The organism is Kitasatospora sp. NPDC058032, from assembly GCF_042885845.1.
Lineage (GTDB): Bacteria > Actinomycetota > Actinomycetes > Streptomycetales > Streptomycetaceae > Kitasatospora.
In genome coordinates this window covers 56002-112672 of sequence record NZ_JBHVRK010000022.1, presented here as the reverse complement: position 1 = coordinate 112672, position 56671 = coordinate 56002, and the positions used below count along the sequence as shown (strand labels likewise).

Genomic DNA, 56671 nt, shown 5'->3' with positions numbered 1-56671 from the left:
CCGATTGTGTGTTTCGGCCGCTGACCAGGTAAGGTCTTCCCCGTCAGCAAGCGCCGCTAGCTCAGTTGGTTAGAGCAGCTGACTCTTAATCAGCGGGTCCGGGGTTCGAGTCCCTGGCGGCGCACAGACAGTCGGAAGGCCCCTCGTGAGAGCGAGGGGCCTTCCGGCGTTTCCGGGGGCACCCGGAAACGCCGCCGTCGGCGTCTCAGTGCGGGATCCCGCCGATCAGCTCGGAGGCGCCCTGCCGCTTGAGGGCGAGGGCGGTCGCGGTGCCGAGGTCCTCCGGGCTCAGCGCACCGGCCCACTCGTGGGCGTCCAGGACCCGCTTGCCGTCCGGGGTGAAGACCCGGCCGCGCAGTGACAGCCGCCCGTCCGCCTCGGCCCGGGCGTAGCCGGCGATCGGCGAGTTGCAGTGGCCCTGCAGCACGTGCAGGAACATCCGCTCGGCGCTCGCCTCGCGCCAGGTCGGGTGGTCGCCGAGGCCGGCGACCGCGTCGATGGTGGCGGTGTCCTCGGCGCGGCACTGGAGGGCGAGGATCCCGGCACCGATCGGCGGGCACATCACCTCGATCGGCAGCACCTCGCTGATCCGCGCGGCCTCCCCGATCCGCTCCAGACCGGACAGCGCGAGCAGCAGCGCGTCGGCCTCCCCCGCCGCGAGCTTGGCCAGCCGGCTGTTGGCGTTGCCGCGCACCGGCACGCACTCCAGGTGCGGGTGGGAGGCGGCGAGCTGGGCCCGGCGGCGCACCGAGGAGGTGCCGATCCGGGTGCCGGGCGCCAGTTCGTCCAGGGTCCGGCCGCCGGGGTGGACGAGCGCGTCGCGGATGTCGTCGCGGCGCAGGTAGGCGGCGAACACGGTGCCGGCCGGCAGCGGGCGGTCCGCGGGCACGTCCTTGAGGCAGTGGACGGCGAGGTCCGCCTCACCGGCGAGCAGCGCGGCGTCCACCTCCTTGGTGAAGGCGCCCTTGCCGCCGAGCCGGGCGAGGTCGCCCATCCAGCGGTCGCCGGAGGTGGTCACCGGCACCACCTCGGTGCGCACCCGCGGGTGCAGGGCGGCGAGTTCGGCCCTGACCCGTTCGACCTGGGCGAGCGCCATCGGCGAGGAGCGGGAGACGATCCGGATCAACTCTGCGGTGGTCATTGCTGGATGATAGGCCGTCATATAGTTGGGAGCGGCGCCGGATCACCCGGCCGGCGGCGCGGCGGGGGCCGCGGGGATCCGGGCGATCACCCGCTCGGCCACCACCAGGTTGATCAGCCAGCAGGTCCAGGCGGCGCTCGCGTACGCCTGCTCGAACGGGACCCCGGCGAGGTCCATCACCGGCAGCCAGATCCGCAGCGTGGCGGCGGCCAGGATCAGCGCGAACGAGCGGGTGGCCCAGGCCCGGTGGCGCACGGCGTCGCGGCGCAGGGCGGCCCGCCAGGCCAGCGCCGAGGAGAGCAGCAGCAGGACGGCGAGCGCGGTGAAGCCGATCGGCGCGACGGGGCCGACCATTCCCGACGGCGCCAGCAGCAGACCGCCGGTGCCGGCGGCCAGGACGGCGAGCAGGTAGAGCCGGCCGGTCAGCCGGTGCAGGGCCGGGCGGCGGGTGCGCAGCCGGGGCAGGAACTGCCAGGGGCCGAGCAGGATCGCCAGCACCCCGCCGCCGACGTGCAGGGCGAGCGGGACGCGGTGGGCCAGGTAGACGGAGCGCTGCCGGTCGAGGAAGACCTCCGGGTCGAGGGTCAGGTAGCGGGCGGTGAGCAGGGCGGTGGCGAGGGCCAGCACGGTGACCGTCCACCAGCCCGCCCGGCGGGCCCGGGCGGGACGCGGTGCGGCGCGGTCGGCGGACGGGGCGGGGGCGGCTGCCGGGGCCCGGGGGCCGGGTGCGTTCATGGTCCGGACGCTACGGACCGGCGGGGCCCGCCCGCGTCCGCCCGGCGGGGTCGCCCGGACTGCCCCGCAGGGGGGTCCGGAATACCCCACCAGGGCGATGCGCGGACCGGACGGCCGTCGCTACCGTACGGCCCGGGCGCCCGCAGCACCGCGCGGCGGCCACCGCCCCGAGACCGGAGCCGCCATGAGTTCCCCGCCGTACGCCCGGGCGATCCCGGCGGCCCCGCCGCCCCGGTGGCCGCTCCCCGCGCTGCGGGCGGTGCCGGCCGACCGCTGGGACGCGGCCCTGGCCGGGGTGTTCCTGCTGGTGACGGCCGTCGAACGGATCGGCGCGGCGGACCGGCTGCACGGCGGCCTGCCGCTCGCGCTCGCCCTGGGCGCGGCGGTGGCCGTACCGCTGGCGGTGCGCCGCACCAGGCCGCTGGCCGGCTACCTGGTGGGCGCGGCGGCGCTCTCGGCGGAGTCGCTGTTCGTCCTGCCGAGCCCGGTCTCGCCGTACGCGGACCTGGTCGGCCTCTACTCGCTCGGGCTGTACGCGCCCCGGCGGCACGCCTGGCTCGGGCCGTTCGCCGCCCTGCTCGGGATGGCCGCGTACTTCGCCGGCCTCGGCCACGCCTACCCCGCCATCCCCGCCGGGGTGCTGTTCCTCTGGCTGCTCGCCTGGGCGGTCGGCTACGGGGCGGCCCGGCGGGCCGAGCAGCGCGAGAGCGACCGGCTGCTGCTGCACCGGGAGGTGGTCGCCGAGGAGCGGGCCCGGCTGGCCCGGGAACTGCACGACTCGGTGGGCCACACCCTGAACGTGGTGCTGGTCCAGGCCGGAGCCGCCCGCCGGCTGCTCGACCGGGAACCGGAGCGCACCCGGGAGCTGCTGCACGGGATGGAGAACACCGGGCGGGAGGCGCTCGACGACCTCGACCGGGTGCTCGGCCTGCTGCGCCGCGGCGCACGCGAGCAGGACGCGCAGGGCGCGGCGCCGCAGCCCGGGATCGCCGACCTGGAGCGGCTGGCCGAACGGCTCGGCCGGGCCGGGCTGCGGGTGCGGACGCGGATCGACCCGGCGGCCCGGCGGGTGCCGCGCAGCCTGGACGTCTCGGCGTACCGGATCGTCCAGGAGGCGCTCACCAACACGGTCAAGCACGCGGGCGCCCGGACCGTCGGGGTCACCGTGCGGTGCGCCGCCGGGCGGCTGACCGTCGAGGTGTGCGACGACGGGCGGGGCGTGCCCGCCGGGTACGCGCCCGGCCGCGGGCTGCTGGGCGTGGCCGAGCGGGTCTCGGTCCTCGGCGGCCGGGTCGAGCACGGGCCGGGCGAGCCGGGCGGGTTCCGGCTGCGCGCCGAGCTTCCCGTCCCGTGACGGCGGCGACGGGGGCGGCGGCGACGGGCCCGGCGGCACAGGGGCCCGGGGCACCGGACCCGGCCGGCGGACGGGTGCGCGTCGTGGTGGCCGACGACGACGCGCTGCTGCGCGCCGGGGTCTGCCTGGTACTGGGGACCGACGACCGGATCGAGGTGGTCGGCGAGGCGGCGGACGGGACGGCGGCCGTCGCCCGGTGCCGGGAGCTGCTGCCGGACGTGGTGCTGATGGACGTCCGGATGCCCGGCATCGACGGGGTGGAGGCGACCCGGCGGATCACCGCCGCCGGGCTGCCCACCCGGGTGCTGGTGCTGACCACCTTCCACCACGACGACTACGTCTGGGGCGCGCTGCGTGCCGGGGCGGCCGGCTTCCTGCTGAAGCGGGCCTCGGCCGAGCGGCTCATCGACGCGGTGCACACCCTGGCCGCCGGCGAGTCCGTGCTGGACCCGGCGGTCACCCGGGACCTGGTCGCCCAGGTGGTCGGCCGGGGCGGCGGTCGGCCCCCGCCGGAGCCGGAGGACATCCGGCTCGCGCAGCTGACGGCGCGCGAGCGGGAGGTGCTGCGGCTGGCGGCCGAGGGGCGGTCCAACCGGGAGATCGCCGCGCTGCTGGTGCTCGCCGAGTCGACGGTGAAGACCCACATGAAGCGGATCCTGGCGAAGACCGACGCCCGCGACCGGGCGCAGGCGGTGGCCATCTCCTACCGGGGCGGGCTGATGCCGCCCCGGGATCCGCAGGCCGGGTTCTGAGGACGCCGGTCACCGCGGACACCGCCCATCGGGTCATCGGCTCATCGGGTCATCGGCTCATCGGTCGGGGCCCGACCGACGGGCCGGGAAGCCGTGGGTGCGGGCGGCGAGGACGAGGGCGAGGACAGGCAGCAGCAGGAGCAGCACGGCCCACGGGAAGGAGCCGGTGCCGAGCCGGTCGAGCAGCAGGCCGCCGGCCACTCCCCCGCCGGCCATCGCCGCGTTCCACAGCGTGACCAGCATCGCCTGCGCCGCGTCCGCCTGCTCGCCGCCCGCGTCGCCGGCGGCGGTCTGCAGCAGGGTCGGGACGCCGCCCCAGCCGAGCCCCCAGAGCACGGCGGCGGCGTACACGGCGGCGGGGCTGCCGGACGCCAGCCCGAGCACCGCCGCCGCGGCGGCGACCAGCAGGGTCGAGGCGAGGGTGAGCGCGCGCAGCCGGCGGTGGATGTGCGCGCCGGTGAACCAGATGCCCACCAGCGAGGCCGCACCGAAGGCGAGCAGCACGACGCCGGTGACGCCGCCCATGCCGCGCCGGTCGAGGAAGGGCGCGATGTAGGTGTAGAGGACGGTGTGGGCGAGGACGAAGACGAAGGTGACGGCGAGCACGGGGGTGACCCCGGGGACGGCGAGGGCGCGCAGCACCGGGGTCCGTTGGCCGCGGGCCCGGCCGGGCACCTCGGGGACGGCGGCGGCGATCCAGCCGGTCACCCCGAGGGCGGCCACGGTCATCAGCAGGAAGGCCACCCACCAGCCCAGCACCTTGCCGAGGAAGGTCCCGGCGGGTACGCCCAGCGACAGGGCTAGCGGCGCGCCGGCCATCGCGACGGCGATGGCCCGGCCCTGCAGCTCGGGCGGCGCGAGCCGGCGGGCGTATCCGGCGAGCAGCGCCCAGGCGAGGCCGGCGGCGACCCCGGCGACGAAGCGGGCGGCCATGGTGAGCGGGTAGTCGGTGGACAGCGCGGTGACGGTGTTGGCGGCGGCGAAGCCGAGCATCGCGGTGAGCAGCAGGCGCCGCCGGCCCCAGCCGGCGGTGGCCGCGGTGAGCGGCACGGCGGTGACGGCGGTGCCGAGGGCGTAGACGGTGACGGCCTGGCCCATGGCGGACTCGCCGACGCCGAGGTCGGCGCTCATGGCGGGCAGGACGCCGGCCGGCAGGGTCTCGGTGAGGGCGGTGACGAAGACGGCGGTGGCGAGGGCGAGGAGGGCGGGCAGGGGCAGGGCGGCCGGCCGCTCGGGAGCGGCGGGCGGCAGTGGCCGGTCGGTGGTCCGTGTGGAGGTCCGCATGGCCGTTATGCTCAAACGCTCACATTGATGTGAGGGTCAACGCGACCGGTTGTGAGGTGGGCCACATGCGGATCGGGGAGCTGTCCGAGCGGACCGGGGCGTCCCGCCGGCTGCTGCGCTACTACGAGGAGCAGGGGCTGATCGCGGCCGGGCGCTGCGCGAACGGCTACCGCGCGTACGACGACTCGACGGTGGACCGGGTGCTGCAGATCCGCGGGCTGCTCGACGCGGGGCTGCCGACCCGGATCATCAAACAGATCCTGCCCTGTCTCAGCAAGCCCCGGACGATCCACTTCGAGGACGCCACACCGGAGATGATCGCCACCCTGGAGCAGGAGCTGGCGGGGATGAGCGCGCGGATCGCCTGTCTGACCCGCAACCGGGACGCCATCGCGCAGTACCTGGCGGAGGTGCGGGTGGACCGCTGAGCGACGGGTTCGGGCCCGTCGCCCAGCGGTCGGCGCGTCGGTTCCGGCCGGTCGTCGGACCCGTCGGGGCCGTCGGACCCGCCGGACCGTCAGCGGCGGAAGTAGGAGTCGAAGTTCTTCGAGAACTCCCGGCCGCCGAACTGGTCCCAGTTGATCGACCAGGTCATCAGACCGCGCAGGTTGGGCTGGGCGCCCGCCTTCGGGACGTAGCTGCCGCAGTTGGCCAGCTTGGTGAGGCAGTCCAGGGCCTTGTTGACCTCGGCCGGGGCGACGTAGCCGTTGCCGGCGTTGGTGGTGGCCGGCATGCCGATGGCGACCTTGGACGCGGGCAGCGCCGGGAAGACGTTGTTGGTGTTGCCCGCCACCGGGAAGCCCTTGAGCAGCATGTCGGTCATCGCGACGTGGAAGTCGGCGCCGCCCATCGAGTGGTACTGGTTGTCCAGGCCCATGATGGAGCCGGAGTTGTAGTCCTGGACGTGCAGCAGGGTCAGGTCGTCGCGCAGCGCGTGGATGACCGGCAGGTAGGCGCCGGCCCGCGGGTCCTGGCCGCCCCAGGGGCCGGAGCCGTAGTACTGGTAGCCGAGCTGGACGAAGAAGGTCTCCGGGGCCATGGTCAGCACGAAGTTCGGGCCGTACTTGGCCTTGAGCGTCTTGATCGCGGAGATCAGGTTGACGATGACCGGGCTGGTCGGGTTCTTGAAGTCGGTGTCGCCGGTCTGGAGCGACAGCGAGTGGCCCTCGAAGTCGATGTCCAGGCCGTCCAGGCCCCACTTGTCGATGATCGCCGAGACGGAGCTGACGAAGGCGTCCCGGGCGGCGGTGGTGGTGAGCTGGACCTGGCCGTTCTGGCCGCCGATCGAGATCAGCACCTTCTTGCCCTTGGCGCGCTTGGCGGCGATGGCCGCCTTGAAGTCGGCGTCGGACTCGACGGTCGGGCACTCGGTGGCCGGGCAGCGGTTGAACCGGATGTCGCCGGAGGTCACCGAGGTCGGCTCGCCGAAGGAGAGGTTGATGAAGTCCCAGGAGTCGGGGACGTCGGCCATCCTGGTGTAGCCGGCGCCGTTGGCGAAGCTGGCGTGCAGGTAGCCGACCAGGGCCTTGGAGCCGGCCGGCGGCGTGGTGGGGGTGCCGGTGGGCGTCTCGGTCGGGGTCACGGTGGGCGTGACCGTGGGCGTCTCGGTCGGGGTCACCGTGGGGGTGACGGTCGGGGTCACCGTGGGCGTGGCGGTCGGGCTGGGCGCGCCGGGGCCGTCCAGCGAGACGTCGTCCGCGTAGTAGGTGCCCTGGCCGTACCAGCCGTGGGTGTAGACGGTGGCGCTGGTCTGGGTGGCGCCGGTGGTGAAGCTGACGCTCAGCTTCTGGTAGGCGCCGCCGGTGCCGGGCGACCAGGTCGAGGTGCCGCCGTCCACGCCGAGGTAGACGTACGAGCCCTTGAGGTAGGCGCTGAGCGTGTAGGTGGTGTTGGGCGCGACCGTGACGGTCTGCGCGCAGCGGGCGGTGTCGCTCGCCGAGGCGGCCGCGGCCAGCGCGTAGCTGCCGCCGTGGGCCTGGCCGGTGACGACGCTGCCGGTGCCGGCGGAGCAGCTCCACGGGCCGAGGGAGCCGCTCTCGAAGCCGCCGTTGACCAGGAACTCGCCGGCCGAGGCGCTGGGCGCCAGGCCCAGGGTGAGGCCGACCATGGTGGCCGCGGCGACGGCCGAGGCGGTGCCGGCGGCCAGCGCGGTGCGCGAGCGGCGGCGGGGGGCCGCGGGGGCCGGGGGGACAGGGGTTCTGCGCATGTGGGGGACTCCTTGCGGAGGGCGCGGTCGTGGGGGTGTCCGGGCATGCCTGGGCGCGCACCGGTGGTGGGGGAACGGCGCGGCCGGGCAGCTGAGTTGGACTAGACCACTGAAGTGGATTCGGCCGTACGGTGTCAATGGTCCAGACCGGTTCCGGCCCCGGGAGCGGCGAGTGGGGGGCGCTTCCGGTTGCCGCGCGTGACGCCCCGTCGAAGCATGGAGGGGTGACGTCGTCCGGCTACCTCCGCTACCCCCACCTGCGCGGGGGCCTGCTGACGTTCACCGCCGAGGACGACGTCTGGATCGCCCCGCTGGACGCCGCGGCCGCCGCCACCGGCCGGGCCTGGCGGGTCAGCTGCGACCGCACGCGGGTCAGCCACCCCCGGCTCTCCCCCGACGGCGGCACCCTCGCCTGGACCGCCTGGCAGAGCCTGGCCCCCGAGATCTGGACCGCCCCCGTCGACGGCGGCGAGGCCGTGCGGCTCAGCCACTGGGGCAGCCAGGACACCCGGCTGCGCGGCTGGCTGCCGGACGGCGAGCTGCTCGCCGTGACCTCCTACCACGAGCCCTTCGGCCACTACACCTGGGCGCACGCCCTGCCCCCCGACGGCCGCCCCACCCGCCGGATGCCCTGGGGGCCGGTCGGCGACGCCCAGGTCGGCCCGGCCCACACCGTGCTGCTCACCGGCGCCGCCCCGCACGAGCCCGCCGCCTGGAAGCGCTACCGGGGCGGCGCCACCGGCCGGCTCTGGGTGGACGGCGAGCAGATCCTCGACGGCCTGCCCGGGCACCTCGCCTCCCCCATGCCGGTCACCTGCGCCGACGGCGAGCGGATCGCCTTCCTCAGCGACCACGAGGGCGTCGGCAACCTCTACTCCTGCCGCCCCGACGGCACCGGTCTGCGCCGGCACACCGACCACGCCTCCTACTACGCCCGCGAGGCCGCCGGCGACGGCGTGCGGATCGTCTACCAGCACGCCGGCGACCTCTGGCTGCTCGACGGCCTGGACGCGCCCGCCCCGCGCCGGCTGCACGTCCCGCTCGGCGGCGCCCGGGCCGGCCGGCGCCCCTACCAGGTGAGCGCCGCCTCGCACGTCAAGGACCTCGCCTGCGACGCCACCGGCCGGGCCGGGGTGGTCACCGTGCGCGGCAGCCAGTACTGGCTCACCCACCGCGACGGCCCCGCCCGGGCGCTCGCCGACACCCCCGGCGTGCGCACCCGGCTGCCCGTCGTGCTCGGCCGCACCGGCGAGGCCGCCTGGATCACCGACGCCGAGGGCGAGGACGCGATCGAGATCGTGCCGCTGCCCGGCCACGAGCGCGCCCCCTCCCAGCACGGCCGCCGGACGGTCGCCGCCGGGCGGATCGGCCGCGTCCTGGAACTCACCGCCGCCCCCGACGGCGCCCACCTCGCGGCCACCACCTCCGACGGCCGGCTGCTGCTGGTCACCGCCGTCGAGGGCGCCGTGCGCGAACTCGCCGCCTCCGGCCACGGGCCGGTCACCAGCGCCCGCTTCTCCCCCGACTCGCACTGGGTCGCCTGGTCGCAGCCGGCCGCCGGCCGCTCCCTGCGCCGGATCCGGCTCACCCGGGTCGACGCCTCCGTGCCGGTCGTGGACGTCACCGACGGCCGCTTCGAGGACGAGCAGCCCGTCTTCACCCGGGACGGCCGCTACCTCGTCTTCCTCTCCTGGCGCGGCTTCGACCCCGTGCACGACGTGCACACCGGCGACCTCTCCTTCCCGCTCGGCTGCCGCCCCTACCTCGTCCCGCTCACCGCCGCCACGCCCTCCCCGTTCGCCGCCCCCGCCGAGGACGCCGCCCCGCACGGCGACGGCGGCGGCGACGGCACCGTCGAGGTGGAGGCCGAGGGCATCGGCGAGCGGCTGATCCCGTTCCCGGTGCTCGCCGGCAAGTACTCGGCCACCGACGCCGTGCGCGGCGGGCTGCTCTGGCTGCGCTGGCCGATCTCCGGCGTCCTCGGGCAGACCTTCACCAATCCCGACGACACCTCCGGGCGCCCCGCGCTGGAGCACTTCGACCTGGTCCGCGGCTCCCGCTCCACGCTCGCCGACCGGCTCGACGGCTACGCGGTCTCCGGGGACGGCGGCTCGGTGGCCGTCTACTCGGCCGGCACCCTGCGGATCGTCCCGGTCGGCGCGCCGTCCGCCGGCACCACCGTCGACCTGCGGCGGATCACCCACACCGTGCACCCGGCCGCCGAGTGGCACCAGGCCTACGCGGAGGCCGCCCGGATCGTGCGCGACCAGTTCTGGGACGCGGGCATGTCCGGACTGGACTGGCCCGCCCTGGTCGCCCAGTACGAACCGCTGCTGGAGCGGATCGCCGGCCCCGACGACTTCGCCGACCTGCTGCGCGAACTGCTCGGCGAACTCGGCACCTCGCACGCCTACGTCACCCCGGCCCGGCGCGGCGAGGGGCCCGCGCTCGCCCAGCTGCCGCTCGGCCTGCTCGGCGCCGACGCCCACCGCTCCCCCGACGGGCGCTGGCTGTTCGACCGGATCCTGCCCGGCGAGTCCTCCGACCCGCGCGCCCGCGCCCCGCTCGCCACCCACGGCGTGCGCGGCGGCGACGAACTGCTCGCCGTCGCCGGGCGGCCCGTCGACCCGGTGCGCGGACCGCTGCCGCTGCTCGCCGGCACCGGCGGGACCAGCGTCGAACTCACCCTGCGCCGGGGCGGCCCGGACGGGCCCCTGCGCCGGATCACCGTCACCCCGCTCACCGACGAACGGGCCATCCGCTACCAGGACTGGGTGGCCAAACGACGCGCCCTGGTCCGGGAGTTCGGCGACAGCCGGTGCGGCTACCTGCACATCCCGGACCTCGGCGGCTCCGGCTGGGCGCAGTTCAACCGGGACGTGCGGCGGGAGCTGGACAAGCCCGCGCTGGTCCTGGACGTGCGCGGCAACGCCGGCGGCAACGTCTCCGAACTGGTCCTGGAGAAGCTCACCCGGCGGGTCCTGGCCTGGGACTTCAGCCGCGGCCGGGAACCCGTGCGGTGGCCGCGCGACGCGCCGCGCGGGCCGGTGGTGGCGCTCGCCGACGAGGCCACCAGCTCGGACGGCGACGTCGTCATCGCCGCCATCCGGCTGCTCGGCCTCGGCCCGGTGGTCGGCGCCCGGACCTGGGGCGGGGTGGTCGGCATGACCGGACGCCACCAGCTCGGTGACGGGACGCAGATCTCGGTGCCGAAGAACGCCTCGTGGTTCACCGGCGGACTCGGCTGGACGGTGGAGAACCGGGGGGTCGAACCGGACGTGCACGTGCTCCGCACGCCCCGGGACTGGGCCACGGGGCGGCACCCGGAGCTGGTCACGGCGGTGCGGCTGGCGCTGGAGCTGCTGGACGACCTTCCGGCCGCCGTCCCGCCACCGCCGGACACGCCGCGGCCGGACCTGCGGCGGCCCCCGCTGCCGCCGCGGGAGCGGTGAGCGCGGGGGCAGCGGGGGCAACGGGAGCGCCCTCGGAGGTCAGCCCCAGGGGTCGCCCTCGGAGGTCATGTCCTGGCGGGCGCGCTCCTCGGCCTCCCGCTCGCCGACCGCGGAGGCCTCCTGGGCCTCGCGGGTCTTCTCCGCCTCGGCGCTGAAGGCGTCGGCGGCCTCGTCGTGGGCCAGGGCGGCCCGCTGGGCGGCGTCGGTCCGCGCGGTGGTGTCCTGTTCGGCGCTGCCGCCGAGCGAGGACCTGCTCTCCTCGGCGGTGTGCTGCGTCCTGTGGCGGAACCTGTCGAAGATGCCCATGACTCCTCCTGCGGGCGAATTCCGGACTGCCCCCACTCTCACACCGCCGCCGCCCACCCGCACCCGCTGCCCGGCCCGGGGGCGCGGGCCGCGGCGCCGGGTGCGGGCGTCGATTGAGCCGTTGGTCCCTGGTCGCGGGCGCCGAAAGGCCGTAGCCGGTTCGGTCGGGGCAGGAGGAGGGTGGAGACCGTCAGCCGGTCCCGATCCCACCCCTGGAGCCCGCCGTGACCGTCGCCGCCCGCCCCCGCGTCCCCCGTCCGAGCGAGGAACTGCACGGCGGACCGCGCCGACTGGTCGGATCGCTGGCCGCGCTCGACGGACGGCAGGCCGGCGTCCACGACCTGCTGCTGATGCAGTGCCCCAGCTCGCTGCGCCCGCTCGGCGGCGGCCCGCTGCCGGACTGGGCGCGCCAGGTGCTGCGCGCGCACCCCTGGGTGACCGTCGGACGGGCGCCGGCCGTGGCGGGCACCCCCGCGGACACCCCGCACCCCGTGCGCTGCACCCGGGACGTGTCGGCCGCGCCGGAGACCTGGCTGCCGGTGACGGTGCGCGGACCCCTGCGCGGGCAGCGGCTGGACGCGCTGGCACCCCGGTCGGCGGTGGCCCGGATGCTGCGCCCCGAGCAGTTGCCGGGACGGCTCTCCCTGCTGTCGCCCGAGCGGGTGGCGGCGATCCCCGCGCTGACGGTGCTGCCGCTCGCCGGGCAGCTGATCGCCGACCACCGGCTGGCCTGGGGGCCGATCGGCGCGATCGGCTACGAGCTGGCCACCGGCGAACCGGTGGCCGGCCCGCTGAGCCCGCTGCGGCTGGTGCTGCGCGCCCCGCAGCCGGTGAGCCGGCGCGACGCGCTGCACCTGCGGCGGGCGCTCAGCCGGCTGCGGGTGCCGGTCCAGGCCGAGCTGGAGACCCGGCACGGCGCGGTGCTGCTGGCCGAGTACGCGGCCTCGCCGCTGACGCTGACCCTGCTCACGCCGGACGGGCCCCGGGAGGTCCACGACCCGTGGTTCCCCCGGGGCCGGTGAGCCCGCGACGCGCTCACCCGGGCCTGACGCCCTCGCCCGGGCCCGGCGTGCTCGCCCGACTCAGCCGCTGATGCTGGCCGCGCCGGTCTCCAGGTGGCCAGTGAACCGCTGCGACCAGGTGGCGTCGGCGTTCACCGTGACGGTGAAGTCGTACCAGCCGTCGGTGTAGGCGACGGCGTTGAAGAAGTCGCTCACGCTGCCGCCGGCCGGCACCTGGTACGTCCAGGGGCCGTCGGTGCGGTAGTTGGTCGAGGTGATGGTGAAGGTCAGCGCGGTGGTGCCGGTGTTGGCGAGCTTGAACCAGACCGCCGGCTTGCCGGTGCCCGGCTCGACGGCGTACGAGCAGGTGACGGCCGCGTTCTTGCCGGCCTTGGTGGCGTCGCCCTTGAAGCGGCGCAGGAAGCGGTTGGGGCCGACCACGCTCAGGTCGTACTGGCCGCTGCCGTAGCCGGTGCCGCAGTTGAAGAAGTCGCTCTGGCTGCCGCCCGGGTCGACGGTGTACTGCCAGGGGCCGCCGCCGCGGTAGGCGTTGGCGTACGCGGCGAAGTGGGCGGTCCTGGTCGCCACCGCGCCCTCGTTGGCCATCGTCAGCCAGACCTTGATCGCGCCGGCCGAGCCGAACTCCAGGTGGTCCAGGTTGGCGTTCGGCTGGTGGGGCAGGGCGCGGGCCGGACGGGTGCCGATCTCCTGGGCGGGCAGCTTGTTGTCGACCGGGGCCGGGTTGGGCAGCGGGCCGCAGTTGGACATGCCGACCACCGCGCCGGCCGTGGCGGGCAGCGTGGGCAGGCCGTACACCGGGTTGGCGAAGTCGAACAGGCCGGTGAGGTCGCCGCAGACCCGCCGCCGCCAGTCGCTGATGTTGACGCAGGTGGCGGGCTTGCCGATGGCGGCGGTCCACTTCTCCAGGAAGCGCAGCACCGAGGTGTGGTCGAAGACCTCGGAGGAGACCCAGCCGCCGCGGGTCCACGGGGAGACGGCGATCAGCGGGACGCGGAAGCCGAGGCCGATGTTGGTGCCGTTGTAGAACTCGCCCGGGGTGCCGGCCGGGGCGGCGGGCGGCGGGACGTGGTCGAAGAAGCCGTCGTTCTCGTCGTAGTTGAGGAACAGGACGGAGGAGTTGAAGACGTCCGGGTCGGCGTTGAGCGCGTCGATCACGTTGTGGACGAAGTGCGCGCCGTCGGCCGGGGTGGCGTACGGGTGCTCGGAGACCTCCTGGTTGGGGACGATCCAGGAGACCTGCGGGAGGGTGCCGGCCAGCACGTCGGCCTTGATCGCGGCGACGATGTCGTCCGGGGTCCGCCCGGTGACCTTGGGGACGGATCCCATGCCCTTGACCGCGAGCGGGCTGCCGGCGGGCGCGCCCGTGAACTGGGTGAAGTAGCCCAGGGCGTTGTCGCCGTAGTTGTCGGCGGCGTTCTGGTAGACCTTCCAGCTGACGCCCGCGTTCTCCAGCGCCTCGGCGTAGGTCTGCCAGCGCAGGCCCTTCTCGTCGCCGCCGTCGTAGGCCGGGCCGCCGGCGGCGCCGGACGGGTCGATCTGGCCCGACCAGTGGTAGGTGCGGTTGGGGCCGGTGGCGCTCAGCACCGAGCAGAAGTAGGCGTCGCAGATGGTCCAGTTCTCGGCGAGCGCGTAGTGGAACGGGATGTCCTGGCGGGTGAGGAAGCCCAGGGTGCGGACATTGCCCTTGGCCGCCACCCAGGAGTCCAGCTTGCCGCCGTTCCAGGCCTTGTGCTGGTCGCTCCACCCGTGGCTGAGGTCGCCGTTGCACTGGGCGAGGCGCTCCGCGTCGGCGCCGCCGGCCGGCTTGGTGAGGCTGAACTGCCACGGGTACTGGCGGGCCAGTAGGCCGTTGGGCTGGTTGAAGACGGAGTAGCCGCCGGCGATCTGGATGGCGGAGCGGTCGGCGAAGCCGCGCACGCCGCGCAGCATGCCGAAGTAGTGGTCGAAGCTGCGGTTCTCCTGCATGAGGATCACGATGTGCCGCGCGTCGGCCAGGCTGCCGCTCTGCGACAGGGCCGCCGACGGCGCGGCGGCCACCGCGGCGTCCGGAGCGGCCGGGTCGGCGGCCGGCGTACCGGCCGGGGCGTCGGCGGCGGGGGCCGCCCCCGCGCCGGTGGTCCCGGCACCGGCCACGGCGAGGCCCGCGGCGGCGGCACCGGACAGGGTCACGAACTTCCTACGACTCAGCTCGGCCATCAGCCCAGCCCGTCCCTTCATCGGCGATGTTGTGCACACAAGTCGGCGCCCACACGATCGCGCAGCATCCTCCACCCGCTCCGGACGGTCCCACCAGGGGCGGGCGGCAGGGTTGGCGGACTGTTCCCCCCTGGGTCGCCGAACGACCTGCGGCTGAACGGACGGCCGGGCCGAAACCTCCGGACCTCCCCATTTGAACGGGTTCAAAATTTTTGCCACACTGAGGCCGGACACCGTCACGTGGGGGGATTTCCATGCAGATGTCACGCTTCGTCCTGTCCACCGCCGCCGTCGTCCTGGCGGCCGGCGCCCTGAGCGCCTGCAGCGGCGGATCGCCCGCCCCGGCCGTCGGCGGCCCGCCCGGTGAGCTCGTCAAGGCCGCCGATGCCATGGACCGCATCGGCAACGGCCGGCTCCGGTTCACCGCGGCCGAGGGCGACAAGGCGCCGACCACCCTCAACGGGTACGTGCGCTGGCAGGGCCGGCCGTCCTTCGAGAGCACCGAGGGCGACTCCACGATGCGCCTCGTCCAGGGGGCCATGTACGTCCGCGGCCTCGGGCTCGACCGCTGGCAGCGGCTCGACCACCTCACCTCGCGGCCCGACGAGCCGCCCGTACCGATCGACCTCGCCACGATGAGCATGGAGCTGGCGTCCTCGCCCGCCGCCGAACTTCGGCGGGCCGCCGGGCACGGCACGGTCACCGCCGAGGGGCGGGAGGACCTGGGCGGGGTCCCCGTCACGCACTACCGCAGCGTGTCACCCGTCCCGGCGAGGAGCGGCAAGGCCGAGCAGCGCCTCGTCGCCGGCCCCGACTACACACCGCCGGCCGGCTCGACCTGCACCGCCGACTACTGGGTCAACGACCGGTACGAGCTGGTCAAGCTCACCCTCGCCCTGAGCGCCGGTCAGGAACGGGCGCGGGCCACGGCCGAGTACAGCGAGCCGGGCACCGCCCCGGACATGCCCGTACCGGCGCCGAGCGAGGTCGATGACCCGTGGGCCACCGTCAGTCCTTCACCGTGATCCCCAGGGCGTGGGCGAACTGGGGGGCCAGTTCGAGGAGCTGGGTGGAGCTGATGAGGGCGCCGCGCAGACCCTGGTGACCGTCGGGAAGGCCGAGGCCGACGGCGCCGCGTAGGTCCACCTTGCTCAGGGTGGCGCCGCGCAGCCGGACCTCCTCCAGGGTGGAGCCGGGGAAGGTGACGCCGGTGAGCTTCGCGTCGCCGAAGTCGACGTCGCGCAGCAGGCAGTCCTCGAAGACGACGTCGCGCAGCACGGCGGCGCGCAGGTTGACGGCCTCCAGCTTGCAGCCGCGGAACACCACCCGGCGCAGCGCCGAGCCGTGCGCGGCGATGCCGGCCAGCACGCCGCCGGAGACGGCGGTGTCCTGCCAGTCGCTGTCGGCGAGGTCACAGGCCACCCAGCGGCCGGCCTGCACCCAGACCTCGTTGAACCGGGCCTGGCGGAGCCTGACGCCGCTCAGGGCCACGCCGGTGAGGGCGCACTCCAGGAAGGTCGCGCCGCCCGCCGACTGGTCGGTGTACTCGCCGCCGTCGAAGTGGACGGTGTCGTAGCGGTCGTCGCTGCGCAGCGGGCCGGTGTGCGGGGTCAGGTGGGCGGCGTAGGGCAGGTCTTCCAGGTGGTCGGGGACGTGCTGGGGCATGCGGGGGCACCTCGCGGTCGGCGGCGGACGGGTCCTGGTCCGCATGCTCGCACGGGGCACCGACAGTCCGGCGCGAGCGGGCGCGGCGGTGACACGGTGGGGCGCGCACCGCCGGCCCTGCTCGGATGCGCCGCTCGGGACGGAAACGCACACGGGGCGGCCCGGTCGCCGGGGTTGCGGCGACCGGGCCGTCACTGCGGTGCGCGGGGCAGTCCCTGGGAGGGACTACCGCCAGAGGGAGTTGACGCGGCTGCGCTCGGTGCTGTTCGGGTACGGGTTGGTGCAGGAGGTGCCGGGGCCGCCGCCGGACATCAGCTCGCTGCACGGGCCCGAGTAGTGGTCGGGCAGGCCCAGCACGTGACCGGTCTCGTGCGCGGTCACCCGCGTCGAGTTGTACTGCCGGTTCTGCGCGTAGTCGAGGAAGATGTAGCCGCGGCCGTGGCCGTCGGTGCTGGCGTAGGAGCCGCGCGAGTCGTTGCCCTCGTAGTAGCGGAAGTCGGCGGCCGAACCGGACCGGAGCTGCACGTTGGTGACCGAGCTGTTCCAGATCTGCGCGCTCTGGGCTATGACCCCGGCGAAGGACGGCGCGCTGCTGGCGTCATAGGTGACGGTGACGGCCAGCAGGTACGGGTTGGCGGCCTGCTTGGCCCGCGCGGACTTCATGACGGCCTCGAAGAACGCCTGGTTGTCGGCGTCCTCGGCGGCCGAGCCGGCGTAGGCGGTGGCGGTGGCGGTGGCGGTGGCGGACGGCGTGTAGCCCTGGGCCGGCGCGGCGACGGCGCTGGTCGGCAGGGCGGCCAGGCCGGCGGCGAGCGCCAGGCCGAGGGCGGCGGAGAAGGTGCGCGAGACACGGTTCATATGGGGGGCTCCCGTTCACGGGTCGAGGGGTGGGGTACGCCGGTGCGGCGGTACGGGAGGTACCGCGGGTGGTGCGGTGGTGCGGGTGGGCATGCGCCCGACCGGCCGGAGGGGGTCGTCCGGCCGGCGCGCGCCGGGGTGGCCGCCGCGGGGGCGGGCCGTCGAGGGGCCGGATCAGCCGGCCAGGCCGTACCGCCACAGCGAGTTGACGCGGCTGCGCTCGGTGCTGTTCGGGTACGGGTTGGTGCAGGACGGGCCGGGGCCGCCGCCGGACATCAGCTCGCTGCACGGGCCCGAGTAGTGGTCGGGCAGGCCCAGCACGTGACCGGTCTCGTGCGCGGTCACCCGCAGCGAGGCGTACTGCTGGTTCTGGGTGTAGTCGAGGAAGATGTAGCCGTTGCCGTGCCCGTCGGTGCTGGCGTAGGAGCCGTTGGACGGGTCGTCGCCCTCGTAGTAGGCGAAGTCGGCGTTGGAACCCTGCTGGAGCCGGACGTTGGCGACCGAGCTGTTCCAGATCTGCGCGCTCTGGGATATGACCCCGGCGAAGGACGGCGCGTTGCTGGCGTCATAGGTCACCGTGACGGCCAGCAGGTACGGGTTGGCGGCCTGCTTGGCCCGCGCGGACTTCATGACGGCCTCGAAGAACGCCCGGTCGTCCGCCTTGCCCGCACCCTTCGCGGCGGTGCCCGGGGTGTAGTGCCCGGCGGCGGGAGCGCTCGCCGGGGCGGCGGTGGCGGTGGTCGGCAGGGTGGCCGTTCCCACGGCCAGGGCCAGTCCGAGTGCGACGGAGAGCATGCGCGGGACACGGTTCATGTGGGGGCTCCGATTCGCGAGTGCGCCGCGGACGGTGGGGGGCCGGGCCGCGGGCATCGGATGAATGCTTGCTGCCCCCAGAGCTTCGGCCAGGCCGGCGGCCCGGCGGATGATGTCAACCGGCGATAGCCCGGACCAATCACCGCGCCGCCCGGACGACCGGTCCGACGCTCAGGGCAACAGCCTGTCATGTCCCTGGCGTCATCCCGTTTCCACCGTTACGCTCCCGGATGTGGAGCTCGACGTGAGACACCTACGGGTGCTGTGCGCGATCGCCGACACCGGAAGCCTCCGCAAGGCAGCGCTGCAGCTCGGCATGACCCAGCCGTCGCTGACCACCCAGCTGCACCGCATCGAACGGGCCGTCGGCGGCACGTTGTTCACCCGGGAGCAGACCGGCAGCCGGCCCACCGCGCTCGGCCACTCCGTGCTGTCCCGGGCCAGGCCGGTGATCGCCGAGATGGCGGCGCTGGTGGCCGCCGCCCGCCAGGAGGCCAGGGAGGCGGCCGGTGGCGAGCGCGCCCGGCGGCTGCGGATCGGCAGCGTCGGCAGCCGGGCGGTGGCCGCCTGGCTGCGCCGGCTGCACGAGCGGCTGCCGGAGACCGACACCACGATCCAGATCGACATCTCGGCCAACGCCCTGCTCCGGATGGTCGCCGCCGACCAGTTGGACGTGGCCTTCGTGCACGAGAGCGAGGGCTTCCCGCTGCGGCTGCCCCCGGACGCCGAGCACCGGGTGCTGCTCACCCGCGAGCCGCAGTTCGTCGCGCTCACGGCCGGCCATCGGGCGGCGGCCCGGCCGGTGGTCCGGCTGGCCGAGCTCGCCGAGGACACCTGGATGGTGGACCCGACCGCCGACCACGAGTACGCCGCGATGCGCCGGGTGTTCCGCGCCGCCGGGCTCAACCCCCGGGTGGTGCAGGTGCGGGACAACGCGACCGCCGCCGAACTGGTCGCCTCCGGGGAGGCGGTCCGCCCCTGTCAGCCGACCTCGCTGCCCGGGCCGGGCACCGTCGTGCGGCGGCTGCACGGCGACCCGCTGGCCGTGCGGCTGCTGCTGGTCTGGCGGCCGCGCGCGCTCGGCCCGCCGGCCCGCGAGGCGCTGTACGAGGAGCTGCGGGCGGCCTACCTGGACCTCGCCGAGGCCAGCCCCGCGTACCGGGCCTGGCTCGCCGGGCACGACGAGGTGCAGCGCGCCCTGCTGGGGCCGCCCCCGCTGGACCCGCTCCGCGCGAACGGAACGGCGCTCGGCGGTGCGGCGCTCAAGGGTGCGGCACTGAACGGCTCAGCGCTGCACGGCTCAGCACCGAACGACGCCGGCGGGCCCGACGGGTCGGCCCCACCGAACGGGACGGCCCCACCGAACGGGACGAACGGCCTGGCCGAGGAGCACCCCCGCGACGGGCAGCCGCGGGAGGGCTCGCCGCAGCGCCGCCCGCCCGCCCTCGTTCAGCGCTCCCTCGCGTGCAGCGCCACCCCGGCCGCCACCGCGACCGCCGTCACCAGGCCCGCCGCGAGGACGCCGGAGCCGCCCGCCGCCGTACAGGCGAGCACCGCGACCGAGGCCACCGGCAGCAGCGACAGCTGAAGCGCGCCGGTCTTGGCGTGCCGGGCGTGCAGCGCCCAGACGGTGAACAGGTAGAGCGCGGTCGGCACGGTCACCGTCGCGGTGGCGGCCGTCTCGGAGACGTGCGCCTTGTGCACGGCCGACGCGACCGCCACCTCCAGTCCGGCGCCGATCGCCGCCGCCGAGCCGAACACCAGGTAGTGGCCGTAGCCCCAGAGGAAGGCCTGACGGCTGGACCGCAGGTGCTCGTGGACCGGCCGGGCGTAGTAGATCCACCAGGCCGAGAAGCAGATCAGCAGACCGCCGACCGCGACCGGCAGCAAGCGGGCCAGTCCCTCCTGCTCGTCCACCGCCGACTGCACCGCGACGGTCGCCGCCGCCACCGTCTCGCCGAGCACGATCAGCGTGAACAGGCCGTACCGCTCGGCGATGTGGTGCGGGTGCCACGGGGTCTGCAGCCGCAGTTCGGCGACCACCGGCACGGCCAGCTCGGCCAGGATCCCGATCGGGATCAGCACCGAGCGGACGTCGTGCGGCAGCAGAAGCACCGCGCCCCAGCCGATCTGGCAGAGCGTGATCCCGACGGCGTAGCGCAGCGCGACCGCGCGGGCCAGGCCCTCCTCGGCCGCCGCCGCGCGCAGCCACTGGGTGACCATCGCCAGCCGCATCACCACGTAGCCGATCACCACCAGTACGAGGTCCTGGTCGGCGAAGAGCCGCGGGACCCCGGCCGCGAGGATCAGCACACCGGCGATCTGGACCAGGGTGGTGAGCCGGTACGGGACGTCGTCGCAGTCGTAGGCGGAGGCGAACCAGGTGAAGTTCATCCACGCCCACCAGATCACGAAGAACGCGAAGAGGTAGCCGGTCAGGCCGTCGCCCCAGTGGCCGCCCGCGAGGTCGTGGGCCAGCTCCCGGCCGGCCTGGCCGACGGCGACCACGAAGCAGAGGTCGAAGAAGAGTTCCAGCGGGGTGGCGACCCGGTGCGGCTCGTCCCGGCTGCGCGGGACCATCCGGCGCACCGGGCGGGGATCGACGGGGTGCGGGCGCGGGACCGCGGTGGAATCGCTGCTCATGGACGGGTCTCCGGGATCCGGACGGGTGGGCTGTACCCGCCGCATCCTGACAGCGCGCCGGGCGCCGCGCACGCATCCGAGGGCACCAGGGCGCACCGGACCTTGCCCGGGAGCGCACGGATCGCGGCGAGCGCCGCCGGATCGGGAGATTGTCCCGTTATGGACCGATATGCCCTGGCGTCAGCGAGAGTTGACGCCCCGGTGCGCGAACCGGGTGACAGCACGGCGGGTTTGCGGACGCGCCGCGCCGTACGGTGCGACCGCCCGGACGCCCCGCTAGATTCGTCCCCGGTTCGAAGCGAACGGGGCCCGGGGACGAGCCCCGCGGCACGGGCGGCCTGCGGGCATCGCGGAAGGTCAAGGCGGGTGGCAGGACAGCGGGGGCGGCATCACCGGCCTTCCCGTGTCCGCACCACCGGCCTCGTGATCACCGCGCTGCTCGCCAGTGCCCGTCGTGCGCCCGCCCGGGCCGGGGACCGCACCGCCGCCCCGTCCCCGGTCCCGGTCCCGGCTACTTCTCCCAGCCGACCTTGGCGTAGTCGGTGCTCGCCAGGCCGAACGCCCCGTAGTTGGCGAGTCCCTTGCGGGCCGCCACCACGGTCGGCCGCTGGTACAGCTCGTAGGTGTGGCCGAGCTCCCAGATCCGGGCGTCCGCCTGGTTGTAGAGCTTCGCGGCCTCCACCGGGTCGATCGTGCCGGCCGCCTTCTTCAGCAGCGCGTCGATCTCCGCGCTGCCCAGCTTGGAGTAGTTGCCGAAGACGTTGTCGCCCTGCGGCAGGCGGAAGTTGGTCAGGCTGCTGGAGAGCGGGAACGAGTCGGTGTTGCGCCAGCTGGCGATGTCCCACTTGCCGGGGTTGACGTACTTGGTGAAGAAGTCGTTGGCCGCGACCTTGTCGATCTCCACCTTGACGCCGGCCGCCAGCCACATCGCCTGGGCGGCGGTGGCGAGGTCGACCTGGGCCTGCGGGGTGGACTCGTTGAGCACCCAGTGCAGGGTCAGCGTCCGGCCGTCCTTGGTACGGGGCTGGCCGCTGCCGGCCTCCTTCCAGCCGGCCTCGTCCAGCAGCTTCTTCGCGGCGGCCGGGTCGAACGTCGCCCACTCGCCGGAGTTGTCCCGGTAGCCGGTCTGGTTGGGCATGAAGATGTGGTTGCCGAGCGGCTTGAACTCCACCGGCACGCCGTTGTTCGCGATCTTGATGAGCGCCCCCCGGTCCAGCGCCCTGCCGAGCGCCTGACGGACCTTGACGTCCGCCAGCGGACCGCCGCCGCCGAAGGAGATGTGCACCTCGTCCCACGGGCTGGCGGACCGGATCACCGTGTCCTTGGCGTCCTTGAGCTGCCCGTACGCGGTGGCGGTGCCGGCCGTGGCGTAGTCGATCTCGTTGTTGAGGAAGGCCTGGGTGGTCGCCGACTGGGACATCACCCGGAAGGTGATCCGCTCCGCCTTCGGCTTGACGCCCCACCAGTCGGGGTCCGGGACGAGGGTGAGGGTCTGCGCGGTCTTGTCGGCGGTGCCGATCTTCAGCGGACCGGCGGTGATCGGGATCTTCTCCACCCAGCCCTTGTTGAAGTCGTCGGCGGTGGCGATCCCGGCCGCCGGGATCAGCGGACGGAACAGGTTCTGCCAGTCGGCGTACGGCTCGGAGAAGGTCACCTTGACCTCGGCCGGGCCGGCGCCCTGCTCGACCGCGGAGATCAGCTCGTAGCCGGCCGAGTCGGCGATGTTGTAGCCGTCCTTCTTGCCGTTGGTGGCCTCCCAGTCGGCCTTGAAGTCGAGGTAGCTCAGCGGCTTGCCGTCCGACCACTTGGCCTTGGGGTTGAGCGTGTAGGTGATCACCTGCGGCGAGGCGGAGGTGACCTTGGCGTCCACCAGGTAGTCGGCGACCGGCTTGAAGGTGCCGCTCTCGTCGGTGCTGAACAGGCTCGGCTCCAGCGTGCGCATGATCTCGACCGCGTCGCCGTAGCGGCCGTCCACCTGGAACGGGTTCCACTGGGTGATCCACTGGTAGAGCGGGAAGCGGACCTCGCCGCCGTCGCGGATCTGCTCCAGCGGCTTGGCGTTGATGTCGATGGCCCCCTGCCCGGGCGCTTCGCTCCTGACCGCCGTGCCCGCCGAACCGCCGCCGCCGGAGGTGCACGCGGCGGTCGCCAGCGCGACGGCGAGGGCGAGGGCGGCGGCGCGGCCGAGTCGGCGCGCGGGCGTGGCGGAAGCGTCCATGAGGGTCCCCCCGTGATGTCCGGCGAGTGGTGAGAGTTGAGCGTCGCGAGGTGTGGCGAGGCTTGAGCGTGGGCAGCCAAGTCGGTGCCGGGGACCGAACGTAACAGTCGATCAGAACGAGTACCAGGGGGCCGAGTTGACACCTGATCCGACCGAAACGGGGAGCAACACGGCCGCAACACCGCGGCCGCGCACCGGTGCCACACTCTGAGCTGCGCTTTCCTGACCACGGTCAAGAACGGCGACCGGCCGTCCCTCCCGCGCGTCCGCCCCCGACCCGAAGGCCACCCTCCGATGCCCACCAGACGCGTCGGCCCCGCCCCCACCCCGGGCGGCCGCTGATGCTCCGCTACCTGACCAAGCGGCTCGCCTACTACGCCGTGCTGCTGGTCGCCGCCGTCTTCCTGGCGTACGCGCTGGCCGGCGCCGCCCTGCAGCCGCGCTCCTACTTCGAGGCCAAGGTGCCGCGCCCGGCCGCCGCCTCGGTCGAGCGCCAGCTCACCGACCTCAACCTGAACGACCGCACCCCGGTGGTCGAACGGTTCGGCCGCTGGGCCGGCGGCCTGCTGCTGCACGGCGACCTCGGCCGCACCATCCACGACACCCCCGTGATGGACGACTTCCGCCGCCGGGTCTGGGTCTCGCTGCGGCTGCTGCTGGTCGGCAGCCTGCTCGGCATGGTGCTCGGCGTCGCCGCCGGGGCGTGGAGCGCGGTGCGCCAGTACCGGCTCTCCGACCGGCTGCTGACCGTGCTGTCCTTCGTCCTGCTCTCCACCCCGGTCTTCCTGGTCGCGCTCTTCCTCAAGAACGGCGCCATCGCCGCCAAGGACGCCGTCGGGCACGAGGTCGTCCCCTTCACCGGGTACGAGACGCCCGGCCTGAGCGGCGGCCTCGGCGCGCACCTCGCCGACTGGGCGCTGCACCTGCTGCTGCCCACCCTCTCGCTGGCGCTCGGCGGCCTCGCCACCTACAGCCGCTACCAGCGCGGCACCATGCTCGACGTGCTCGGCTCCGACTACCTGCGCACCGCCGAGGCCAAGGGCCTCACCCGGGGCCGGGCGCTGGTCAGGCACGGACTGCGGACGGCGGTCATCCCGATGTCGACGATGTTCGCCTACAGCTTCCTCGGCATCTTCACCGGTGCCGCCTTCACCGAGACCATCTTCGGCTGGCACGGCATGGGCGAGTGGTTCATCCAGTCCGTCAACGAGCAGGACGTCAACGCGGTCGTCGCGGTCAACCTGTTCGCGGCGGTCGTGGTGCTCGCCTCCGGTTTCCTCGCCGACACCCTGCACGCCGCGCTCGATCCGCGCGTGCGGGCCTGACCCGAGGAGGAGCGCCGTGACCGCCGCGATCACCGGACCCGCCGGACCCGCCGAGCCCGCCGGGGCGCCCGGGACCGCACCCGGACCCGAACCCGCCCCGGTACCCGCGACGGCCGGCCGGGGCCGGATCGTCCTCGCCCGGCTGCTCGCCGCCCGCGGCGCGGTGGCCGGTGCCGTCGTCGTCCTGCTGCTGTTCCTGCTGGCCTTCGGCGGCCCGTACCTCACCCCCTGGGACTACGCCGCGCCCGACTACGGCGCGCTGCGCCGGCCGCCCTCCGCCACCCACTGGTTCGGCACCAACGGGATCGGCCAGGACGTCTTCGCGCAGACCCTCCGCGGCCTGCAGAAGTCCCTGGTCATCGGCCTGCTGGTGGCGCTGTTCTCGACCGTGCTGGCCTCCCTGGTGGGCGCCTGCGCCGGCTACTTCGGCGGCTGGACCGACCGGTCGCTGATGTTCCTGGTCGACCTCATGCTGGTCTTCCCCGCCTTCCTGGTCGTCACCATCGTCTCGCCCCGGCTGAAGGGCGCCGGCTGGCTCGCCTTCGTCCTGCTGCTCGCCCTGTTCAACTGGATGATCACCGCCCGGGTGGTCCGCTCGATGACGATCTCGCTGCGCGAGCGGGAGTTCGTCCGCGCCGCGCAGTTCATGGGCGTCCACCCGCTGCGGATCATCACCCGGCACGTGCTGCCGAACGTCGCCTCCTTCCTCATCATCGACGCCACCATCGCGGTCGGCGGCGCCGTGATGAGCGAGACCGCGCTCTCCTACTTCGGCTTCGGCGTCAGGGCGCCGGACGTCTCGCTCGGCACCCTGCTCGCCGCCGGCACCAGTGAGGCACCGGTCTTCCCCTGGCTGTTCTACTTCGCCGCCGGGCTGCTGGTGCTCTTCGTCCTGGCCGTCAACCTGATCGGCGACGGGCTGCGCGACGCCCTCGACCCCACCGCCGAGGCCGCCCGCAGGCCCCGCCGCACGCGCGAGCGTGACCGTGCTCCGAGGAAGGGGACCCGCGCGTGACCGGCACCGCCGCGAACACCACCGCGACCACCGCCACCGGCACCCCGCTGCTGCGGGTGCGGGACCTGCGGGTCGACTTCACCGGCCCGCGCGGCGCCGCCCCCGTCCCCGCGGTGCGCGGCGTCGACCTCACCCTGCACCGCGGCGAGACCCTCGGCATCGTCGGCGAGTCCGGCTCCGGCAAGTCCGTCACCGCGCTGGCCGTCCTCGGACTGCTGCCCGGCACCGCCCGGGTCCGCGGCTCGGTGCGGCTGGACGACCGCGAACTGCTCGGCCTGCCCGGCCGCGAGCTGGCCGCCGTCCGCGGCCGGCGGATCGCCATGGTCTTCCAGGACCCGCTCTCCGCCTTCACCCCCGTCTACCGGATCGGCGACCAGCTGATCGAGGCGCTGCGCGTCCACCGGCCCGGCCTGGACCGGACCGCCGCCCGCAAGCGGGCCGCCGAACTGCTCGACCTGGTCGGCATCCCGGCCCCCGACCGCGCCCTGGACGGCTTCCCGCACGAGTTCTCCGGCGGCATGCGCCAGCGCGCCATGATCGCCATGGCCGTCGCCAACGACCCCGACGTGCTGCTCGCCGACGAACCCACCACCGCCCTCGACGTCACCATCCAGGCGCAGGTGCTCGACGTGCTGCGCACCGCCCGCCGGGAGACCGGCGCCGCGCTCGTCCTGGTCAGCCACGACCTCGGGGTGATCGCCGGGATGGCCGACCGGGTCGCCGTGATGTACGCCGGGCGGGTCGTCGAGACGGCGGGCGTGGACGAGCTGTTCGCCGCGCCGCGCCACCCCTACACCCTCGGCCTGATCGGCGCCGTCCCCCGGCTGGACGGGCGGCGCGGACCGCTGGTCCCGATCCCCGGCACGCCCGCGCCGATGGCCGAACTGCCGGACGGCTGCCCGTTCGCCGCCCGCTGTCCGCTGGCCGAGGACCGCTGCCGCACGGCCGAGCCGCCGCTCACCGGCGACGGCCACCTGACCGCCTGCGTCCGGTCCGGCGAACTCGCCGAACGACGGCCCGCGCCCGGCGAGGTGTACCCCGTGCCGGAGCTCCCGGCGGCGCCCGGCCCGCCGCTCCCCCGCGCGCAGCGCCCGCCGGTCCTGGAGGTCGGCGGGCTCACCAGGACCTTCCCGCTGCTCAAGGGCACCGTCTTCAAGCGGCGGGTCGGCTCGGTGTACGCGGTGGACGGCGTCGAGCTGTCGATCCGGGAGGGCGAAACGCTCGGCCTGGTCGGCGAGTCCGGCTCCGGCAAGTCCACCACCCTGTTCGAACTGCTGCGCCTGGCCGCCCCCGAGTCCGGCCGGATCGAACTGCTCGGCCGGGACACCGCCGGGCTCTCCCGCGCCGAGGCCCACCGGATGCGGGCCCGGCTGCAGATCGTCTTCCAGGACCCGATGGCGAGCCTCGACCCGCGGATGCCGGTCGGCGACATCGTCGCCGAGCCGCTGCGCGCCCAGCGGGCCGCCAAGGAGGAGATCGCCCGCCGGGTGCCCGGGCTGCTGCGCCAGGTGGGCCTCGACCCGGCGCACGCCGTCCGCTACCCGCACCAGTTCTCCGGCGGGCAGCGGCAGCGGATCTCGATCGCCCGGGCGCTGGCCGTCCGGCCCCGGCTGCTGGTGCTCGACGAGCCGGTCTCGGCGCTGGACGTCTCGATCCAGGCCGGGGTGCTCAACCTGCTGCAGTCGCTCAAGGCGGAACTCGGCCTCTCCTACCTCTTCGTCTCGCACGACCTCTCGGTGATCCGGCACCTCGCCGACCGGGTCAGCGTGATGTACCTGGGGCGGACGGTCGAGCAGGGCGAGGTGTCCGCCGTCTTCGACCGGCCCCGGCACCCCTACACCCGCGCCCTGCTCTCCGCCGTCCCGCTGCCGGACCCGGCCGCCGAACGCGCCCGCACCCGTGTCCTGCTGGCCGGCGACCCGCCCTCCCCCACCGTCCGGCACACCGGCTGCCCGTTCCGGGCCCGCTGTCCCGTCCACCCGGCGCTCGACGAGGCGGCGCGCGCCCGCTGCGCGAGCGAGGCACCGGCGCTCACGGCCGCCGCCGGGCCCGGGGACGCCGACCACCAGGCCGCCTGCCACTTCCCGGAGGGGTGACCGGACCCGCCCGACGGTCACCCCGAGTCACCGGACCGTGCCGATTCGGCGGATCGGCCGGACGGCGTGTAATGTCTTCCAGGTCAGCAGGCGCCGCTAGCTCAGTTGGTTAGAGCAGCTGACTCTTAATCAGCGGGTCCGGGGTTCGAGTCCCTGGCGGCGCACCGACGGTCGAAGGGTCCTCTCGCAGCAGCGAGGGGGCCCTTCGGCGTTTCCCCGGCACCGGGACGGGAACGTGGACCTCCGTCCACTCGTCGCGTCGGAGGTGGTGTCGCCTTGACCCCCCTTGAACCGCCCGAGCCGCCCGGGGGTCGTCCGCTCATGGACGAGCTGGTGCTGCTCTGCAACGATCCGGGCCCCACGTGGCTGGATTCCTCCCCGTCCATGTTCGAGCGGATGATCGCCGGCGCCGTGCTCGCGGAGCTGCTGCTCACCGGGGCGATCACCATCGAGGGCCAGTGGATCACCGGGGTCAATCCGTTCGGAGCGCGGGACGAGGTCGGCGAGGCCGTGCTGGGCCGGCTGAACCGGGTACGCAAGGGGGGCCGGTCGAAGCTGGTCTCCGCCCTGCGGCGGATCCCGCCCGCGACGACGGCCCGGCACTACCAGGACCGGCTCGTCGCCCAGGGCGTGATGACCATCGAACGCCGCCGGCTGCTCCTGCTGCCGTACCGCGCCCTGCTGCCGGTGCGCGCCTCGGCCGCGCAGGAGATCACCGACCGGATCGTGGCATCCCTGGAACGGACCGGAGCGGGCTCCGCCGGTACCGGTGAGCGCGACCTGCAGTTGGCGGGACTCCTCTGGGCGGGCAGGTTCGACGGCCGGCTCCGGCCCCGGCAGGAACGCGCCGCGTTCCGGGCCGCCACGCGGCGGGCGGCCCAGGACCTGCCGATCGCCCAGGCTGTCCGGGGGGTGATCGAGATGGACAGGTCCGCCGGGAGCGGCGGCGGCTGAACCGGGGGCGGAGCCCCGCGCCGCCCGCCCGGTCAGCGGGCCGTGTCCAGCACCGCCGAGGCGACCGCGTCCGGGCGGTCGAACATCAGCAGGTGCCCGGCCGGGACGGTGCTGCGGAACTCGGCGCCGAGTTGCGCGGCCAGCTCCCGCTGGGCGGCCAGCCACTCCTCGGTCCGGCGACCGCGCAGACCGTCGTCCGCGGCGAGCACGGTGACCGGCAGGTCCGCCGGCAGCGGGGCGGTGCGGCGCAGTCCGGCCAGTTCGGCGGCCATGTCCAGGTAGCGGGCGTTCTCCCGGAGCAGTGCCCGCAGCGAGCGCCCGGTGCGGTAGCAGCGCCGGACCAGCGACGCGGGGGCGAGGTCCTCGCGCCGCACGGTGGTGGCCCGGGCGGTCAGCCGGCGCACGGCGGGCCCGAACAGGTACGGCACGGCGACGGCGGTGGCCGCGCCGGCGGCGGCGCGGGCCGCGAGATCGCGCAGTCCGGGGGCCGGGAGCGGGTGCGGATCGGGTTCGACGCTGCCGTCCAGCAGGACCAGCCCGGCCGTCCGCTCCGGGTACAGCCGGGCGAAGGCCTCGACGTGGAACGCGGCGAGCGAGTGCCCGGCCACCGTGCACGGCCCGGTCAGGGCCAGCGCGTCCAGCACGGCCCGGATCCGGTCCGCCTCCCCGGCGGCGGTGGACAGCGGCCGGTCGGCCGGCTCGGGCGCGCTCAGGCCGTAGCCGGGCCGGTCGAAGCGGACCACGGTGCGGTACGGGGTGAGGAAGGGGACGACGAGGTCCCAGTCGAACCAGCTGCTGCCGAGGCCTCCGGCGAGCAGACAGACCGGGCCCCGCCCCTCGGCGCGGACGTGCAGGGGCGTGCCGTCGATCCGCAGGAAGGTCGCGGCGGTGCCGTGCGGGCCGGAGGGGTGTGCACCGGTCATACCGGATCCCGTTCTTCGGACCGCCGGGCGCGGGCGACGGCGGCGGGGGTCGCCCCGGAGTGCAGGGCCGCCGCGAGCAGGGCCAGCCAGAGGGCGACGAGCAGCACCTGGAGGCGCTGGCCGGCGCCCAGCGCCCAGGTGCCGTGACCGGCCTCGAAGGCGGCGATCGCGCCGAGGCTCCACCCGGTGGCGACCAGTTCGGCGCCCAGCAGCCAGGGCCCGTACCGCCGGACCGGCGGCCACCAGCCGTGGCGGCGGGCGGCGACGGTGAGCGCGGTCAGCCCGCCGAGCGCGCCGAGCACGGCCAGGCTGCTGGTCACGGCGTGCGCGGTGTGGGTGGCGGGGACGAGCCCGGCGGTCTCCCGGGCGGCGCACATCTCGTCGCTGGTGGGCGCGCAGCTCAGCGGCAGCCGGGAGTCGGCGGCGGTGGCCGCGCCGAACAGGGCGAGCCCGGCCCATCCGGCCACCGCCCAGCCCCTGGCCGCCGCACGAGCCCGGGCCGGAGCGTGGAAGGCGGCGAGGGCGAGGACGGCGGCGGCCAGCACCGCGAGTCCGGCGACCAGGTCGGTGGCCCGGAAGAGACCGCCCAGCGGCTGGTCCTCGGCGGCCAGCTCGCTGAGGTACGCCTGGACCGGGTCGAGCCCGGTGCTGAGCACCACCTCCAGGACCCACGCGGTGTACGCGAGCGCGCTGAGCAGCAGCAGGGCGGCGACGGCGCGGACGAGGGCGGGGGCCGGGGTGGGGGCGGAAGTGAGCCGAGCCTTCCGGCGACCGGGGTGGGAGCTGGGCACGATTCCACCCTAACCGGCGGTAAACCCCTCCCCAACCGGGAGGAAACGGGCGGGCCGGCCCCGGCGGCGCCGCAGACGGTTCGAGGCGCCCCTCGGAAGCGTGTATTGTTTTCCCCGTCAGCAGGCGCCGCTAGCTCAGTTGGTTAGAGCAGCTGACTCTTAATCAGCGGGTCCGGGGTTCGAGTCCCTGGCGGCGCACCGACACCGGGGAGCCTCTCGTTCACACGAGGGGCTCTCCGGCTTTTCGCTGCCCTTCGACGTCCGATTTGTGTGTGATGTCGGTCTCGCTTCCCGTCGCGGTGGAGCCAACCGGTACCTTCGGCGCGTTCTGGGCTGTATATCGGATAAGGGACAAAGGTCCCCCGACCGCCGACGATCCCGTCTGCGCGAGCCGGCACGGCACCCGTGCGTCCTGCCGCCCGCTCAGCCGCCCGCCCGCTGGAAAGGCCGCCGCTTTGTCCCGAATCGCCCTGCGCGGCGCGCCGCGCGTCCGCAAACCCAAGGCCCGTCGGCCCCGCAAGCGGCGCACCGGCTGGCGCAGACTGATCCCGACCTGGCGGATGACCCTGATCGGCTTCGTGTCCGCGCTGCTGCTCGGGATCGGCCTGTTCGCCCTGGGCATCACGCTGGTGAAGGTGCCGGACGCGCACGCCGCCGCGACCCTGCAGAGCAACAACTGGCTCTACGCGGACGGCTCGGCGATCGCCAGGACCGGCCAGACCAACCGGCAGAACGTCGGACTGGACAAGGTCTCCCCCGCCGCGCAGCACGCCACGCTGGCCGCCGAGGACCGCAACTTCTACCACGAGGGCGCGGTCAACGTGCCCGGCCTGGTCCGCGCCGCCGTCAACACCGCCAAGGGCGAGGGCACCCAGGGCGGCTCGACGATCACCCAGCAGTACGTGAAGAACACGTACCTGAGCCAGAAGCAGTCGATATCGCGCAAGGTGAAGGAACTCTTCATCGCGATCAAGGTGGATGCCACCGAGAGCAAGGACGAGATCCTCTCCAGCTACCTCAACACCTCCTACTACGGGCGCGGCGCCTACGGCATCCAGGCCGCCGCGCAGCAGTACTTCGGCATCGACGCCTCCGAGCTCAACGCCGCCCAGGGCGCCTACCTGGCCACGCTGCTGAACGCCCCGAGCGCCTACGACGTGGCCACCGCCACCCCGGCGGGCAAGCAGAACGCCGTCAACCGCTGGAACTACGTGCTCGACGGCATGGTGAAGGAGGGCTGGCTCTCCGCCGAGGAGCGGGCCGCCACCGCCTTCCCCGAGGTCAAGGACCCGCAGGCGCAGCTCGGGCTGTCCGGTCAGGCCGGCTACCTGGTCAACGCCGCGACCGAGTACCTCACCACCAACCAGATCATCAGCGAGTCGGAGCTGGCCAAGGGCGGCTACACGATCAAGCTGACCGTCGACCCGGGCCGCCAGCGGGCCCTGGAGGACGCCGTCCAGGGCCAGCTGCACGACACCCTGAACCCGGAGAAGCGGAAGAAGGACGCCGCGGCCCAGCCCGGCGCCGTCTCCGTGGACCCGAAGACCGGTGCCGTGGTCGCCCTGTACGGCGGCGTCGACTACACCAAGCACTACGTCGACAACGCCACCCGGCGGGACTACCAGGCGGGTTCGACGTTCAAGGCGATCGCGCTGGCGGCGGCACTGGAGAACAACGCCAAGACCCAGTCCGGCCAGACCATCACCCCGCGCACCGTCTACGACGGCACCAGCGGCCGCAAGGTCCGCGGCGGCAAGGGCACCCCGTACGCGCCGCCGAACGAGGGCGACAAGAGCTACGGCCAGATCACCCTGCAGCAGGCCACCGACTGGTCGGTGAACTCGGCGTTCGCCCAGCTCGCCCAGGACACCGGGCTGAGCAAGGTGCGGGACACCTCGATCGCGCTCGGCCTGCCCAGCAACACCCCCGGGCTGGACCCGGTGCCCTCGATCCCGCTGGGCACCGCCACCCCGAGCGTGCTCGACCTGGCGGGCGTGTACGCCACGCTGGACAACGGCGGCAAGCAGATCACCCCGTGGCTGGTCCAGTCGGTGGACCGCGAGGGCGAGCCCGTCGGGCTGCCCGCGCACAAGGCCACCCAGGCGGTCAGCGAGCAGACCGCGCGCCAGGTCACCTCGATGCTCCAGGGCGTGGTGAGCGACCAGGGCGGCACCGGCTGGCGCGCGAAGGCGCTGGGCCGGCCGGCGGCGGGCAAGACCGGTACGACCGACGACCAGAAGTCGGTCTGGTTCGTCGGGTACACCCCCGAGCTGGTCACCTCGGTCGCGCTGTTCGGCCAGGACCCGGACACCGGCGCGCAGGTCAGCCTGAGCGGCACCGGCGGGATCGACGGCGCGGCGGGCGGCCAGTACCCCGCGCAGATCTGGACCAGCTACATGAAGACCGCCCTGAAGGGGCAGCCGGTCGCCGACTTCCCGGCGCCCTCGGGTGCGGACGACTCCGCGCGCAGCGGCTCGGGCTCCTCGGGCTCCGGCTCCGGCTCCTCGTCCGGTCCTTCGAGCGCTCCGTCGAGCACCCCCGACGGGTCGGCGACGCCGTCCGGCGGGCCGTCGTCCCCGACCGGGCAGGGCGGCTCCGGCTCCTCCGGCGACCAGGGCTCGGCACCGGCCACCGCGCCGTCGACCGGGCCGACCACCCCGCCGCAGCCGACCGGGGGCACCGGCGGCTCGGGCTCCGGCTCCGGCTCGGGATCCGGCGGCGGTTCGGGCTCGGGCGGGTCCGGGTCCGGGTCCGGTGGGACGGGCACCACGCCGACCCAGCCGACGACGCCGCAGCCGAGCACCAAGCCGACCAAGCCGCCGGTGCCGAGCACCGGCCCCACCACCGGGCCGACCACCCCGCCGCAGCCGACCGGGGGCACCGGCGGCTCGGGCTCGGGCTCCGGCTCCGGCTCTGGCGGCTCCGGGTCCGGGTCCGGGTCCGGGTCCGGGTCCGGCGGCACCGGGACGGACGCGGGTGTCGGCGCCGGGGCCGGGACCGGGGGGTAGTCGACGGGGTCGGGGCGCGGGTGGGCCGCTGGGCGGCGGACGCTCGCGCTCCGTGCCGGGCAGGACCGAATGATGGAATGGCCCCTTACCGAATGACGGTACGACTGTCAGAATTCGTCGGTGCACAGCTCCAACCCCCTGCTCGGCCGCTCCCCCGGCCGGACCCTCGGTCTCACCCTCGCCCTCGTCTCCGCGTTCGCCTTCGGCGGCTCCGGCACCGCGGCCAAACCACTGATCGAGGCCGGGCTCTCCCCCCTCCACGTGGTCTGGCTCCGGGTCACCGGAGCCGCCGTCGTGCTGCTGCCGCTGGCCTACCGCCACCGCGACGCCGTCCGGCGCCGGCCCGGCCTGCTGATCGGCTTCGGCCTGCTCGCCGTGGCCGGCGTCCAGGCCTGCTACTTCGCGGCGATCTCCCGGATACCGGTCGGCGTCGCCCTGCTGATCGAGTACCTGGGCCCGCCGCTGCTCCTCGGCTACGTACGGTTCGTCCAGCGCCGGCCGATCAGCCGCGGCTCGGCGATCGGCGCGGGCGTCGCGGTCGCCGGGCTCGCCTGCGTGGTCGAGGTCTGGAACGGCCTGAGCTTCGACGCGCTCGGCGTCCTGTTCGCCCTGGGCGCGGCCTGCTGCCAGGTCGGCTACTTCGTGCTCGCCGACGCGGGCAGCCGGGGCGAGCGCCCGGTCGACCCGATCGCCGTCAGCGCCTACGGCCTGCTGATCGGCTCGGTCGTGCTCACCGCCGTGACCCGCCCCTGGGAGGCCGACTGGGACAAGCTCGGCGGGGACGTGGTGATGAACGGGCACACCCTGCCCGCGCTGATCCCGGCGGCCTGGATGGTCCTGGTCGCGACCGTGCTCGCCTATCTGACCGGCGTCGTCGCCGTCCAGCACCTGTCACCGCCGGTCGCCGGGGTGGTGGCCAACCTGGAGGCCGTCGTGGCCACCGTGCTGGCCTGGGTCCTGCTCGGTGAGCACCTCGGCCTGCCGCAGATGGCCGGCGGCCTGCTGGTACTGGCCGGGGCGTTCGCCGCCCAGAGCGGAAAGTCCGCCGGGCCGGCCGGGCCGGAGCGGTCCGGGCCGCCGCCTTCGGAGGCTGCCGCGCCGGACGCGACACCGGCCGGGGCGACGGCCCTCGGCGAGCGGCTCGCCCGGGCCGCCGAGGCCGACACCGGGGCCCAGCTCGGCCGGGAGCAGGACCGGCGCTAGCCGGACGGGTGCCCGGAAGGGTGTCCAGCAGGGTGCGCCGCCGCCCGCTCCGGGATCAGCGGCCGACCCAGCCGAACCAGTCGAGGTGGCCGAGCGGCCAGACGACGGCCGACACCGGGCCGACCACGTTGTCCACCGGCACGGCCCCGCCACCGGGGCCGCGCTGGTGGTAGCGCGAGTCCGCGGAGTCGCTGCGGTGGTCGCCCTCCACCCAGACGTGCCCCTGCGGCACCGTCACCGGACCGAAGTCCAGCCCGGCGCAGGAGTCGTCCCCGGGGTGCAGATAGGGCTCGTCGACCGCGGCACCGTCGACGGTCAGCGTGGTGCCGGAGCACTGCACGGTCTGCCCGCCCGTCGCGATGACCCGCTTGACCAGGTAGTTGTCGTCCTTCGGCGGCACCAGGCCGACGAAGGAGAGCGCCGAGCCCAGCGCGTTGGTGACCGGGTTCCCGCCGGTCGGCTGCGGCGGCAGCCAGTCGCCCGGGTCCTTGAAGACCACCGGCTGGCCCCGCTCCGGCTCCCAGCCGGTCAGCGGGGCGAACTTGTTCACGCCGACCCGGTCACCGACCCGCAGGGTGTTCTCCATCGACCCGGAGGGGATGGTGAACACCTGGAACAGACAGGTCTTGATCAGCAGCGCGACCACCAGGCCGACCGCCGCCATGGCCGGGATCTCGATCCACCACGGGCGCGCCCGGCGGGCCGGGCGGCGGGCCTTCGGCGGCCTGACCCGGCGCCCCTCGGCGGCACGGCGCGCCCGCCGGGCCTCGGCCCGGCCCCCGCTCGGGGCGGCGGGTCCTGCCTCTGCTTCGCCGCCGTGGGTATCGGGCAGGTTCACCGCCATCGTCGCTGCTCCACTCTCAGGCTGCGGGGGAACCTGCACGCTACGCCAACCGGGGATCCAGGCGAAATCGGACTTTTACCCTCGTCAGACATGCCACCGGCCCGGGCGGGGCGCCCCCGGGTGCTCCCGGCCCGGCCGGTCACGCGCTCAGGCCGGGACGTTCCCACCGGTCACGGTGTCGCTCGCGATGGCCTCGTGGTGGCGGATCACCTCGGCGATGATGAAGTTCAGGAACTTCTCCGCGAACACCGGGTCCAGGTGCGCACCGGCGGCCAGCTCGCGCAGGCGCTTGATCTGGGTGCGCTCGCGGGCCGGGTCGGCCGGCGGGAGCTTGTGCTCGGCCTTGAGCCGACCGACGCGCTGGGTCGCCTTGAAGCGCTCGGCCAGCATGTGGACCACTGCGGCGTCGATGTTGTCGATGCTCTCGCGCAGGCTGGTCAGCTCGGCCCGCACGGCATCGTCGACCCCCTCGGGCAGTCCGGCGTCGGGGGTCGTGGGGTGGTCCGTCATCGGGGCGGCTCCGCGGCTCTCTCGGTCTTGCGCCCGACCGTGCGGCGGCCGGGCCCGGGCCCGGGCCAATCTAACAGGGCGCCCGGCGCGGGCCCGCACCATTCGGCCCAATCGTCCACGATCCGGACGGCACACCGACCGGCCGCCGGACGGCGCCCCGAGCTGCCGGGGTCCGTCCACGGACGACCCGGGCCGCCGGGACGGCCGGGGCATTTTCGGACGCGACGGACCGGTGCGCTACTTGTGGCACGCCCCCGGCCTGCCCGTAGGCTGGTCCGCGGCATGACCGGACGTGACGAATCAGCAGTTCCTCAGTAACGGAGGTACCGATCGTGGCAACCACCCGCACCGCCCGCACCGCCTGGGAAGGCAACCTGGTCGACGGCAAGGGCCAGGTGACGTTCGCGTCGTCCGGCATCGGCGAGTACCCGGTCTCCTGGCCGGCCCGCGCCGAGGCCCCGAACGGCAAGACCAGCCCGGAGGAGCTCATCGCGGCCGCACACTCGGCCTGCTTCTCGATGGCCCTCTCGCACGGCCTGACCGGCGCGGGCACCCCGCCCACCAAGCTCGACACCCAGGCCGACGTCACCTTCCAGCCGGGCACCGGCATCACCGGCATCCACCTCACGGTCACCGGCGAGGTGCCCGGGCTGGACGAGGCCGGCTTCGTGAAGGCCGCCGAGGACGCCAAGGCGAACTGCCCGGTGAGCCAGGCCCTGACCGGCACCACCATCACCCTCACGGCCTCGCTGGCCGGCTGACCTCCCCCGGGCGTCCCGCCCGACGACCCCGGCCCGGCGCGCGTCCGGTGCTCCGCCGGGGTCCGCAGGGCGCGTTCCCGGAGCACACGCCCCTGGTGCACATCATGTGATGTGCACCAGGGGCGTCCGCGTGTATCACCACACTCACGCCCAAACCAGACGAATCACCCTGGCGGCGGTCACCGCGCGTTGCCATCGCGTCCTATGATCGGCCGCAGCGCCCTGTTCCTCACGGTTCCTCAGGGGGGCTCCCGCCCGGCCGCTCCGTCCCGAGCGTCCGCACCGGAGTCCGACGTCCGCGAGCGCGGCAGAGTGCGGAGCCGGCCGCCGAAGTCGGGTGACCGGCCGGACCAGCGTCAAGCGTCAGCAGCGGACGGGAGCATGCCGTGCCGGGCCAGAACGAGGGGGCCGACGCGCACACCGCCCCGGCCGGGGGCACGGTCAACGGCACGGCCCGGGCCGCCCTGGCCGACGACGGTGCCACCCGCTGCCCCGCCTGCTCGGCCCCGCTCTCCCCCGGCGCCACCCACCACATGGCGGACGGCCCCGGCGTGAACGGCCGACCCGTCCCCGAGGCCGACGAGCGGGAGCTGGCCGCCCTGCGGGCCAGCGAGTCCCGGCTGCGGGCCGCCTTCAGCGACGCCGGCATCGGCATGGCCCTCATCGACCCCGAGGACCGGATCATCGAGGTCAACCCGGCCTTCGCCGCGCTGACCGGCCGCACCGTCGACGAACTGGTGCGGACCCACATCCACGAGATCGTCGACCCCGAGGGCATGCCGCGCCGGCTGTTCCGCGCGCTCGTCCACGGCGAGCACGACCGGCTCCGGGTCGAGAAGCAGCTCAAGCACCGCGCGGGGCGGACGGTCTGGAGCAAGGTGACCGTCTCGCTGATCCGGGACGCCGAGGGCGGCCCGCTCTACACGCTCGCCCTGGTCGAGGACATCACCGAGCAGCGCCGGCTCGGAGACCGCCTGGAGTACCAGGCCCTGCACGACCCGCTGACCCGGCTGCCCAACCGGACCTACTTCTTCGAACGGCTCGACGCCGCCTGCCTGACCCCCGACCGGGCGACCGAGCCGCTCGGAGTCGGCGGGGGCGCGGGAACGGGGACCGACGGGCCCCGGATCGGCGTCTGCTACCTGGACCTGGACGGGTTCGCCGCGATCAACGAGGCCCTCGGCCACCACATCGGCGACCAGCTGCTGATCGCCGTCGCGACCCGGCTGCGGCGCGGCTTCTCCGCGCACGGCGCCCGGCTGGTCGCCCGGATGGGTGGCGACGAGTTCGCCGTCCTGGTGACCGACAGCCGCGGCAGCGACCAGCTCACCGACCTGGCCGCCCGGATCCTCGACGCCCTGGAGCGCCCCTTCGACGTGGCCGGCCACCGGCTGGTGGTCACCGCCAGCGTCGGCGTCGTCGAACGCTCCGTGCACGAGACCACGCCCACCGACCTGGTCAAGGACGCCGACGCCACCCTGTACTGGTCCAAGGCCGACGGCCGCGCCCGGTGGACCCTCTACGACCCCGACCGGGGCGCCCACCAGCTGACCCGCCAGCTGCTCGCCACCGCGCTGCGCCCCGCGCTGGAACGCGGCGAGTTCACCGTCGAGTACCAGCCGCTGGTCGGCCTCGCCGACGGCGCGGTGCACGGCGCCGAGGCCCTGGTCCGGTGGCGCCACCCCCGCTACGGGACGCTTTCGCCGGACCGCTTCATCCCGCTCGCCGAGGAGTCCGGGGCGATCGTGCCGCTCGGCAAGTGGGTGCTGGAGGAGTCCTGCCGCCAGGCACGGCGCTGGCTCACCGAGTTCCCCGAGACCGAGACCTTCGTGAGCGTCAACCTGGCCGCCCGCCAGATCTGGGACTCCGACGTGGTCGCCGACGTCGCCCAGGCCCTCGAGCGCACCGGTCTGCCGGCCCGGCTGCTGCAGCTGGAGATCACCGAGAGCGCGCTGCTCGGCCCCGGCGGACGCCCGCTCCAGGCGCTCCAGGCGCTCGCCGACATGGGCGTGCGGATCGCGATCGACGACTTCGGGACGGGCTACTCCAACCTGGCCTATCTCTCCCGGCTCCCGGTGCACGTGCTGAAGCTGGACGGCACCTTCATCGAGGGGTTCCGCGACCCGGCCCCGAGCGGCGGCCGCCCGGAGCTCCCCGAGCTCCGCTCGCGGCGCAGCGACGCGGACGAGCAGATCGTCGGTGCGATGGTGCAGCTCGCCCACACCCTCGGCCTGACCGTCACCGCCGAGGGCATCGAGAGCGCCGCCCAGGCCGAACGGCTGCGGCTCACCGGCTGCGACACCGCCCAGGGCTGGTACTTCGCCCGCCCCGGCGAGGCCGAACTGGTCGCCGCGATACTCCGCGACGGCCGGGAGGACCGGGGCGGGCGTTAGAGCACGTCTCAGGTGGTCGCGGTCCGCCCCCCGGTCAGGCCGTACGCCTCGGCGATCAGACCATAGGAGCGCAGCCGCGCCTCGCGGCCGTGGACGTGCGAGGTCACCATCAGCTCGTCCACCCCGGTCCGCTTGCGCAGCGCCTCCAGCCCGTCGGCCACCGCGCCCGGCGCGCCGAGGACCACATTGCCCAGCCAGTCGTCGATGAAGTCCGACTCCACCGGGCTGTACGGGTAGGCCTCGGCCTCCTCGGGGGTGGGGATCGGGCCCGGGTTGCCCCGGCGCAGACGCAGCATGCCGAGCGCCGCGGAGCGGGCGAGGCGGCGGGCGGAGGTCTCGTCGTCGGCCGCGACCGCGCTCACCCCGATCACCGAGTACGGCTCGTCCAGGACGGCCGAGGGGCGGAACTCCGAGCGGTAGAGGTCGAGCGCCGGGAGGGTGTTCGCGCTGCTGAAGTGGTGCGCGAAGGCGAACGGCAGGCCGAGCCGGCCGGCCAGCTGGGCGCTGAAGCCGGAGGAGCCGAGCAGCCAGACCGGCGGGCGCCCCTCCCCCTTCGGCACGGCGGTGAGCCGCTCGTACGGGTGCCCGGCGGGGAAGCTGCCGTCCAGGAAGTGGGTCAGCTCGGCGAGCTGGCGGGGGAAGTCGTCGGCGCCCTCGCCGAGGCCCCGGCGCAGGGCCCGGGCGGTGGCCTGGTCGGTGCCGGGGGCCCGGCCGAGGCCGAGGTCGATCCGGCCGGGGTGGAGCGCCTCCAGCAGGCCGAACTGCTCGGCGATCGCCAGCGGGGCGTGGTTGGGCAGCATCACGCCGCCGGAGCCGAGGCGCAGCGTGGTGGTGTGGGCCCCGAGGTGGGCCAGCAGGACGGCGGGCGTGGAGCTGGCGACGCCGGGCATGCCGTGGTGCTCGGCCACCCAGAAGCGGTGGTAGCCCCACTGTTCGGCGCTGCGGGCGAGGGTGGTGGTCGCGGCGAGCGCCTGCGCGGGGGTGTCGCCCGCCCCCACGGTGGCCAGGTCCAGGATCGACAGCGGAGCGGGCGCCGTTCCCCGGACGGTGCCCCGGATCGCGTCCGCGGGGTGCGGTCCGGCCCCGTTCTCCCGCCGGCTCTCCTGGCTGTCCTCGGTCGTCATGCCGTCCGTCCTCCTGGCCGTGGTCGGTCCCGTCCGCCGGTGCGGTCCACCGGGTTTCGCCCCGGGGACGGTCGGTGCCGCCGCGGGTGCCGACAGTGGTCAACCCCGATGCGGGGCTCGCTTGTTCCCCGGGCCGGGGGCCCGGCCGGCGGCGGGCGGGCTGACTCAGAGCCAGCGGACGAACACCCGTGGCGACTTCACGCCAGCGCGGGAAGTCGCCAGCCCGGGGGCTCGCGGTCGGCGGCCGGCTTCCGGCAGGCTGGGTCCCAGGCGGATCACCCAACCGGATCCGCACTCACCAGCAAGGTCGTCGGGCTGGACCAGCGCCGACCGATCCCCGCGAGCCCCCGGAGCGGCACCCCGCCCCGGGGGCTCGTGCCATGGCCGCTGCGGACGTGACTCCCGCCACAACGCCCGGGGTGCTTCATGGCATGAAAAGTCGAGGCGCTAGCGTTGTCCCTTGCAACCACTGCTCCCCCGGGCAGCCTGGAGGGAGTAGGGAACATGGACATCGCGGCGCTGGTCGGATCCTCGTGGATCTGCGCCCTGGCGCTCTGCGCCGTCCTCGGTGACGCCTTCCTCCCCTTCCTCCCCAGCGGGAGCCTGGTCATCCTCGCGGTGCTCAAGACCGCCCAGATAGACGGCGCCCCGGTGCTGCTCGGGCTCGGGGTGGCCACCGCCTCCTTCCTCGGTGATCTGCTGCTGCTGCGGCTGGCGCGGCGCGGTGCCCCGATGGTCAGCCGGCGCCTCGAACACCGTCCGAAGCTGGCGGCCAGCGTGGCGCGGGTCCAGCAGACCCTGGACGGTCGCACCACCCGGGCGGCGGCCGCCATGGTGGTGGTCGCCCGCTTCGTGCCCGCCGGTCGGACCGTGCTCGACCTGGCCATCGGCCACTCCCCCGGCCATCCCCACCGCTTCCTGCGGTGGTCGGCGCTGGCCGCGATGATCTGGGCGGCCTACATCGTGACGCTGGGCTGGCTCAACAGCCACTGGTTCGAGACGGCCTGGCTGAGCCTCGCGGTCTCCTGCACGGCCGCCACCGTGGTGAGCACGGCCATCGCGCGGGTCGTCCGCCGCAACCGCCGGCTCGCCCTCGGCTGACGCGCGCGCCCGCCCCCGGCGGCCCCGACGCCCCCAGGCACCCCCCGACGCCTCCGACGCCCCCGGCGCCCGCGAGAACGCCCTGCAACGAACGGGCGAAGCGTCACAGGACGGCAACAGAAGACATCTCTTCGCATACCGCACGGGTGTGCCCCGCGTGTTCAGTCCCGGCGGACCCTCCGGGCTTTGGTGACCCCCGCGGCCGCGTGACATGCTAACGACGGATAATCAATCAATTGTCTGATATGACCGATGCGGCTCCGGCCGTGATCACCACCCGGTCCGGACGATCCAGGGGAGACGATGGGCAGCATCTCGCGCAGGACCGTGCTCACAGCCACCGCCGCGACGGCGGCTCTCGGAGCGGTGACGGCCTGTTCCGGGGGCGGCTCGGGGTCGGCCGGTCCCACCGGATCGGCGCCGGGCTCCGCCCCGGCCCCCACGACCGGCACCGGCAGCTCCGGGCCGACCACCACCGGCAGCCCCACCGGGACCCCCGCCAAGGGCACGCCGATCGGTGACGGCTCCACCTCCGACACCGGACCGCAGCCGAACCAGCCCAAGCCCGAGAAGCTCAAGCCGGGCGAGCGCCCGCCGCAGTTCGTGGTCTTCTCCTGGGACGGCGCCGGCGGCACCGAGGACGGCCAGTTCCCCCGGTTCCTCAAGCTCGCCGAGGAGCACAAGGCCTCGATGACTTTCTTCCTCTCCGGCATCTACGCCCTGCCCAAGGGCAAGGCCGACCTCTACCACCCGCCGAAGCACGCGGTCGGCGCCTCCGACATCCCCTACCTGTCGGACGGCGCGGTGAAGACCACCCTCAAGCTCATCAGCCAGGCCTGGCTGGCCGGCCACGAGATAGGCACCCACTTCAACGGCCACTTCTGCTCGACCCGCTCGGACGGCAACGGCGTCAACAAGTGGACCCCCGAGGACTGGCAGAGCGAGATAGACCAGGCCGTCGGCTTCGTGACGCAGTGGCGGACCAACACCGGTTTCACCGACGTCGACCCGCTCCCCTTCGACTACAAGAAGGAGCTGATCGGCGGCCGCACCCCCTGCCTGGAGGGGCAGAAGGCCCTGCTGCCGACCATCGCCAATCTGGGGTGGAAGTACGACGCCAGCTCCTCGGGCGGCCAGCAGATCTGGCCGCAGAAGGTGCAGGACGGCAAGATCTGGGACCTCCAGCTGCAGAGCATCCCCTTCCCGGGGCACTCCTTCCAGGTGCTCTCCATGGACTACAACATCCTGGCCAACCAGTCGTCCGGCACCACCAAGGGGGACCCGGCCAAGTACGACGAGTGGCGCACCCAGGCCCGGGACGCCTACCTGGCCGGGTTCGACCGCGCCTACAACGGCAACCGGGCGCCCTTCTTCATCGGCAACCACTTCGAGCAGTGGAACGGCGGCATCTACATGGACGCCGTCGAGGAGGTGCTGAAGACCGTCGCGAGCAGGCCCGAGGTCCGGCTGGTCTCCTTCAAGCAGCTCGTCGAGTGGCTGGAGGTCCAGGACCAGTCCACCCTGCGCAAGCTGCGCACCCTCAACGTCGGACAGGCACCGGCCGGCGGCTGGGAGTCCTTCCTCGGCGCGGCCGGCTAGACCCTAGGACTCGGCGCCGGAGGGCGTTCCGAGCACGGCACGGGACACCGCCTCGGCCCCGGCGCCGCCCCAGAGGATCGAGTAGTGGTTGGTGTCCGGCACCCCCGACGCCGGGACCGGGTGGGTGCGGTCCAGCCCGACGGCGGCGAGCCGCTTCTCGTCGTAGAGGCCCTGCGGCTGGTCCAGCAGACCGCGCTCCGCCCAGATGAGCTCGCCCGGGCAGGGCAGCCGGTGCACGGCGGCGGCCGCGTCCCGGTCCAGCAGGACCTGCGCCCCGTCGGTCTCGACCGCCGCCAGCACGCAGGAGGAGCGCAGTTCGGGCTCCGCGCCGACGAGGTCGCCCTGGGTGTAGGCGTCGATCCCGGCGGACCAGCCGGCGGCGAAGGCCGGGTGCCGCTGCCAGAACTCGCGGTACGCCTGCCGGTCGGGGAAGGTCATCGAGAGCCGGGCCAGCGCCGGTCCGAGCACGGCGGCCAGGGCGTCGCCCTCGCTCACGCCCTCGGGCGGCGGGAAGCTGACCGCGCCGTCGACCAGCACCACCCGGCCGACCAGCTCCGGGTGGCGGACGGCCGCCAGGGCCGCCACCCAGGCACCCATGGAGTGCCCGACGACCACGGTCGGCCCCAGGTCGAGCCCGCCGATCAGGGCCGCCACGTCGTCGGCGTGGCGGGCCAGTCCGTACGGCCCGCCGAGGTCGCGGCTGGCGCCGCGCCCGCGCAGGTCCGGCGCGAGCAGGGTGGCCCGGCCGGCGATCCTGCGGGCCACCTCGAACCAGGCGAGGCCGTTGGCGGTGATGCCGTGCACCGCCACGACGGTCGGCGCGCCGGGCACGGCGGCCGGCCAGCGGAGCACGGACAGCTGCCCGCCGGGGACCGGGACGCCGATCCGCTCCGGAGCGGCCCCGGTCCCGGTCCCGGTCTCGGCGAAGTGGTCGGTCGTGCTCTCGGGCTGGCTCATGCTGGACTACCTCCTGTGGGCCGGCGCCGGGCGGCACGGCGATCCGGTCGGCGACCCGAGGCTGCCGCGAGGGCGGATGCCGGAACGGTAGGCCGGACGTGCGGGCTGCGACATGTGCCCGGACGATGCATCAGCCCATCCTGCTATGGCGGCCAGCCCCATACCACCCGCTCGCCGAGCCATCCGCGGAATCGAACAGTCCGGAAAAGGGCGGTCCACGATTCGCCCCTATAACACCGACATACCGGCAATTGGCCGGGAATCGCCATATTCACCGGTCCCTGCGCCGGTCATTCCCCGGACCGGTTGCAATCGGGCGCACCCTCCGCGACAGTTGGGGAAGCCAGGGGATCCGGTTTCCCCGGAAGGGAGTCCGGGGGTGCCGCGGGGATCCCGCTTTCGACGCTGTCGCACCATCACACATCTCGATCGATCGTACACGTTTTAGCGATTGACGGTCCGGAATCACCGGAACCGCCGGGCGACCGTGCGAAGCACCGGATCGCACACCCCTGGTCGGAGCACGCACGAAGAGGCGGGTCCGCGCGGCCGGCCACGGGGGGAGCGCACATGACCGGGCCGTTCTCGCGTCGGGCGAAGGGCGCGGAACCCCCCGTTCCGGCACCCGTGCCGCCCCCCGCTGCGGAGCCGCCCCCCGCTCCCGAACCGGTCGCCGTTCCCGAAGCCCCCTACGACTACGCCTACTTCAGCCGCCTCGCCGGCCAGGCGGACGAGGTCTCGGCCGCCGAGGAGCCGTACCGGGTGCGGTACCGCAGCCTGCTGAGCCGCGAACCGCACCGCGTCCGGGCCACGCTGCTCCTGCTGGCCGCGCCCCTGGTCGAGGGCGTGCTGCTGGTCTGGCTGCTCCAGCCGGGCCACTGGCCGGTCCGCCCCGGCGAGACCGACACCTGGCTGCTCGTCGGCGACAAGGTGATGATCGCGATCATCGCGCTGGTCGAGGTGTTCCGGCTGGTCAACGTCGTCTCCAACGCCCATGCCACGCTCGCCGCCCGCGACCCGGTCCCGGTGACGCCCGAACGCGGCACCCGGGTCGCCTTCCTCACCACCTTCGTCCCGGGCAAGGAGCCGCCCGAGATGGTGCGTGCCACGCTCACCGCCGCGCTGGCCGTCCGGCACGACGGCCCCTTCCAGGTCTGGCTGCTGGACGAGGGAAACGATCCTGCCATGCGCGATCTCTGCGACGGGCTGGGCGTGCGCCACTTCAGCCGGGACGACATCCCGCAGTGGAACACGCCCAAGGGCCGGTTCCGCGCCCGGACCAAGCACGGCAACTACAACAGCTGGCTCCAGGCGTACGGCGCCGACTACGACTTCTGGGTCTCGGTGGACACCGACCACGTGCCGCTGCCCGAGTTCTGCGAACGCATGCTCGGCTACTTCCGCGACCCCGACGTCGCGTTCGTCGTCGGCCCGCAGGTGTACGGGAACTACCGCAGCTCGGGTTCGCTGGTCACCAAGTTCTCGGAGAGCCAGCAGTACCTCTTCCACGCCCTGATCCAGCGGGCCGGGAACCGCTACGGCGCACCGATGTTCGTCGGCACCAACAACGCCGTCCGGATCGGGGCGCTGCGCTCGATCGGCGGACTGTACGACTCGGTCACCGAGGACATGGCCACCGGCCTGGAGTTCCACCGGCACCGCAACCCGGCCACCGGCGAGCGCTGGAAGTCGGTCTACACACCGGACGTGCTGGCGGTCGGCGAGGGGCCGTCGTCCTGGACGGACTTCTTCTCCCAGCAGCTGCGCTGGAGCCGGGGCACCTACGAGACCCTGCTGACCCAGTACTGGCGGGCGGCGTGGGGGCTGTCACCGGGCCGGCTGCTGAACTACACGCTGATGGTCTCCTACTACCCGATGGCGGCGCTGACCTGGCTGCTCGGCGGGCTGTCCAGCGTGCTCTACCTGGGCTTCGGCGCCTCGGGCGTCCATGTGTCCTCCGAGCTGTGGATGGCCCTCTACAGCGACGCGGCCGCGCTGCAGATGCTGCTCTACACCTGGAACCGCAAGCACAACGTGAGCCCGCACGAGCCGGCCGGATCGTCGGGCGTGGCGGGCATGGTGATGTCGGCGCTGTGCGGGCCGGTCTACGCCGCGGCGCTGCTGCAGACCCTCCTGCGGATCCGCAGCCGGTTCGTGGTGACGCCGAAGGGCGAGTCGACCAGCCCCGACCGGATCCGCACCTTCCGCCTCCACCTCTTCTGGGCGCTGGTCTTCGGCGGCGCCGTCGCGGCCTCCTTCCTGACCGGCCACGACCACATCGCCATGCGGACCTGGGCCTGCCTGGCCCTCCTCCTCAGCCTGCTGCCGATGCTGCTGCTCGCCGCGGACGCCGTGCAGCGCCGCCGGGCCCGGCCCGTCTCCACCCTCTCGCTCGGCCCGGCCCCCGAACCCGGGTCCGACCCCGCGTCCGACTCCACGCCCGCACCCGCAGCCGCACCCGCCACGAGGGGATGACGAACCACCGTGAAGATCCGCCACACCGGCCGCACCCGGCGCTTCGCCCTCGGCAGCACCGTCGCCCTGACCGTGGCCGGGATGAACGCGCCCGCCGTCCTCGGCTTCGCCAACGACCAGTACCACCACTACGTGATCAACCGCCCCGCCTACAAGGCCGAGTACGGCCACTGGCAGACCCTGGTGCTCCCCGCCGAGTTCCGGATCAACGCCATCCACGCCGCGCTGCTGCGCACCGGCAAGGTCCTGATCATCGCCGGCTCCGGCAACAACCAGAAGAACTTCGACGCCGGCACCTTCAGGAGCCTGCTCTGGGACCCGGTCGCCAACACCTACAAGAACGTCCCCACCCCCGCCGACATGTTCTGCGGCGGCCACACCGCGCTGCCCGACGGCCGGATGCTGGTGGCCGGCGGCACCCGCCGCTACGAGGCGCTGGACGGCGCGGTGAAGAAGGCGGCCGGCACCATGCGGGTCCGCAACGAGGATCCGGACGCCTCCCACACCCTTCCCAGGGGCACCGTCTTCCGCGCGCCGGACGGCCGCGAGTACGTCTCCACCGACGACGTCACCGTGCCCGCCGCGACCAAGACCGGCGCGGGCACCGCGACCGTCGTCAAGGCCGCCGAGACCCGGGTGTTCGCGGAGGCGGTGGCCCCCGGCCGGGGCTCGGTGCTGGACGCCCCGGCCCAGTTCACGGTCAAGGGCCTGACCGGCGCCGACGCCCGGAACGTCTACGGCACGGCCGAGCGGATGACCCTGGAGAAGCAGGACTACCAGGGCATCCGCGCCGCCTTCGAGTTCAACCCGGACACCGAACTGTACGAGCAGGTCACCGACATGGCCTACGCCCGCTGGTACCCGACGCTGACCGGGCTGGGCGACGGCCGGGTGGTCACCGTCTCCGGGCTGGACGACACCGGACAGATCCTCAGCGGCAACGACAACGAGATCTACGACCCGGCGCGCAAGACCTGGTCCAAGGCGCCCGACCGCTACTTCCCGACCTACCCGTCGATCTTCCTCACCGCGACCGGCCGGCTCTTCTACTCCGGTTCGAACGCCGGCTACGGGCCCGCCGACAAGGGCCGCGAGCCCGGGCTCTGGGACCTCGCCGACAACAGCTTCCACCCCGTCCCCGGGCTGCGCGATCCGGAGCTCACCGAGACCTCCGCCTCCGTGCTGCTGCCGCCCGCGCAGGCGCAGAAGGTGATGGTGCTCGGCGGCGGGGGCGTCGGCGAGTCCCCGCTCTCCACCGCCCGCACGGACATCGCCGACCTCGACGCCGCACAGCCCGCGTTCACCCCGGGCCCCGACCTGCCGGCCGGCGGCACCCGCTACCTCAACAGCGTGATCCTGCCCGACGACACCGTCTTCACCACCGGCGGCTCGCGCGACTACCGGGGCAAGCACCGCAGCGACCTGCTCAAGGCGCAGACCTACCACCCGGACACCAACACCTTCACCACCGCCGCCGAGCCCACCGTCGGCCGGAACTACCACTCCGAAGCGCTGCTGCTGCCCGACGGCCGGGTGGCGGTGCTCGGCTCCGACCCGCTCTTCAACGACAAGGCGGGCACCGAGCCGGGCACCTTCGAGCAGCGGATCGAGATCTACAGTCCGGCCTACCTGTTCCACGGCGAGCGGCCGGAGCTGACCGGTGCCCCGGCCGCCGCCCGGCTCGGCGGCACCGTCCGGGTGACCGCGTCCGCGCCGGACCGCATCGCCACCGCCAAGCTGGTCCGGCCGAGTTCGGTCACCCACGCCACCGACGTCGAGCAGCGCTCGGTGGCCCTGGACATCGGCGCGCGCACGGCGGACGGCGTCGCGCTCAGTCTGCCCGCCAACCCGAACCTGCTGCCGCCCGGCTGGTACATGCTCTTCGTCACGGACGCCGCCGGCACCCCTTCGCCGGCCCGCTGGATCCAGGTCACGCCCTGAGCCGCCGGGCGCGGCCCGCCGCTACCCCGCGGTACCGGTGCCGACGCCGGCCGATGCCAGCCCCAGCGCGTACGGGAGCCAGAACTCGCCCGCCGGGGGCTCGCCGCGACCGCACTCGCCGTCCGACTCCCCCGGGTTCTTGATCCAGAGGTACGCGTCGACGCCGGGCCGCCCGGTCTCGCTCGTGGGCGGCGCGCCGAGCGCGCGGCCGGGCGGGTTGCACCACGCCTCGGAGTCCAGCGGGCCGTTGCCGTTGCGGCTGGTGTCGACGACGAAGTGCTTGCCGTCCAGCAGGGCGGACAGCTGGGCGCCGAACGCGGCGTTGCGGTCGGTGGTGAAGAAGTTGGAGACGTTCACCGCGAAGCCGTCGGCCGCCGCGATGCCCGACCTGCGCAGCGCCTCGGCCAGCGCGGGCTGGTCCGACGTCCACCCGGGGTTCCCGGCGTCCAGGTAGACCCGGACCTGCGGGCGCTTCTTCAACTCCTGGACGGCGAAGGCCAGCAGGCCGTACCGCTCGGCGGCGGCATCGCCCTTGACCCCGCAGCCGTCCAGGGTGTGCGCGATGGCGTCCGGCTCCAGCACCACCCACGCCCGGCGGTCGCCGAGGGCCTCCGCCAGGCCGGTGATCCAGGCCCGGTAGGCGGCGGCGTCGGGCGCGCCGCCGGCCGAGTAGAGGCCGCAGTCCCGGTGCGGGATGTTGTAGGCGACGAAGACCGGCGTGCGGTCGGCCTCGGCGGCGCGGCGGCTCACCTGGTCGGCGATGTCCCGGGCCGCCCGGTCGCCGAGCCACTGCGAGGACGGCTGGCCGGCGATCCGCAGCAGGGTGTCGGCCTCCGCCGTCCGGCCCCGGCCGCGCAGGGCGGCCGACTGACGGGCGACGGCGGTCCGGTCGGAGACGTAGAAGGTCTGCCCGGGCAGCTGCGGCAGCGCGACCGCACCCGCCCCGGGTGACGCGGGCGACGCGGCCGGTACGGTCGGCGCGGACGCCGCCCCGGTCGGACTCCCGTCGCCGGAAGCGCCCTTGACGCCGGACGTGCTCCCGCCGCCCCCCGAGCATCCCGTGACAGTCGCCACCAGCCCCAGCAGCGCCGCCCCCGCGGCCAGCCGGATCCCCGCCCCTCGCCCAACTCGGCGCACGTACCGCCCCTCCCCCCGCCCCGGTCCGGGCGACCCCGGCCGGCCCCAAGCTTCGCACACGGGGCCCCGCCCGCCGCCCACTATCGGGTGAACGGCGGGCTCTCACGGGCCAGGAGACGCCACGTCAGGACGGGCCGGGGGGTGCGGCGGCTCAGGCCTGCTTGAGGTCCGGGATCCGCCAGTCGATCGCGTCGACCCCGAAGCCCTCCAGCGCGGTGTTGATCTGCGAGAACGGCCGGCTGCCGAAGAACAGCTTCGCGGACAGCGGCGACGGGTGCGCGCCCTGGACCACGACGTGCTTCCCGGTGTCGATCAGCGGCAGCTTCTTCTTCGCGTAGTTGCCCCAGAGCACGAAGACCACCGGCTCCTCGCGCGCGCTCACCGCCTTGATCACCGCGTCGGTGAACTTCTCCCAGCCCTTGGCCTTGTGCGAGTTGGCCTCGTGCGCGCGCACCGTGAGCACCGCGTTGAGCAGCAGCACGCCCTGCTCGGCCCAGTGCATCAGGTAGCCGTTGTCCGGCGCCGGGATGCCGAGGTCGGCGTCCAGCTCCTTGAAGATGTTGCGCAGCGACGGCGGCGTCTTGGTGCCCGGCAGCACCGAGAAGCTCATGCCGTGGGCCTGGCCGTCGTCGTGGTACGGGTCCTGCCCGAGGACGAGCACCCGGACCTTCTCGTACGGCGTGGCCTCCAGCGCGGAGAACTCCTGCCCGCTCGGCGGGAAGACCTGGTGCTCCGCGCGCTGGGCCGCCACGAAGGCCGCCAGCTCGGCGAAGTACGGCTTCTCCGTCTCGGCGCCCAGCACCGCCTGCCAGGAACCCGGCAGTTCCAGGCCGGCACCCGCTTCCGTCCCACCCACGTTCGCCTCGACCGTCCCCGCCTCGACCGTGTCCGTCACGACGACCTCTACCTCCCACCGGACGGCCGCTCACCGCCGCACCGCCCCGACCTGCGGGCACATCGCGCCCCTCGCGCCGTACGCCCTCTTTCACCCCGAACGCTACACAGGCCCACCGACAACCGGCGCCCCAGTGCCGAACCGGCCCCGTCCCCGGCGGTCCCGAGGCGCTGAGCGAACGGGCCCCGCTCCCGGCCGTCGGAACACGATCGGCCGGAGCGGGGCCCGCGACAGCGGCTCGGGGCTAGATCAGCTCGACCAGGTCCGCGATCGACTTGACCACCCGGGTCGGCCGGTACGGGAAGCGCTCCACGTCGGCGGCGGCGGTGAGGCCGGTGAGCACCAGGATGGTCTCCATGCCGGCCTCCATGCCGGCCACGATGTCGGTGTCCATCCGGTCGCCGATCATGACGGCGGTCTCCGAGTGGGCGCCGGCCGTGTTGAGCGCCTCGCGCATCATCAGCGGGTTGGGCTTGCCGACGAAGTACGGCTCGACGCCGGTCGCCTTGGTGATCAGCGCCGCGACCGAGCCGGTGGCCGGCAGCACGCCCTCGGTGGACGGGCCGGTCTCGTCCGGGTTGGTGCAGATGAAGCGGGCGCCCTGGTTGATCAGGCGGATCGCCTTGGTGAGCGCCTCGAAGCTGTAGGTCCGGGTCTCGCCGAGGACGACGTAGTCCGGGTTGTTGTCGGTCAGCACGTAGCCGGCCTGGTAGAGCGCGGTGGTCAGGCCCGCCTCGCCGATCACGTACGCGGTGCCGCCGGGGCGCTGGCCCTTCAGGAACTTGGCGGTGGCCAGGGCGGAGGTCCAGATGCACTCCTCCGGCACCTCCAGACCCATGCCGGCCAGACGGGCGCTGAGGTCGCGCGGGGTGTAGATGGAGTTGTTGGTGAGGACCAGGAACGGCTTGCCCGACTCCCGCAGCCGGCGCAGGAACTCCTCCGCGCCCGGAATCGGGGTGCCCTCGTGGATGAGGACACCGTCCATGTCGGTCAGCCAGGACTCGATGGGCTTGCGGTCTGCCACGTGCGTGTCTCCCGAAGTCTTGCCATGTCATGCGATGGCGATGGTCGTACGAAATTGCGGCGCATCGCCGTCACCGTTGCGCCTCCCACCGGCCGGACCCTCCTCGGGACACCGGACCGCCGGGGGTACTGCTGGCTGCCCCAACCGGGCCACAGCCTAATCCGCACACCTGGCCGACGGCAGTACGTCCCGCCCGCCGGGACGCCCCGGGACGCCGGCGCCGCTCGGCATGCCCCCCTCAAGGGCTCCTTAAGACGCCCCTAACCGCAGCGATTACCCCTTCGGCAGCAGGGCCCGACCCCGCTACCGTGAACGCCACGCCGCCGCGCCCCCCACCGCGGCGGCGGCACGGCGCCCGCCCCGGACGCGCCCGCCCGTACCCCGTCGACGGCCCGCCCCATGGCGGCGCCGAATCCGGGGCCGGGCGGGCGCGCCGTGGTTGAGTAGGCCGCATGACGACCTCCGCGCGCCCCGTCCCGCCGACCGGCCCCTCCGGCGGTCACCCGCCCTTCCGCGTCGGTCTGATCGGCTACGGCCTGGCCGGCTCCGCCTTCCACGCCCCGCTCATCGCCACCACCCCCGGGCTCCGGCTGGACGCGGTGGTCACCGCCAACCCGGAGCGCCGGGAGCAGCTGCGGCGCGAGCACCCCGGGGCGCGCGCCGTCGACACGCCCGAGCAGCTGCTCGCCGACCCGGAGGCGCTCGACCTGGTCGTCATCGCCTCCCCCAACCGCACCCACGCCCCGCTCGCCCGCGCCGCCCTGACCGCCGGGCTGGCCACCGTGGTCGACAAGCCGCTGGCCGGGACCGCCGCCGAGGCGCGCGAGCTGTGCGAACTCGCCGAGGCGGGCGGCACCCTGCTCACCGTCTTCCAGAACCGCCGCTGGGACGGCGACTTCCTCACCGCCGCCCGGCTGGTCCGCGAGGGCGCGCTCGGCCGGGTGCACCGCTTCGAGTCGCGCTTCGAGCGCTTCCGGCCCAAGCCCAAGGCGGGCTGGCGCGAGCTCGCCGACCCGGCCGAGGTCGGCGGCACCTTCTACGACCTGGGCAGCCACCTCGTCGACCAGGCGCTCACGCTCTTCGGGCCGGCCGACACGGTGTACGCCGAGATCGACATCCGGCGCGACGGCGCGGTGGTCGACGACGACGCCTTCCTCGCCCTCACCCACGCCGACGGCACCCGCTCCCACCTGTGGACCAGCGCCGTCGCCCCGCTGATCGGCCCGCACCTGCGGGTCCTCGGCGACACCGCCGGGTACGTCAAGTGGGGCATGGACCCGCAGGAGGCCGCGCTGCGCTCCGGGCTGCGCCCCGACCCCGCCGCCGGGACCCCCTGGGGCACCGAGGACCCCGCCCGCGACGGCGTCCTCGGCACCGACGGGTCCGCCGTCGCGGTGCCCACCGACCCCGGCGACTACCCCGCCTTCTACGCGGGCGTCGCCGCCGCCCTGGCCACCCCCGGCACCCCGCCGCCGGTCGACCCGCGCGACGCCGTCGCCACCCTCACCGTCCTGGAGGCCGCCCGCGCCTCCGCCGCCACCGGCACCACCGTCCGGCTCGGCTGACCCCGGCCCCGGCCCGCCGCTGAACTCCGCTGAACTCGGCCCGCCGCCCCTGCCGGCCCGCTCCCCCGTTCGCCTACGCTGCACCCCATGCAGACCTGGGAGGAGCGGTACCGCCAGGGCCTGGCGGACAAGGCGGACCAGCAGCAGCGGGCCCGGGCCGACGCGGTCGCCCTGCAGCGCCGCAGCTGGGCCCGGGGCGAGAACGTGCACTGGACGCCGGTCACCGTGACCGCCCCGGACGGCCGGCCGGTCGGCCTGCGGGTCGTGTGGGCCGGCGCCGGACTGCCCGCCGGCGGCGAGCCCGACGAGCGCCGGACCCGCAACCGCTTCCTCGCCGGCCTCCTGGGGGGCCTCGCCGCGCTGTCGGAACTCGTCGGCGCCCTCGCGCTGCTGGGCCTCGCCCTGCGCTGGCTGTTCATCGAGCTGACCGGCCGCCCGCACTACGCCGTGCTCGCCACCACCGACGGCAGCCCCGTCGCCGTCCACCGCACCCGCCGCCGCAGGCAGGCCCTGATCGCCGCGTCGGCGCTCGCCGACCGGATCGAACGCGACGGCACCGCCTCCCTCGCATGACGAGGGACGAGGAGCAGCGCCGCCGGGAGCGGGAGTGGACCGCCGAATTCGAACGACGGGCGGCGGCGACCGACGCGGCGCGGGCGGAGCGCACGCGGGTCGAACGCGCGGCCGCCCTGCGGGCGGCCTGGGCGCGCGGCGAGCGCGGCGAGCGTCGAGCGTTCACCGAGGTCGGCGGCCCGGACGGCGGCGAGCCGGTGCGGATCGCGGTGGTCTGGCTCGGCCGGTTCCGGGCCGTGGCCAGGGCCTGCCGCCCGTCGGCCTCGGGAGGCGGCCAGATCACCGACGGACTGGGCCTCGCCCTGCTCCTGCCGGTCCTGCTGGTGCTGGGGCTCGACCACGGCATCCGCCTGCTGTTCCTCCGGCTCTCCGGCCGGCCGCGCTGGGCCGTCGTCGCCGCCGTGGGAGCGGACGGAAAGCCCGTGGTCGTGCACCGCGGGCGTGACCGGCGGCCCGCCGCCCTCGCCGCGGCGGCCCTGGCCGAGCGCGTCGAGCGGGAGGGCGCGGCGGCCCTGCGGGCCGGGGGTGGCTGAGCGGGGCCGAGCGGGATCAGACGCCGATGACCTCGACCGCCGAGCCCAGCCCCTTGAAGTCCGCGACATTGCGCGTGTACAGCGGCAGGCCGTGCGCGGAGGCGATCGCGGCGATCATCAGATCGATCCGGCGCGGACGCGGCTGCCGCCCGGCGGCGATGGTCAGCGTCACCAGGGTGCCGTAGCGGGCGGCGGCGGCCGCGTCGAAGGGCAGCGGCTCGAAGTCCGCCATCGCCGCGCCCAGCACCTCCATCCGGGCCGCCCGGCTGATCGGGTCGCGGGCCATGGAGACGCCCTGCTGCAGTTCGGCGAAGGTGATCGCGGTCAGCTCCGGCACGGCCGGCAGGTCGGCCGGGCTGAGCAGCGCCAGGTCGATGTAGACACAGGTGTCCAGCACCCCGGCGGGCCGCCGCCGGGAGGTCCGCCGCCGCTCAGCCACGCCGCGGCCGCTCGAACGGGTCGCCGTCCTCGTCGCCGACCAGTTCCTCCGGGCCGAAGTCCTCCTCGGCCTCCTTGCGCATCTGCTGGTAGTCCACCCGCGGCAGCTTCACGTGCCGCGCCACCAGTTCCTCCGCCGTGAGCCGCCGCCGCCCCACGACCGGCCGCAGCTCCGCGACCTCGACCCCGTTCCTGGTGATGTGGAAGGTCTCCCCCGCCTCCACGGCGTCCATCACCGCGGCGGAGTTGTTCCGGAACTCCCGCTGGGTAATCGTCTTCATCCTCCCAAGGTAGCCCCGTGTAGCACCTGCGGCTACACCTCGCGCTCGATCCGATCCAATAAATCGATCGCACGGACGCCACCCATTCGTTACGCTGCGAACACGGACAGTCACAGCGGGGGGCTTCGATCATGAGCGACACCACCGAGGCGCAGCGGAATCCATGGCTCTACGGCCAGGACGGACCGCCCTCCGGAATCCCGCGCCCCGGCAGCGGACCGGGTCCCTGGGCGAGCGGTCCCTCGGCCGGTGCTCCGGTCACCGTGGAACCCGCCGCACTCCGTCGGGCCGCCGGAGCGGCCCGCCACCTCCAGGGCGAACTGCGGTACGCCGTCAGCCACGCGGAGCCGGACACCGACGCGGCCGCCCGGGCCCTGTCCACCGACTCCTTCGCCTCGGGCGCCGCGCTCGCCCAGGTACTCGCCTGGTGGAAGGCCCGGTGGACCAGCCTCGACAACCGCCTCGGGCTGACCGCGGACCGGCTGGAGGCCACCGCCGGCGCCTACCGCTCGACGGACGCGTCCGCCGCCTCCGCGTTCAAGGCGCAGTGAGCCATGGTGACCTTCGCGCAGCTCCGGCACGCCGCCTTCGAGTCGTTGGACAAGGCCGGGGACACCTGGAACGGCGTCGCCGGCCACACCGAACAGATCGCCGGCCAGATCCGGTCCGGCGTCCTGCAGCCGCTCACCGGCATCACGCCGGGCTCCCTCGCCCCCGGCGGGGCCCGCTCCTGGACCGGCGTCGCGGCCGACGAGGCCACCCGTGAGATCGGACTGCTCGCCGACGAGCTGACCGCCTTCCACTACGAGGCCCTCGCCGTCACCGCCGCCCTGCGCCGGGCCGGATCCGCCTTCGGGACGGCGCAGCAGGCCCTGCTGCGCGCCATCGGCGACGCCGAGGCCCTCGGCGCCACCGTGGCCGCCGACGGCATCGTCACGCTGCCGCCGCTGCCGCCCGAGGACCGCAACGATCCGGACGCGATCGCCTACCGGCGGCGGAAGTGGGACGAACTCCAGCAGTACGTCGAGGCCATGCGGAAGGCGGTGTCGGCGGCCACCGAGGCCGACACCGCCGCCACGGCCGCCCTCCGCGCCCTCGACCCCGCCGAGGTCGACCCGGCGACCCGGCCGGAAGCCGTGGACAACGCGGGTGCCGATCTCGTCCGGGCAGCGGGCATGCCCACCGACCCGAAGGCGCTTCCGGCCTGGTGGGGTGCGCTCGACCCGAGCGTCCGCGCGGGACTGCTGGCGTCGGACGGGCAACGGCTGATCGCGGCGGGAGCGCTGGGCCCGGTCGACTACGAGTGGCACGCTCCGGACGCCGGCGCCGGCGACTACGCCCAGCGTCCACCCGGTCCCGGCGACTACGCCGTCGGGGTCGCCGCCGAGCACATGCTGGTCGGCGGCGGGAATCTCGTCGGGTACACGGATGCCGCGCGCCACATGCAGCACTTCCTGAGCGCAACGGGCGAACCGCTCGATGTCGACGTGGACCGGATGCTCCGCGACGACCCCAAGTTCCGCGGCCTGGTGGACGGACAGATCGCCGCCAACCAGGCAGAGTGGCGACAGCTGGCGCTGGCGGCCTTCGAGCGGTCGGGCGGGGCTCCCGTGGCCGTCCCGGTCGAAGCCGTCGCGCACCGCGACATCGACGCGTCCACTCAGCGCAATTGGTTCCTGGCGATCGGCAGCCATCCCTACGCCACCTCCGGTGTGGTGACTGCCCGGCCAGGTCCGGACGGGAAGCCCCTGGTCTCGGTCCAGTACCAGGTCAACATCTGGGACCGCTACAACTGGGATCCCGGCAAGAGCACGCCGATCGCCTTCACCAACATCAAGGACAGCGACTTGGCCAAGCTCCACCAGACCGGGCTGGCCAGGGAGTTCGACCTGACCGGCCGGAGCACCCCGGTCACCGTCGCACTTCCCGGTACGCCGTCCGTCCTGCCCGGGGCGGGCACCGGGCAGGACGGCACTCGGGAAGGCGAACGCTCGAACCCCGGACGGGAGACTCGATGAGCAGGATGCAGGCCTACCCCGATCCCCGGAGGACCCGCCGTCGTCGAATGATCGGGATCATGGTCATCGGCCCCCTCGTCCTGCTGACGGCCGGCGTGGCCCTGCTGTACTGGGCCTACGAGCAGGACCGCCGTCCGAAGCCCGATAGCGGGCGGCCGGGAGCGTGGACGGCCGTGAGCTCGGAGGAGGTGTCGCGGTTCGTCCGAGTGGGGATCCCCGCGGCGGCGGCCGATGTCCGCTGGGCCTATCAGAACGGCTTCCAGGACGACCTCGCTGTCCTCGCGTTCCGGCTGCCACAGGCCGGTCTGGAGGACTTCAAGAGTGGCCTTCCCGTCTCCGGGTGGGCGGAGACCGGGCAGCAGCCGGTCATCGACATGGACGGCTTCCAGCACGCGGGCGCGCCCGACCCCTCGGACGCGCATCCGTTGACCTGCGGCGGCTTCCTCTCTCCCGCCCCGGCCAAGAGGATCGCCACCCGTGTGTGCCTCGCTCCGCAACCGGACGGGACGAGCCAGGTGTGGGTCAGGGCCTTCCAGACGTCC

The 56671-nt window shown here is 74.3% G+C and carries 46 protein-coding genes, 3 tRNA genes and 1 pseudogene (1 of these 50 cut by a window edge); 28 read left to right on the top strand and 22 right to left on the bottom strand.

Annotation, left to right across the window (positions count from 1 at the left end; genetic code table 11):
* Positions 1-50 precede the first annotated feature (50 nt).
* Positions 51-124, top strand: a tRNA-Lys gene (locus ACFVUH_RS29125).
* An 81-nt stretch (positions 125-205) separates the two neighbouring features.
* On the opposite strand, the gene hemC is transcribed toward ACFVUH_RS29125, so the two are convergent.
* Positions 206-1141 carry a hydroxymethylbilane synthase gene (hemC, locus tag ACFVUH_RS29120; protein ID WP_355370102.1) on the bottom strand — a complete coding sequence of 312 codons (936 nt, stop codon included), beginning with the start codon at positions 1139-1141 and terminating at the stop codon, positions 206-208.
* Between the two features lie 42 nt (positions 1142-1183).
* Positions 1184-1876 (bottom strand): DUF2306 domain-containing protein, encoded by a 693-nt coding sequence (locus ACFVUH_RS29115; protein WP_387916263.1) that lies wholly within the window; start codon positions 1874-1876, stop codon positions 1184-1186.
* A gap of 184 nt (positions 1877-2060) precedes the next feature.
* On the opposite strand from ACFVUH_RS29115, the gene ACFVUH_RS29110 reads away from it, so the two are divergent.
* Both ACFVUH_RS29110 and ACFVUH_RS29105 read left to right on the top strand, forming a co-directional pair.
* Positions 2061-3230, top strand: coding sequence for a sensor histidine kinase (locus ACFVUH_RS29110; protein ID WP_387916262.1), 1170 nt, complete (start codon positions 2061-2063; stop codon positions 3228-3230).
* 83 nt (positions 3231-3313) lie between these two features.
* On the top strand, positions 3314-3982 hold the full coding sequence (locus ACFVUH_RS29105) for a response regulator (protein ID WP_387916260.1): 669 nt from the start codon (positions 3314-3316) through the stop codon (positions 3980-3982).
* A 57-nt stretch (positions 3983-4039) separates the two neighbouring features.
* Here the strand turns inward: ACFVUH_RS29105 and ACFVUH_RS29100 are convergent, their stop codons facing one another.
* Positions 4040-5266, bottom strand: a complete 1227-nt coding sequence (locus tag ACFVUH_RS29100; protein WP_387916258.1) for an MFS transporter — start codon at positions 5264-5266, stop codon at positions 4040-4042.
* 65 nt (positions 5267-5331) lie between these two features.
* On the opposite strand from ACFVUH_RS29100, the gene ACFVUH_RS29095 reads away from it, so the two are divergent.
* On the top strand, positions 5332-5694 hold the full coding sequence (locus ACFVUH_RS29095; protein WP_355370094.1) for a MerR family transcriptional regulator: 363 nt from the start codon (positions 5332-5334) through the stop codon (positions 5692-5694).
* Positions 5695-5783: 89 nt separating this feature from the next.
* Here ACFVUH_RS29095 and ACFVUH_RS29090 read toward each other — a convergent pair whose 3' ends face one another.
* A complete protein-coding gene (locus ACFVUH_RS29090) occupies positions 5784-7472 on the bottom strand; it encodes a chitinase (protein ID WP_387916256.1) in 1689 nt (562 codons plus the stop codon).
* 224 nt (positions 7473-7696) lie between these two features.
* Here ACFVUH_RS29090 and ACFVUH_RS29085 point away from each other — a divergent pair, with 224 nt between their 5' ends.
* Positions 7697-10924, top strand: a complete 3228-nt coding sequence (locus ACFVUH_RS29085; protein WP_387916255.1) for a S41 family peptidase — start codon at positions 7697-7699, stop codon at positions 10922-10924.
* Between the two features lie 39 nt (positions 10925-10963).
* On the opposite strand, the gene ACFVUH_RS29080 is transcribed toward ACFVUH_RS29085, so the two are convergent.
* Positions 10964-11230, bottom strand: coding sequence for a hypothetical protein (locus ACFVUH_RS29080; protein ID WP_355370090.1), 267 nt, complete (start codon positions 11228-11230; stop codon positions 10964-10966).
* 224 nt (positions 11231-11454) lie between these two features.
* On the opposite strand from ACFVUH_RS29080, the gene ACFVUH_RS29075 reads away from it, so the two are divergent.
* Positions 11455-12252: a phosphoribosyl-dephospho-CoA transferase MdcG domain-containing protein gene (locus ACFVUH_RS29075; RefSeq protein ID WP_380681962.1), complete on the top strand. Its 798-nt coding sequence runs from the start codon at positions 11455-11457 to the stop codon at positions 12250-12252.
* A 60-nt stretch (positions 12253-12312) separates the two neighbouring features.
* Here ACFVUH_RS29075 and ACFVUH_RS29070 read toward each other — a convergent pair whose 3' ends face one another.
* Positions 12313-14448: a phosphocholine-specific phospholipase C gene (locus ACFVUH_RS29070; RefSeq protein WP_387916282.1), complete on the bottom strand. Its 2136-nt coding sequence runs from the start codon at positions 14446-14448 to the stop codon at positions 12313-12315.
* A gap of 254 nt (positions 14449-14702) precedes the next feature.
* On the opposite strand from ACFVUH_RS29070, the gene ACFVUH_RS29065 reads away from it, so the two are divergent.
* Positions 14703-15473 carry a hypothetical protein gene (locus ACFVUH_RS29065; protein ID WP_387916253.1) on the top strand — a complete coding sequence of 257 codons (771 nt, stop codon included), beginning with the start codon at positions 14703-14705 and terminating at the stop codon, positions 15471-15473.
* Here the strand turns inward: ACFVUH_RS29065 and ACFVUH_RS29060 are convergent.
* The 3 genes from ACFVUH_RS29060 to snpA (ACFVUH_RS29050) all read right to left on the bottom strand — a co-directional run bounded on the left by ACFVUH_RS29060 (position 15457) and on the right by snpA (ACFVUH_RS29050) (position 17784).
* A complete protein-coding gene (locus ACFVUH_RS29060) occupies positions 15457-16113 on the bottom strand; it encodes a pentapeptide repeat-containing protein (RefSeq protein ID WP_355370084.1) in 657 nt (218 codons plus the stop codon). The genes ACFVUH_RS29065 and ACFVUH_RS29060 overlap by 17 nt on opposite strands.
* 225 nt (positions 16114-16338) lie before the next feature.
* Positions 16339-16971 carry a snapalysin gene (gene snpA / locus ACFVUH_RS29055; protein ID WP_387916251.1) on the bottom strand — a complete coding sequence of 211 codons (633 nt, stop codon included), beginning with the start codon at positions 16969-16971 and terminating at the stop codon, positions 16339-16341.
* A gap of 174 nt (positions 16972-17145) precedes the next feature.
* On the bottom strand, positions 17146-17784 hold the full coding sequence (gene snpA / locus ACFVUH_RS29050) for a snapalysin (protein ID WP_387916249.1): 639 nt from the start codon (positions 17782-17784) through the stop codon (positions 17146-17148).
* 244 nt (positions 17785-18028) lie between these two features.
* On the opposite strand from snpA (ACFVUH_RS29050), the pseudogene ACFVUH_RS29045 reads away from it, so the two are divergent.
* A pseudogene (locus ACFVUH_RS29045) lies at positions 18029-18967 on the top strand (LysR family transcriptional regulator); the annotation flags it as partial.
* Between the two features lie 266 nt (positions 18968-19233).
* On the opposite strand, the gene ACFVUH_RS29040 reads toward ACFVUH_RS29045, so the two are convergent.
* Positions 19234-20427, bottom strand: coding sequence for a low temperature requirement protein A (locus tag ACFVUH_RS29040; RefSeq protein WP_387916248.1), 1194 nt, complete (start codon positions 20425-20427; stop codon positions 19234-19236).
* Positions 20428-20938: 511 nt separating this feature from the next.
* Positions 20939-22645: an ABC transporter family substrate-binding protein gene (locus ACFVUH_RS29035; protein WP_387916246.1), complete on the bottom strand. Its 1707-nt coding sequence runs from the start codon at positions 22643-22645 to the stop codon at positions 20939-20941.
* A 341-nt stretch (positions 22646-22986) separates the two neighbouring features.
* Here ACFVUH_RS29035 and ACFVUH_RS29030 point away from each other — a divergent pair, with 341 nt between their 5' ends.
* The 5 genes from ACFVUH_RS29030 to ACFVUH_RS29010 all read left to right on the top strand — a co-directional run bounded on the left by ACFVUH_RS29030 (position 22987) and on the right by ACFVUH_RS29010 (position 28035).
* Positions 22987-23970 carry an ABC transporter permease gene (locus ACFVUH_RS29030; protein WP_387916244.1) on the top strand — a complete coding sequence of 328 codons (984 nt, stop codon included), beginning with the start codon at positions 22987-22989 and terminating at the stop codon, positions 23968-23970.
* Positions 23971-24097: 127 nt separating this feature from the next.
* Complete coding sequence (locus tag ACFVUH_RS29025) at positions 24098-24985, top strand: ABC transporter permease (protein WP_355370165.1); 888 nt, start codon at positions 24098-24100, stop codon at positions 24983-24985.
* Positions 24982-27081, top strand: a complete 2100-nt coding sequence (locus ACFVUH_RS29020) for an ABC transporter ATP-binding protein (protein ID WP_355370072.1) — start codon at positions 24982-24984, stop codon at positions 27079-27081. Before ACFVUH_RS29025 ends, ACFVUH_RS29020 begins: the two co-directional genes overlap by 4 nt.
* A gap of 90 nt (positions 27082-27171) precedes the next feature.
* Positions 27172-27245, top strand: a tRNA-Lys gene (locus ACFVUH_RS29015).
* A 112-nt stretch (positions 27246-27357) separates the two neighbouring features.
* Entirely contained in the window at positions 27358-28035 is a 678-nt protein-coding gene (locus tag ACFVUH_RS29010) for a GPP34 family phosphoprotein (protein ID WP_387916242.1), read from the top strand.
* 32 nt (positions 28036-28067) lie between these two features.
* Here the strand turns inward: ACFVUH_RS29010 and ACFVUH_RS29005 are convergent, their stop codons facing one another.
* Entirely contained in the window at positions 28068-28958 is an 891-nt protein-coding gene (locus ACFVUH_RS29005) for an alpha/beta fold hydrolase (protein WP_387916240.1), read from the bottom strand.
* Positions 28955-29662: a DUF998 domain-containing protein gene (locus tag ACFVUH_RS29000; RefSeq protein ID WP_387916279.1), complete on the bottom strand. Its 708-nt coding sequence runs from the start codon at positions 29660-29662 to the stop codon at positions 28955-28957. Before ACFVUH_RS29000 ends, ACFVUH_RS29005 begins: the two co-directional genes overlap by 4 nt.
* Positions 29663-29873: 211 nt before the next feature.
* Here ACFVUH_RS29000 and ACFVUH_RS28995 point away from each other — a divergent pair.
* The 3 genes from ACFVUH_RS28995 to ACFVUH_RS28985 all read left to right on the top strand — a co-directional run bounded on the left by ACFVUH_RS28995 (position 29874) and on the right by ACFVUH_RS28985 (position 33960).
* A tRNA-Lys gene (locus tag ACFVUH_RS28995) sits at positions 29874-29947 on the top strand.
* 257 nt (positions 29948-30204) lie between these two features.
* On the top strand, positions 30205-32757 hold the full coding sequence (locus ACFVUH_RS28990) for a transglycosylase domain-containing protein (RefSeq protein WP_387916238.1): 2553 nt from the start codon (positions 30205-30207) through the stop codon (positions 32755-32757).
* A 120-nt stretch (positions 32758-32877) separates the two neighbouring features.
* On the top strand, positions 32878-33960 hold the full coding sequence (locus ACFVUH_RS28985; RefSeq protein WP_355370064.1) for a DMT family transporter: 1083 nt from the start codon (positions 32878-32880) through the stop codon (positions 33958-33960).
* A gap of 55 nt (positions 33961-34015) precedes the next feature.
* On the opposite strand, the gene lepB is transcribed toward ACFVUH_RS28985, so the two are convergent.
* Both lepB and ACFVUH_RS28975 read right to left on the bottom strand, forming a co-directional pair.
* The gene (lepB, locus tag ACFVUH_RS28980) at positions 34016-34804 is read right to left on the bottom strand and encodes a signal peptidase I (protein WP_355370062.1); all 789 of its coding nucleotides are present in this window, start codon (positions 34802-34804) and stop codon (positions 34016-34018) included.
* 147 nt (positions 34805-34951) lie between these two features.
* Positions 34952-35314 (bottom strand): chorismate mutase, encoded by a 363-nt coding sequence (locus ACFVUH_RS28975; RefSeq protein ID WP_355370060.1) that lies wholly within the window; start codon positions 35312-35314, stop codon positions 34952-34954.
* Positions 35315-35646: 332 nt separating this feature from the next.
* Here ACFVUH_RS28975 and ACFVUH_RS28970 point away from each other — a divergent pair, with 332 nt between their 5' ends.
* Together ACFVUH_RS28970 and ACFVUH_RS28965 are read left to right on the top strand one after the other, a co-directional pair.
* A complete protein-coding gene (locus tag ACFVUH_RS28970; protein ID WP_355370058.1) occupies positions 35647-36075 on the top strand; it encodes an OsmC family protein in 429 nt (142 codons plus the stop codon).
* 533 nt (positions 36076-36608) lie between these two features.
* Entirely contained in the window at positions 36609-38468 is a 1860-nt protein-coding gene (locus tag ACFVUH_RS28965; RefSeq protein WP_387916277.1) for a putative bifunctional diguanylate cyclase/phosphodiesterase, read from the top strand.
* A gap of 8 nt (positions 38469-38476) precedes the next feature.
* On the opposite strand, the gene ACFVUH_RS28960 is transcribed toward ACFVUH_RS28965, so the two are convergent.
* The gene (locus tag ACFVUH_RS28960; RefSeq protein WP_387916235.1) at positions 38477-39592 is read right to left on the bottom strand and encodes an LLM class flavin-dependent oxidoreductase; all 1116 of its coding nucleotides are present in this window, start codon (positions 39590-39592) and stop codon (positions 38477-38479) included.
* Positions 39593-40096: 504 nt separating this feature from the next.
* On the opposite strand from ACFVUH_RS28960, the gene ACFVUH_RS28955 reads away from it, so the two are divergent.
* Positions 40097-40693, top strand: coding sequence for a DedA family protein (locus ACFVUH_RS28955; RefSeq protein ID WP_387916234.1), 597 nt, complete (start codon positions 40097-40099; stop codon positions 40691-40693).
* Positions 40694-40996: 303 nt separating this feature from the next.
* Complete coding sequence (locus tag ACFVUH_RS28950; RefSeq protein WP_355370050.1) at positions 40997-42292, top strand: hypothetical protein; 1296 nt, start codon at positions 40997-40999, stop codon at positions 42290-42292.
* A 3-nt stretch (positions 42293-42295) separates the two neighbouring features.
* Here the strand turns inward: ACFVUH_RS28950 and ACFVUH_RS28945 are convergent, their stop codons facing one another.
* Complete coding sequence (locus ACFVUH_RS28945) at positions 42296-43249, bottom strand: alpha/beta hydrolase (RefSeq protein ID WP_387916232.1); 954 nt, start codon at positions 43247-43249, stop codon at positions 42296-42298.
* Between the two features lie 570 nt (positions 43250-43819).
* Between ACFVUH_RS28945 and ACFVUH_RS28940 the strand changes: the two genes are divergently transcribed.
* Positions 43820-45724: a glycosyltransferase family 2 protein gene (locus ACFVUH_RS28940; protein WP_387916231.1), complete on the top strand. Its 1905-nt coding sequence runs from the start codon at positions 43820-43822 to the stop codon at positions 45722-45724.
* A 9-nt stretch (positions 45725-45733) separates the two neighbouring features.
* Positions 45734-47665: a galactose oxidase-like domain-containing protein gene (locus ACFVUH_RS28935; RefSeq protein WP_387916230.1), complete on the top strand. Its 1932-nt coding sequence runs from the start codon at positions 45734-45736 to the stop codon at positions 47663-47665.
* A gap of 21 nt (positions 47666-47686) precedes the next feature.
* Here ACFVUH_RS28935 and ACFVUH_RS28930 read toward each other — a convergent pair whose 3' ends face one another.
* From ACFVUH_RS28930 to ACFVUH_RS28920, 3 genes are all read right to left on the bottom strand, one after another.
* Positions 47687-48739, bottom strand: coding sequence for a glycoside hydrolase family 6 protein (locus ACFVUH_RS28930; RefSeq protein WP_387916228.1), 1053 nt, complete (start codon positions 48737-48739; stop codon positions 47687-47689).
* A gap of 214 nt (positions 48740-48953) precedes the next feature.
* A complete protein-coding gene (locus ACFVUH_RS28925; RefSeq protein WP_387916275.1) occupies positions 48954-49631 on the bottom strand; it encodes a uracil-DNA glycosylase in 678 nt (225 codons plus the stop codon).
* Positions 49632-49941: 310 nt separating this feature from the next.
* Positions 49942-50721: an HAD-IIA family hydrolase gene (locus ACFVUH_RS28920; protein ID WP_355370040.1), complete on the bottom strand. Its 780-nt coding sequence runs from the start codon at positions 50719-50721 to the stop codon at positions 49942-49944.
* A gap of 452 nt (positions 50722-51173) precedes the next feature.
* Between ACFVUH_RS28920 and ACFVUH_RS28915 the strand changes: the two genes are divergently transcribed.
* From ACFVUH_RS28915 to ACFVUH_RS28905, 3 genes are all read left to right on the top strand, one after another.
* On the top strand, positions 51174-52286 hold the full coding sequence (locus tag ACFVUH_RS28915; protein ID WP_355370534.1) for a Gfo/Idh/MocA family oxidoreductase: 1113 nt from the start codon (positions 51174-51176) through the stop codon (positions 52284-52286).
* Between the two features lie 87 nt (positions 52287-52373).
* A complete protein-coding gene (locus ACFVUH_RS28910) occupies positions 52374-52859 on the top strand; it encodes a hypothetical protein (protein WP_387916227.1) in 486 nt (161 codons plus the stop codon).
* Positions 52856-53392: a hypothetical protein gene (locus ACFVUH_RS28905; RefSeq protein WP_387916226.1), complete on the top strand. Its 537-nt coding sequence runs from the start codon at positions 52856-52858 to the stop codon at positions 53390-53392. The genes ACFVUH_RS28910 and ACFVUH_RS28905 overlap by 4 nt, the downstream gene beginning before the upstream one ends.
* Positions 53393-53408: 16 nt before the next feature.
* Here the strand turns inward: ACFVUH_RS28905 and ACFVUH_RS28900 are convergent, their stop codons facing one another.
* Both ACFVUH_RS28900 and ACFVUH_RS28895 read right to left on the bottom strand, forming a co-directional pair.
* Complete coding sequence (locus tag ACFVUH_RS28900) at positions 53409-53831, bottom strand: type II toxin-antitoxin system VapC family toxin (RefSeq protein ID WP_387916225.1); 423 nt, start codon at positions 53829-53831, stop codon at positions 53409-53411.
* The gene (locus tag ACFVUH_RS28895) at positions 53824-54111 is read right to left on the bottom strand and encodes a type II toxin-antitoxin system prevent-host-death family antitoxin (protein WP_355370544.1); all 288 of its coding nucleotides are present in this window, start codon (positions 54109-54111) and stop codon (positions 53824-53826) included. The genes ACFVUH_RS28900 and ACFVUH_RS28895 overlap by 8 nt, the downstream gene beginning before the upstream one ends.
* A 131-nt stretch (positions 54112-54242) precedes the next feature.
* On the opposite strand from ACFVUH_RS28895, the gene ACFVUH_RS28890 reads away from it, so the two are divergent.
* The 3 genes in view from ACFVUH_RS28890 to ACFVUH_RS28880 are tightly spaced (at most 3 nt apart) and all read left to right on the top strand, a layout consistent with a single transcriptional unit that may run on beyond the window.
* The gene (locus ACFVUH_RS28890) at positions 54243-54662 is read left to right on the top strand and encodes a hypothetical protein (RefSeq protein ID WP_387916224.1); all 420 of its coding nucleotides are present in this window, start codon (positions 54243-54245) and stop codon (positions 54660-54662) included.
* A gap of 3 nt (positions 54663-54665) precedes the next feature.
* Positions 54666-56129: a hypothetical protein gene (locus ACFVUH_RS28885; protein WP_387916222.1), complete on the top strand. Its 1464-nt coding sequence runs from the start codon at positions 54666-54668 to the stop codon at positions 56127-56129.
* Positions 56126-56671 carry the 5' portion of a hypothetical protein gene (locus tag ACFVUH_RS28880; RefSeq protein ID WP_387916221.1) on the top strand. It continues 3 nt past the right edge of the window, so the window shows 546 of its 549 coding nt (coding positions 1-546); it begins with the start codon at positions 56126-56128; its stop codon lies beyond the right edge, outside the window. The genes ACFVUH_RS28885 and ACFVUH_RS28880 overlap by 4 nt, the downstream gene beginning before the upstream one ends.

Excerpts from the sequence above, each read along its gene's own strand:
- ACFVUH_RS28915 (WP_355370534.1), top strand. The coding sequence starts at position 51,174 with ATGACGACCTCCGCGCGCCCCGTCCCGCCGACCGGCCCCTCCGGCGGT.
- ACFVUH_RS28940 (WP_387916231.1), top strand. The coding sequence starts at position 43,820 with ATGACCGGGCCGTTCTCGCGTCGGGCGAAGGGCGCGGAACCCCCCGTT.
- ACFVUH_RS29100 (WP_387916258.1), bottom strand. The coding sequence starts at position 5,266 with ATGCGGACCTCCACACGGACCACCGACCGGCCACTGCCGCCCGCCGCT.
- ACFVUH_RS28945 (WP_387916232.1), bottom strand. The coding sequence starts at position 43,249 with ATGAGCCAGCCCGAGAGCACGACCGACCACTTCGCCGAGACCGGGACC.
- lepB (WP_355370062.1), bottom strand. The coding sequence starts at position 34,804 with ATGGCGGTGAACCTGCCCGATACCCACGGCGGCGAAGCAGAGGCAGGA.
- ACFVUH_RS29005 (WP_387916240.1), bottom strand. The coding sequence starts at position 28,958 with ATGACCGGTGCACACCCCTCCGGCCCGCACGGCACCGCCGCGACCTTC.
- ACFVUH_RS28895 (WP_355370544.1), bottom strand. The coding sequence starts at position 54,111 with ATGAAGACGATTACCCAGCGGGAGTTCCGGAACAACTCCGCCGCGGTG.
- ACFVUH_RS28965 (WP_387916277.1), top strand. The coding sequence starts at position 36,609 with ATGGCGGACGGCCCCGGCGTGAACGGCCGACCCGTCCCCGAGGCCGAC.
- ACFVUH_RS29035 (WP_387916246.1), bottom strand. The coding sequence starts at position 22,645 with ATGGACGCTTCCGCCACGCCCGCGCGCCGACTCGGCCGCGCCGCCGCC.
- ACFVUH_RS29110 (WP_387916262.1), top strand. The coding sequence starts at position 2,061 with ATGAGTTCCCCGCCGTACGCCCGGGCGATCCCGGCGGCCCCGCCGCCC.
- ACFVUH_RS29060 (WP_355370084.1), bottom strand. The coding sequence starts at position 16,113 with ATGCCCCAGCACGTCCCCGACCACCTGGAAGACCTGCCCTACGCCGCC.
- ACFVUH_RS29115 (WP_387916263.1), bottom strand. The coding sequence starts at position 1,876 with ATGAACGCACCCGGCCCCCGGGCCCCGGCAGCCGCCCCCGCCCCGTCC.
- ACFVUH_RS28960 (WP_387916235.1), bottom strand. The coding sequence starts at position 39,592 with ATGACGACCGAGGACAGCCAGGAGAGCCGGCGGGAGAACGGGGCCGGA.
- ACFVUH_RS28890 (WP_387916224.1), top strand. The coding sequence starts at position 54,243 with ATGAGCGACACCACCGAGGCGCAGCGGAATCCATGGCTCTACGGCCAG.
- ACFVUH_RS28975 (WP_355370060.1), bottom strand. The coding sequence starts at position 35,314 with ATGACGGACCACCCCACGACCCCCGACGCCGGACTGCCCGAGGGGGTC.
- ACFVUH_RS29040 (WP_387916248.1), bottom strand. The coding sequence starts at position 20,427 with ATGAGCAGCGATTCCACCGCGGTCCCGCGCCCGCACCCCGTCGATCCC.
- ACFVUH_RS28885 (WP_387916222.1), top strand. The coding sequence starts at position 54,666 with ATGGTGACCTTCGCGCAGCTCCGGCACGCCGCCTTCGAGTCGTTGGAC.
- ACFVUH_RS29070 (WP_387916282.1), bottom strand. The coding sequence starts at position 14,448 with ATGGCCGAGCTGAGTCGTAGGAAGTTCGTGACCCTGTCCGGTGCCGCC.
- ACFVUH_RS29065 (WP_387916253.1), top strand. The coding sequence starts at position 14,703 with ATGCAGATGTCACGCTTCGTCCTGTCCACCGCCGCCGTCGTCCTGGCG.
- ACFVUH_RS28955 (WP_387916234.1), top strand. The coding sequence starts at position 40,097 with ATGGACATCGCGGCGCTGGTCGGATCCTCGTGGATCTGCGCCCTGGCG.
- ACFVUH_RS29095 (WP_355370094.1), top strand. The coding sequence starts at position 5,332 with ATGCGGATCGGGGAGCTGTCCGAGCGGACCGGGGCGTCCCGCCGGCTG.
- snpA (WP_387916249.1), bottom strand. The coding sequence starts at position 17,784 with ATGAACCGTGTCCCGCGCATGCTCTCCGTCGCACTCGGACTGGCCCTG.
- ACFVUH_RS29030 (WP_387916244.1), top strand. The coding sequence starts at position 22,987 with ATGCTCCGCTACCTGACCAAGCGGCTCGCCTACTACGCCGTGCTGCTG.
- ACFVUH_RS29080 (WP_355370090.1), bottom strand. The coding sequence starts at position 11,230 with ATGGGCATCTTCGACAGGTTCCGCCACAGGACGCAGCACACCGCCGAG.
- ACFVUH_RS28950 (WP_355370050.1), top strand. The coding sequence starts at position 40,997 with ATGGGCAGCATCTCGCGCAGGACCGTGCTCACAGCCACCGCCGCGACG.
- ACFVUH_RS29090 (WP_387916256.1), bottom strand. The coding sequence starts at position 7,472 with ATGCGCAGAACCCCTGTCCCCCCGGCCCCCGCGGCCCCCCGCCGCCGC.
- hemC (WP_355370102.1), bottom strand. The coding sequence starts at position 1,141 with ATGACCACCGCAGAGTTGATCCGGATCGTCTCCCGCTCCTCGCCGATG.
- ACFVUH_RS28905 (WP_387916226.1), top strand. The coding sequence starts at position 52,856 with ATGACGAGGGACGAGGAGCAGCGCCGCCGGGAGCGGGAGTGGACCGCC.
- snpA (WP_387916251.1), bottom strand. The coding sequence starts at position 16,971 with ATGAACCGTGTCTCGCGCACCTTCTCCGCCGCCCTCGGCCTGGCGCTC.
- ACFVUH_RS28910 (WP_387916227.1), top strand. The coding sequence starts at position 52,374 with ATGCAGACCTGGGAGGAGCGGTACCGCCAGGGCCTGGCGGACAAGGCG.